This window comes from Mixta intestinalis, from assembly GCF_009914055.1.
GTDB classification, from domain to species: domain Bacteria; phylum Pseudomonadota; class Gammaproteobacteria; order Enterobacterales; family Enterobacteriaceae; genus Mixta; species Mixta intestinalis.
Genome location: NZ_CP028271.1, coordinates 629584 through 685765, shown reverse-complemented (window position 1 = coordinate 685765; position 56182 = coordinate 629584). Strand labels below are relative to the sequence as shown.

General features: G+C 56.4%; 53 protein-coding genes, 5 tRNA genes, 1 other RNA gene and 1 riboswitch (1 of these 60 cut by a window edge). Of the genes, 26 read left to right on the top strand and 33 right to left on the bottom strand.

The window, feature by feature from the left end:
- Nucleotides 1–329, bottom strand: partial view of an iron efflux ABC transporter ATP-binding subunit FetA gene (gene fetA, locus C7M51_RS03215; RefSeq protein ID WP_160620457.1) — the 5' portion only. It extends 325 nt beyond the left edge of the window; 329 of the gene's 654 nt are visible here — the first part of the coding sequence; it begins with the start codon at nt 327–329; the stop codon falls past the left edge of the window.
- Nucleotides 330–454: 125 nt separating this feature from the next.
- Here fetA and C7M51_RS03210 point away from each other — a divergent pair, with 125 nt between their 5' ends.
- From C7M51_RS03210 to C7M51_RS03200, 3 genes are all read left to right on the top strand, one after another.
- Nucleotides 455–2269 (top strand): glycoside hydrolase family 15 protein, encoded by a 1815-nt coding sequence (locus C7M51_RS03210; protein ID WP_160620455.1) that lies wholly within the window; start codon nt 455–457, stop codon nt 2267–2269.
- 191 nt (nt 2270–2460) lie between these two features.
- Complete coding sequence (locus C7M51_RS03205) at nt 2461–3582, top strand: L,D-transpeptidase family protein (RefSeq protein ID WP_160620453.1); 1122 nt, start codon at nt 2461–2463, stop codon at nt 3580–3582.
- A gap of 814 nt (nt 3583–4396) precedes the next feature.
- Nucleotides 4397–5989 carry an inorganic phosphate transporter gene (locus C7M51_RS03200; RefSeq protein ID WP_160620451.1) on the top strand — a complete coding sequence of 531 codons (1593 nt, stop codon included), beginning with the start codon at nt 4397–4399 and terminating at the stop codon, nt 5987–5989.
- On the opposite strand, the gene C7M51_RS03195 is transcribed toward C7M51_RS03200, so the two are convergent.
- The 4 genes from C7M51_RS03195 to C7M51_RS03180 all read right to left on the bottom strand — a co-directional run bounded on the left by C7M51_RS03195 (nt 5965) and on the right by C7M51_RS03180 (nt 10414).
- A complete protein-coding gene (locus C7M51_RS03195) occupies nt 5965–7167 on the bottom strand; it encodes an MFS transporter (protein WP_160620449.1) in 1203 nt (400 codons plus the stop codon). The two genes, C7M51_RS03200 and C7M51_RS03195, sit on opposite strands and share 25 nt — an antisense overlap.
- 88 nt (nt 7168–7255) lie before the next feature.
- Nucleotides 7256–8206, bottom strand: a complete 951-nt coding sequence (gene dusC, locus C7M51_RS03190) for a tRNA dihydrouridine(16) synthase DusC (protein ID WP_160620447.1) — start codon at nt 8204–8206, stop codon at nt 7256–7258.
- 135 nt (nt 8207–8341) lie between these two features.
- Complete coding sequence (rhlE, locus tag C7M51_RS03185; RefSeq protein WP_160620445.1) at nt 8342–9778, bottom strand: ATP-dependent RNA helicase RhlE; 1437 nt, start codon at nt 9776–9778, stop codon at nt 8342–8344.
- A gap of 243 nt (nt 9779–10021) precedes the next feature.
- Nucleotides 10022–10414: a YbhQ family protein gene (locus tag C7M51_RS03180; protein WP_160620443.1), complete on the bottom strand. Its 393-nt coding sequence runs from the start codon at nt 10412–10414 to the stop codon at nt 10022–10024.
- A 178-nt stretch (nt 10415–10592) separates the two neighbouring features.
- Here C7M51_RS03180 and C7M51_RS03175 point away from each other — a divergent pair, with 178 nt between their 5' ends.
- From C7M51_RS03175 to C7M51_RS03165, 3 genes are read left to right on the top strand one after another with little or no spacing between them, the layout of a single operon-like run.
- Nucleotides 10593–11354, top strand: a complete 762-nt coding sequence (locus C7M51_RS03175) for an endonuclease/exonuclease/phosphatase family protein (protein WP_160620441.1) — start codon at nt 10593–10595, stop codon at nt 11352–11354.
- Nucleotides 11351–12595 (top strand): cardiolipin synthase ClsB, encoded by a 1245-nt coding sequence (clsB, locus tag C7M51_RS03170; RefSeq protein ID WP_160620439.1) that lies wholly within the window; start codon nt 11351–11353, stop codon nt 12593–12595. Before C7M51_RS03175 ends, clsB begins: the two co-directional genes overlap by 4 nt.
- A complete protein-coding gene (locus tag C7M51_RS03165; protein ID WP_160620437.1) occupies nt 12595–13650 on the top strand; it encodes a lysylphosphatidylglycerol synthase domain-containing protein in 1056 nt (351 codons plus the stop codon). The genes clsB and C7M51_RS03165 overlap by 1 nt, the downstream gene beginning before the upstream one ends.
- A gap of 406 nt (nt 13651–14056) precedes the next feature.
- On the opposite strand, the gene C7M51_RS03160 is transcribed toward C7M51_RS03165, so the two are convergent.
- Together C7M51_RS03160 and C7M51_RS03155 are read right to left on the bottom strand one after the other, a co-directional pair.
- A complete protein-coding gene (locus C7M51_RS03160; protein ID WP_160620435.1) occupies nt 14057–14767 on the bottom strand; it encodes a Bax inhibitor-1/YccA family protein in 711 nt (236 codons plus the stop codon).
- Nucleotides 14768–14898: 131 nt separating this feature from the next.
- Entirely contained in the window at nt 14899–15987 is a 1089-nt protein-coding gene (locus tag C7M51_RS03155) for a DUF1615 domain-containing protein (protein ID WP_160623546.1), read from the bottom strand.
- Between the two features lie 145 nt (nt 15988–16132).
- Between C7M51_RS03155 and C7M51_RS03150 the strand changes: the two genes are divergently transcribed.
- Complete coding sequence (locus tag C7M51_RS03150) at nt 16133–16924, top strand: OBAP family protein (RefSeq protein ID WP_160620433.1); 792 nt, start codon at nt 16133–16135, stop codon at nt 16922–16924.
- Here the strand turns inward: C7M51_RS03150 and moaE are convergent.
- From moaE to moaA, 5 genes are all read right to left on the bottom strand, one after another.
- The gene (moaE, locus tag C7M51_RS03145; RefSeq protein ID WP_160620430.1) at nt 16921–17373 is read right to left on the bottom strand and encodes a molybdopterin synthase catalytic subunit MoaE; all 453 of its coding nucleotides are present in this window, start codon (nt 17371–17373) and stop codon (nt 16921–16923) included. The genes C7M51_RS03150 and moaE overlap by 4 nt on opposite strands.
- Nucleotide 17374: 1 nt before the next feature.
- Entirely contained in the window at nt 17375–17620 is a 246-nt protein-coding gene (moaD, locus tag C7M51_RS03140) for a molybdopterin synthase sulfur carrier subunit (RefSeq protein WP_160620428.1), read from the bottom strand.
- On the bottom strand, nt 17613–18098 hold the full coding sequence (gene moaC / locus C7M51_RS03135; RefSeq protein WP_141177912.1) for a cyclic pyranopterin monophosphate synthase MoaC: 486 nt from the start codon (nt 18096–18098) through the stop codon (nt 17613–17615). Before moaC ends, moaD begins: the two co-directional genes overlap by 8 nt.
- 2 nt (nt 18099–18100) lie before the next feature.
- Nucleotides 18101–18616: a molybdenum cofactor biosynthesis protein B gene (moaB, locus tag C7M51_RS03130; protein WP_160620426.1), complete on the bottom strand. Its 516-nt coding sequence runs from the start codon at nt 18614–18616 to the stop codon at nt 18101–18103.
- Nucleotides 18617–18630: 14 nt separating this feature from the next.
- Nucleotides 18631–19620, bottom strand: coding sequence for a GTP 3',8-cyclase MoaA (gene moaA, locus C7M51_RS03125; RefSeq protein WP_160623545.1), 990 nt, complete (start codon nt 19618–19620; stop codon nt 18631–18633).
- Nucleotides 19607–19739, bottom strand: a riboswitch (molybdenum cofactor riboswitch). (Overlaps the previous gene by 14 nt.)
- A 303-nt stretch (nt 19740–20042) precedes the next feature.
- Here moaA and C7M51_RS03120 point away from each other — a divergent pair.
- Nucleotides 20043–20951, top strand: coding sequence for a gluconeogenesis factor YvcK family protein (locus C7M51_RS03120; RefSeq protein ID WP_160620424.1), 909 nt, complete (start codon nt 20043–20045; stop codon nt 20949–20951).
- A 77-nt stretch (nt 20952–21028) separates the two neighbouring features.
- Here C7M51_RS03120 and uvrB read toward each other — a convergent pair whose 3' ends face one another.
- The gene (gene uvrB / locus C7M51_RS03115; protein WP_160620421.1) at nt 21029–23050 is read right to left on the bottom strand and encodes an excinuclease ABC subunit UvrB; all 2022 of its coding nucleotides are present in this window, start codon (nt 23048–23050) and stop codon (nt 21029–21031) included.
- A gap of 439 nt (nt 23051–23489) precedes the next feature.
- Between uvrB and C7M51_RS03110 the strand changes: the two genes are divergently transcribed.
- Entirely contained in the window at nt 23490–23843 is a 354-nt protein-coding gene (locus C7M51_RS03110) for a hypothetical protein (RefSeq protein WP_160620419.1), read from the top strand.
- Between the two features lie 26 nt (nt 23844–23869).
- On the top strand, nt 23870–24586 hold the full coding sequence (locus tag C7M51_RS03105; protein ID WP_160620417.1) for an ABC transporter ATP-binding protein: 717 nt from the start codon (nt 23870–23872) through the stop codon (nt 24584–24586).
- A 9-nt stretch (nt 24587–24595) separates the two neighbouring features.
- Here the strand turns inward: C7M51_RS03105 and bioD are convergent, their stop codons facing one another.
- The 4 genes from bioD to bioB are packed head-to-tail and all read right to left on the bottom strand — an operon-like array spanning nt 24596 to nt 28184.
- Nucleotides 24596–25267 (bottom strand): dethiobiotin synthase, encoded by a 672-nt coding sequence (gene bioD / locus C7M51_RS03100; protein ID WP_160620415.1) that lies wholly within the window; start codon nt 25265–25267, stop codon nt 24596–24598.
- On the bottom strand, nt 25260–26018 hold the full coding sequence (bioC, locus tag C7M51_RS03095; protein ID WP_160620413.1) for a malonyl-ACP O-methyltransferase BioC: 759 nt from the start codon (nt 26016–26018) through the stop codon (nt 25260–25262). The genes bioD and bioC overlap by 8 nt, the downstream gene beginning before the upstream one ends.
- Nucleotides 25999–27153 (bottom strand): 8-amino-7-oxononanoate synthase, encoded by a 1155-nt coding sequence (gene bioF, locus C7M51_RS03090; RefSeq protein ID WP_160620410.1) that lies wholly within the window; start codon nt 27151–27153, stop codon nt 25999–26001. The genes bioC and bioF overlap by 20 nt, the downstream gene beginning before the upstream one ends.
- Nucleotides 27153–28184, bottom strand: a complete 1032-nt coding sequence (bioB, locus tag C7M51_RS03085) for a biotin synthase BioB (RefSeq protein WP_160620408.1) — start codon at nt 28182–28184, stop codon at nt 27153–27155. Before bioB ends, bioF begins: the two co-directional genes overlap by 1 nt.
- Nucleotides 28185–28269: 85 nt before the next feature.
- Between bioB and bioA the strand changes: the two genes are divergently transcribed.
- From bioA to C7M51_RS03065, 4 genes are all read left to right on the top strand, one after another.
- Nucleotides 28270–29562: an adenosylmethionine--8-amino-7-oxononanoate transaminase gene (gene bioA, locus C7M51_RS03080; RefSeq protein ID WP_160620406.1), complete on the top strand. Its 1293-nt coding sequence runs from the start codon at nt 28270–28272 to the stop codon at nt 29560–29562.
- 75 nt (nt 29563–29637) lie between these two features.
- Nucleotides 29638–30696 (top strand): NADP-dependent oxidoreductase, encoded by a 1059-nt coding sequence (locus C7M51_RS03075; protein ID WP_160620404.1) that lies wholly within the window; start codon nt 29638–29640, stop codon nt 30694–30696.
- Nucleotides 30693–31373, top strand: a complete 681-nt coding sequence (locus C7M51_RS03070) for a type 1 glutamine amidotransferase domain-containing protein (protein WP_160620402.1) — start codon at nt 30693–30695, stop codon at nt 31371–31373. Before C7M51_RS03075 ends, C7M51_RS03070 begins: the two co-directional genes overlap by 4 nt.
- A gap of 12 nt (nt 31374–31385) precedes the next feature.
- Complete coding sequence (locus C7M51_RS03065; protein WP_160620400.1) at nt 31386–31862, top strand: kinase inhibitor; 477 nt, start codon at nt 31386–31388, stop codon at nt 31860–31862.
- Between the two features lie 14 nt (nt 31863–31876).
- On the opposite strand, the gene C7M51_RS03060 is transcribed toward C7M51_RS03065, so the two are convergent.
- Together C7M51_RS03060 and pgl are read right to left on the bottom strand one after the other, a co-directional pair.
- Complete coding sequence (locus tag C7M51_RS03060) at nt 31877–32617, bottom strand: acid phosphatase (protein WP_160620398.1); 741 nt, start codon at nt 32615–32617, stop codon at nt 31877–31879.
- Between the two features lie 135 nt (nt 32618–32752).
- Complete coding sequence (pgl, locus tag C7M51_RS03055) at nt 32753–33748, bottom strand: 6-phosphogluconolactonase (RefSeq protein ID WP_160620396.1); 996 nt, start codon at nt 33746–33748, stop codon at nt 32753–32755.
- 158 nt (nt 33749–33906) lie between these two features.
- Between pgl and C7M51_RS03050 the strand changes: the two genes are divergently transcribed.
- Nucleotides 33907–34725, top strand: coding sequence for a pyridoxal phosphatase (locus C7M51_RS03050; protein WP_160620394.1), 819 nt, complete (start codon nt 33907–33909; stop codon nt 34723–34725).
- A 265-nt stretch (nt 34726–34990) separates the two neighbouring features.
- Here the strand turns inward: C7M51_RS03050 and modC are convergent, their stop codons facing one another.
- From modC to C7M51_RS03030, 4 genes are all read right to left on the bottom strand, one after another.
- Complete coding sequence (modC, locus tag C7M51_RS03045) at nt 34991–36052, bottom strand: molybdenum ABC transporter ATP-binding protein ModC (RefSeq protein WP_160620392.1); 1062 nt, start codon at nt 36050–36052, stop codon at nt 34991–34993.
- Nucleotides 36052–36741: a molybdate ABC transporter permease subunit gene (gene modB, locus C7M51_RS03040; RefSeq protein WP_160620389.1), complete on the bottom strand. Its 690-nt coding sequence runs from the start codon at nt 36739–36741 to the stop codon at nt 36052–36054. The genes modC and modB overlap by 1 nt, the downstream gene beginning before the upstream one ends.
- Complete coding sequence (modA, locus tag C7M51_RS03035) at nt 36738–37517, bottom strand: molybdate ABC transporter substrate-binding protein (RefSeq protein WP_160620387.1); 780 nt, start codon at nt 37515–37517, stop codon at nt 36738–36740. The genes modB and modA overlap by 4 nt, the downstream gene beginning before the upstream one ends.
- Before the next feature lie 163 nt (nt 37518–37680).
- Nucleotides 37681–37839, bottom strand: coding sequence for an AcrZ family multidrug efflux pump-associated protein (locus C7M51_RS03030; protein WP_160620385.1), 159 nt, complete (start codon nt 37837–37839; stop codon nt 37681–37683).
- A gap of 161 nt (nt 37840–38000) precedes the next feature.
- Here C7M51_RS03030 and modE point away from each other — a divergent pair, with 161 nt between their 5' ends.
- From modE to gpmA, 6 genes are all read left to right on the top strand, one after another.
- Complete coding sequence (gene modE / locus C7M51_RS03025; RefSeq protein ID WP_160620383.1) at nt 38001–38783, top strand: molybdenum-dependent transcriptional regulator; 783 nt, start codon at nt 38001–38003, stop codon at nt 38781–38783.
- A 76-nt stretch (nt 38784–38859) separates the two neighbouring features.
- A complete protein-coding gene (gene modF, locus C7M51_RS03020) occupies nt 38860–40329 on the top strand; it encodes a molybdate ABC transporter ATP-binding protein ModF (protein WP_160620381.1) in 1470 nt (489 codons plus the stop codon).
- Between the two features lie 268 nt (nt 40330–40597).
- Nucleotides 40598–41650, top strand: coding sequence for a galactose-1-phosphate uridylyltransferase (galT, locus tag C7M51_RS03015; protein ID WP_160620379.1), 1053 nt, complete (start codon nt 40598–40600; stop codon nt 41648–41650).
- Nucleotides 41647–42795 carry a galactokinase gene (gene galK / locus C7M51_RS03010; protein WP_160620377.1) on the top strand — a complete coding sequence of 383 codons (1149 nt, stop codon included), beginning with the start codon at nt 41647–41649 and terminating at the stop codon, nt 42793–42795. Before galT ends, galK begins: the two co-directional genes overlap by 4 nt.
- Nucleotides 42789–43820, top strand: coding sequence for a galactose-1-epimerase (gene galM / locus C7M51_RS03005; RefSeq protein WP_160620375.1), 1032 nt, complete (start codon nt 42789–42791; stop codon nt 43818–43820). The genes galK and galM overlap by 7 nt, the downstream gene beginning before the upstream one ends.
- 146 nt (nt 43821–43966) lie before the next feature.
- Nucleotides 43967–44719 carry a 2,3-diphosphoglycerate-dependent phosphoglycerate mutase gene (gene gpmA / locus C7M51_RS03000; protein ID WP_160620373.1) on the top strand — a complete coding sequence of 251 codons (753 nt, stop codon included), beginning with the start codon at nt 43967–43969 and terminating at the stop codon, nt 44717–44719.
- A gap of 83 nt (nt 44720–44802) precedes the next feature.
- On the opposite strand, the gene aroG is transcribed toward gpmA, so the two are convergent.
- Nucleotides 44803–45855: a 3-deoxy-7-phosphoheptulonate synthase AroG gene (gene aroG, locus C7M51_RS02995; RefSeq protein ID WP_160620371.1), complete on the bottom strand. Its 1053-nt coding sequence runs from the start codon at nt 45853–45855 to the stop codon at nt 44803–44805.
- A gap of 288 nt (nt 45856–46143) precedes the next feature.
- On the opposite strand from aroG, the gene C7M51_RS02990 reads away from it, so the two are divergent.
- The 4 genes from C7M51_RS02990 to zitB all read left to right on the top strand — a co-directional run bounded on the left by C7M51_RS02990 (nt 46144) and on the right by zitB (nt 51319).
- On the top strand, nt 46144–46503 hold the full coding sequence (locus C7M51_RS02990; protein WP_160620369.1) for a YbgS-like family protein: 360 nt from the start codon (nt 46144–46146) through the stop codon (nt 46501–46503).
- 187 nt (nt 46504–46690) lie between these two features.
- Entirely contained in the window at nt 46691–47284 is a 594-nt protein-coding gene (locus C7M51_RS02985) for a response regulator transcription factor (protein WP_160620367.1), read from the top strand.
- On the top strand, nt 47266–50409 hold the full coding sequence (locus C7M51_RS02980) for an ATP-binding protein (RefSeq protein WP_160620364.1): 3144 nt from the start codon (nt 47266–47268) through the stop codon (nt 50407–50409). The genes C7M51_RS02985 and C7M51_RS02980 overlap by 19 nt, the downstream gene beginning before the upstream one ends.
- On the top strand, nt 50384–51319 hold the full coding sequence (gene zitB, locus C7M51_RS02975; protein ID WP_160620362.1) for a CDF family zinc transporter ZitB: 936 nt from the start codon (nt 50384–50386) through the stop codon (nt 51317–51319). Before C7M51_RS02980 ends, zitB begins: the two co-directional genes overlap by 26 nt.
- Nucleotides 51320–51323: 4 nt before the next feature.
- Here zitB and pnuC read toward each other — a convergent pair whose 3' ends face one another.
- The 3 genes from pnuC to C7M51_RS02960 all read right to left on the bottom strand — a co-directional run bounded on the left by pnuC (nt 51324) and on the right by C7M51_RS02960 (nt 53771).
- Nucleotides 51324–52034, bottom strand: a complete 711-nt coding sequence (gene pnuC / locus C7M51_RS02970) for a nicotinamide riboside transporter PnuC (protein WP_160620360.1) — start codon at nt 52032–52034, stop codon at nt 51324–51326.
- A gap of 22 nt (nt 52035–52056) precedes the next feature.
- Nucleotides 52057–53115, bottom strand: coding sequence for a quinolinate synthase NadA (gene nadA / locus C7M51_RS02965; RefSeq protein ID WP_160620358.1), 1059 nt, complete (start codon nt 53113–53115; stop codon nt 52057–52059).
- Between the two features lie 164 nt (nt 53116–53279).
- On the bottom strand, nt 53280–53771 hold the full coding sequence (locus C7M51_RS02960) for a methylated-DNA--[protein]-cysteine S-methyltransferase (protein ID WP_160620356.1): 492 nt from the start codon (nt 53769–53771) through the stop codon (nt 53280–53282).
- Between the two features lie 168 nt (nt 53772–53939).
- Between C7M51_RS02960 and C7M51_RS02955 the strand changes: the two genes are divergently transcribed.
- Nucleotides 53940–55397, top strand: a complete 1458-nt coding sequence (locus C7M51_RS02955; protein WP_160620354.1) for an AlkA N-terminal domain-containing protein — start codon at nt 53940–53942, stop codon at nt 55395–55397.
- Between the two features lie 43 nt (nt 55398–55440).
- Here the strand turns inward: C7M51_RS02955 and C7M51_RS02950 are convergent.
- The 6 genes from C7M51_RS02950 to C7M51_RS02925 form a co-directional block, all read right to left on the bottom strand.
- Nucleotides 55441–55516 (bottom strand) — tRNA-Lys (locus C7M51_RS02950).
- 2 nt (nt 55517–55518) lie between these two features.
- Nucleotides 55519–55594 (bottom strand) — tRNA-Val (locus C7M51_RS02945).
- A 44-nt stretch (nt 55595–55638) separates the two neighbouring features.
- Nucleotides 55639–55714: transfer RNA gene (locus tag C7M51_RS02940), tRNA-Lys, on the bottom strand.
- A gap of 47 nt (nt 55715–55761) precedes the next feature.
- Nucleotides 55762–55837: transfer RNA gene (locus C7M51_RS02935), tRNA-Lys, on the bottom strand.
- A gap of 47 nt (nt 55838–55884) precedes the next feature.
- A non-coding RNA gene (locus tag C7M51_RS02930) (RtT sRNA) lies at nt 55885–56011 on the bottom strand.
- An 11-nt stretch (nt 56012–56022) separates the two neighbouring features.
- Nucleotides 56023–56098, bottom strand: a tRNA-Lys gene (locus C7M51_RS02925).
- Nucleotides 56099–56182 lie beyond the last annotated feature (84 nt).

The following is a 56182-nucleotide window of genomic DNA, read 5'->3' as shown; positions in this document are numbered from 1 at the left end:
TGCTGGCGAATTTGCCAGGGAAACGCCAGGTTATCGTAAACGGTTTCGCCAAACAGCTGGGGCGTCTGAAAACAGTAAGAAACCTGGCGGCGATAGCGTTCCGGCGGCAGGCTGGCTATATCGTCGCCGCGAAACCGCACGCTACCCGCACTCGGCGACAGCAGTGACGCGATAATTTTCATCAGGGTAGTTTTACCGCTGCCAGAGGGGCCAGCCAGCCAGGCGAATTCCTGCGCCTGTAGGGTAAAAGAGAGAGGGGCCAGCAGATCTTTTTCCGCCAGCCGATAGCTGACGTCGCGCACTGCCAGCAGTGGAGTCTCCGTGGACATAAACGCTTCCTTTTCAGTTTTGCCGCTGATAATAACGCGGAAGGAAACGGAACGGAAAAGCAAACAGGGGCCAATTGTGTTCGGTTGTCTATAGTAACTGTTCTGACAACGCAACCGGGGGCCGTATGGCACAGGTAAAACGACCTATCGATAATCATGGCGTTATTGGCGATCTGCGCACCTGCGCGCTGGTGGCGGACGATGGTGCCATCGACTATTTCTGCTGGCCCAATCTTGACAGCCCGTCGGTATTCAGCGCCCTGCTCGACAGCGACGAGGCGGGCATTTTCAGCCTGACACCGGAATGGCAGGATTACCGACGCCAGCAGCTTTATCTGCCCGATACCAATATTTTGCAAACGCGCTGGCTCGCCGCCGAAGGCGTGGCGGAAATCACCGATTACATGCCGGTTTGCGAACAGGAAGATACCCGTCCACGCATTATCCGGCGGCTGAAAATGGTGCGCGGCGAGGCGCGTTTTCATCTGCGCTGTGCGCCGGTGCATGACTATGCGCGCGCCGCTACCCAGGTTTGCTTACAGAATGATGCGGCGCTGTTTTGCGCCGAGGGCCAGCCCGATCTACGCCTGACCGCCACCGTTCCCTTGTCGCTCGATCGCCAGGCGGCGGTAGCCAGCTTTTGCCTGCGTGCCGGAGAACATGCGGAATTTATTTTCGGCAGCGCACAGGATGAGCACCTCGACAATTTGCAAACCGATATCTGTTTTCAGGAAACGCTGCACTACTGGCGTAGCTGGTGCCGGAAGAGCAACTGGCGCGGGCGCTGGCAGGAGATGGTAAAGCGATCTTCTCTGACGCTGAAGCTGCTGACGTCGTGGCAGCATGGTTCTATTGCCGCTGCCGCCACGTTCGGTTTGCCCGAAACAGCAGGCGGCGAGCGCAACTGGGACTATCGCGCCTCCTGGATTCGTGACGCTTCATTTAGCGTCTATGCGCTGATGCGCCTCGGCTACGTTGATGAAGCAAAACGCTTTACCCACTGGGTGGGGCGCTGCATGGAGAACAGCCATCAGGATCCGGCGCGGCTTCAGGTCATGTATCGCCTTGATAGCGGCACCGAACTGCATGAAAGCGAACTGCTGCATCTTTCCGGCTACGACGATTCACGCCCGGTACGTATCGGTAACGATGCCTGGCGTCAAACGCAGCTGGATATCTACGGCGAACTGATGGATGCGGTTTACCTTGCCAATAAGTATGGTGAAGCGATCTCCGAACGCGGCTGGCGCAACGTGTGCAGCACCATCAACTACCTGTGCGATCACTGGCAGGAGCCAGACGCCGGGATCTGGGAGATGCGCGGTGAGCCGCAGCATTTTCTTCACTCGCGGCTGATGTGCTGGGTGGCGGTCGATCGCGCGCTGCGCCTCGGCATTAAACGCTCGCTGCCGATGCCTTCTGACCGCTGGGACAAAGCACGTAGCGCCATCCGCGAGGATATCTGGCAAAATTTCTGGAATCCGCAGCTGGGTCATTTTACCGCTACGCGCCACGGCACCTCGCTGGACGCTTCCATGCTGCTGATGCCGCTGGTGCGTTTTGTCGGCGCGACCGATCCTGACTGGCTGGCAACGCTGGACGCCATCAGCGAGAAGCTGGTCCGCGACGGCATGGTATGGCGCTACAATCGTGAAGAGACGCCAGCCGATGCCCTTCAGGGGCGTGAAGGTGCTTTCGTCGCCTGCTCGTTCTGGTACGTAGAATGCCTGGCACGCGCCGGACGGGTGGAAGAAGCGCACTTTGAGTTTGAAAAGCTGCTGAGCTACGCCAACCCACTGGGCCTGTATGCCGAGGAGTTTGATTTTCACGGTTTCGCGCTGGGCAACTTCCCCCAGGCGCTCAGCCATCTGGCGTTAATCAGTGCCGCTTTTTTCCTGAATCGCAAGCTGGACGGTGAAGATCCACAGTGGCAGCCCTGATGGTAAAAAATGCGGTTGTGACAGGCAGGATTGCGTTCGATGACATAGAGTTAAATAAATATGATGCTATAAGGAAAATTCCTGATTCCACAATATGTGGTTATGCACATATAATGTGCAGTCGGTCGCACCGGCCGCACCTGGGTTACTTTTTAACAAGCCATTTATTGGCATTAATCAATTGAAATAAGATGAAAAAAAGCATTCGCGCAATCGCTTCACTTGCAGTGGCACTGGTGGCATTTAGCCAACAGGCGCTGGCCGTGGTCTATCCCCTGCCACCGGCCAACAGCCGCCTCGTAGGTGAAAACATCGAAATTACCATCCCGCAGGACAGCAAACTTCCTCTGGAAGCCTTTGCTGCGCAGTATCAAATGGGCCTGAGCAATATGCTTGAAGCCAACCCTGGCGTGGATGTTTATCTGCCGCAGCCGGGAACAAAACTGATCATTCCTCAGCAGCTGATCCTGCCTGATGCGCCGCGCGAAGGTATCGTGGTCAACAGCGCGGAGATGCGCCTGTATTACTATCCGAAAGGCACTAACACCGTGGTGGTGCTGCCGATCGGTATCGGTGAACTGGGCAAGGATACGCCGGTAAACTGGACAACCACCGTCCAGCGTAAAAAAGCGGGCCCAACCTGGACGCCGACCAAAAAAATGCATGAAGAGTATGCCGCTCGTGGTGAAACGCTGCCGGAAGTGTTCCCGGCGGGTCCGGATAACCCGATGGGGCTGTATGCACTCTATATTGGTCGCCTGTATGCTATTCACGGCACCAACGCTAACTTTGGCGTAGGCCTGCGCGTCAGCCACGGCTGCGTACGCCTGCGCGCCGACGATATCAAATGGCTGTTTGATAACGTGCCGGTTGGTACACGCGTGCAGTTTATCGATCAGCCGGTGAAGGCGACGGTGGAGCCGGACGGCTCGCGTTACGTCGAGATCCATAATCCGCTTTCTACCACCGAGGAGCAGTTTAAATCTCACGCGCCGGTGCCGATTACCCTGACGCCAGCGGTAAGCAAAATCATGTCTGACGCCAGCGTTAACCAGACAGTAATCGACCAGGCGCTGAAGCTGCGCTCCGGTATGCCGGTGAAAATCAACGGCGTTGCCGATGCCGTGCCGCAGCAGCCGGAAGGCGTTCAGCCTCAGCCGGTTATGCCGCAGAGCGCTGAAAGTACCGCGCCAGCACAGGCCCCGATCAGCGTGGCCCAGCCCGCAGCGCCGACTGAGCCAGACGATGCGACGACGCCGGATGTTAACGGTGAAGACGACGAGTCTGAAGTCAGCGACTACAGCGGTTCCTGATCGCTGTTGCGCCATGACAAAGGGTGATGCCTGGCATCACCCTTTTTTATATCCCTCAGCGTCGATGCCATAAGGCTATTTTTTCGCCCCGCTTACTCCTGCCGGGAAAAGTTGATAAAACTAAGATCTTCCCTTCTGCCCTGTTATTTTTCTTCCGGTCCGAAGTAAAACAGCATATTATCACCTGGCTTGCGCTACATTTATTCTCTGGCAGAAAAATAAATAGAAAAAATAGCATTAATGAAAATTAAATTATTAACATGCTATTTATTTAGGGTAGATCAGGTTATCAAAAATGATAATAACTTTAAAATAATAGATTGACGGGCAGCAAACTTTTCATAATAATCTCCTTGTCACCTTAGTTGTAAAATGAATATAGCTTTTCGTCTTTTCCAACACCAGGGAAATTATTTTTATAATAATACTTATTGCTGCTGGTGATTTTTCACCAGCGGCGTCTTTATTTTATTAACTGTATCGATTATTGCCTGAATTAATAAGGTTACGATTAAGCAACTCAAATTAGTTGATTACGTAATTAATAAACCAGACCATGCCAGTGCGCCATACCAGGGACATCACACAGCCCGATCGTTTTCCCGATCGCAGAATGAGGAAATAGTAACAATCATTTATTTTTTATTAGATGCTTTTTTAACGGTACACCGTTATTTTATACTCTAAAAAAATTTAAATTTTTCATGCCCGGTAAAAGTGTCCTTCGGGCTTATTAGTTTATTTTTCATCTTCATTATTTTGTCATATAAAAGGCGTATCACAGCTATCGTCTTCATCACTTTTATGGTGCCTCATGAGTGACCATAGCCTGTTTACCCGTTACGCTACACGCTTTCCTGCGCTTTATACGCCGCAATCGGGCAGGCAACGGCTGGCGCGCATAATGTTAATGCTGTTGCTGATAATCAGCCTTGCCTGGATGATGACGCAGCTCTCCCCGGAAATTCGTTTCGCCACTGGCGACAGCCTGCCCTTTTCTACCGCCCTGTTGCTTTTCGGCTCCTTCCTGCTGGCGTTGGGCTTTATCTTTATTAACGGCATGCACGATACCGCGAATGCGGTAACCACGGTTATCTATACCGGTACGCTCTCGCCAGCGCGTGCGGTACTGATCTCCGCCGTTGCCAATATGCTTGGCGTCCTGCTGGCAAGCGGCGTGGTCGCCTGGAGCGTAATGTCACTGCTGCCGCCTGAAGGGTTGATGACGCTGGATTCGCGTCATGGCTATGCGCTGGCGTATGCACTGCTGCTATCGGCTATTGGCTGGAATTTTGCCAGCTGGTACATGGCGATTCCTTCCTCCTCTTCCCATGCGCTACTGGGTGCCATGCTGGGCGTTGGCTGCGCCAGTAGCCTGCTGAATGAGGGAGAGGTGCTAAGCGGTATCGACTGGCATCAGGCGGCCAGAGCTGGCTGGGCGCTGCTGCTTTCGCCGCTGCTGGGCTTTCTTGCCGCTGGCCTGCTGCTGCGGCTAATGACGGCGCTACTGCCCGCCTCCCGCACGCCTGGAACACGCCCGCCGCGCTGGCTGCGTGGAATGCTGATGCTGACCAGCAGCGGCGTCTCCTTTGCGCACGGCGCTAACGATGGGCAGAAAGGGATGGGCCTGATAATGGTGATCCTGCTGATCGCCCTGCCGGGCGCTTTTGCCCTGAATCGTACGCTGCCGGAAAGCGAGCTTGCCAGCCTGACGCGGCTGACGGCGCAAACGCAGGCGCAGCTGCCGTCGCAGGCTCTTCTTACACCGGCTGAAGCGCAGACAACACTGGAACGCTATCAGCAGCGCCGGGAGAAACATCGCGATGAGACGCTGGCGGCGCTTGGCGTGATGGCGGGCGCACTACACCAGCAGTTAAGTACCCCAACGCAGCTTAACGCGCTGACGCCTGACGAACGCATCGCACTGCGTCTGCGTATGTCGCTTACTGCCAGCACGGTGCGTCAGCTGCTACAGGAAAAGGCATCGCTGCCGCCCGGTCAACGGGCGCTGCTAAGCGAACTGACTACGCAGCTCAATCATGCCGGTAAAATGATTCCCTGGTGGGTAAAAGTCGTCACGGCGCTGACGCTGGCTTTGGGCACGCTAACCGGCTGGCAGCGTATCGCTATTACCATCGGCGAGCGCACCGGAAAAGCGCCGCTCAGCCCAATGCAGGGTGCCAGCAGCGAGCTGGTGACGATGACCACGCTGGGCATCGCGGAGCCGTTTGGCCTGCCGATCTCCACCACTCAGGTACTGACCTGCGGCGTGGCGGGCAGCATGACAGCGAACCGCAGCCCGCTGCACAGCGCAACGCTAAAGCGCATGGGGCTGGTCTGGCTACTGACGTTGCCGGTCTGCGCGCTGCTGTCAGCTCTGCTCTATGCGCTGCTGCTGGCGCTGTAGCGCCGCGTACGCAGCCAGAGATGCAGCGTCAACAGCAGCGCCAGCAACACCATCAACGCAGCGGCGGGCCAGATGGTCTGCATGCCCGCATGATTAATTAGTATCCCGGCCAGCGGGCCGGTTATCCCTAACGCCAGGTCAAGAAAGGCGGAATAGGTGCCGAGCGCGGCCCCCTGATTCTGCACAGCTACCTGTTTTACCGCCTCCACGCCCAGTGCCGGGAAAATCAGCGAAAATCCCGCACCGGTCAGCAACGCACCCATATCCACCAGCCAGGGCGAATTTGCCTGCCAGATCAGCAGCAATCCTGCGCACTCCACGGCGAAAGAGCAGACCGAAACCGGCAGTCCGCCATAGCGCGTAATGGTACGACTGAAGATCAGACGTATCACCACAAAGGCGATGCTGAACAGGCTGAGCGCGTAAGCAGCACCCTGCCACTGGCGGCTGGCAAAGTAGAGCGTGATAAATGTCGCGATCATGCCAAAGCCAATGGTGCCCAACCCCAGACCCAAACCGTAAGTCCAGACTCTGGATGCCACGCGGTGAAACGGAATGCGCACGCCGAGCGCGACGCTAACCGGCGGCTTGCGGCTCGCCAGTATCAGACCGACAAGCCCCATCAGCGTGACCAGAATGGCGAAACCGTGAATGCCCATCAGCGTATTCAGCGCCACGCCAGCGGGCGCGCCCACCGCCATCGCCAGATAGGTAGCAACGCCATTCCAGGAGATCACGCGCGCCGTCTGCGCGCTGCCGACAATATTCATTCCCCACAGCGTGGCTCCGGTGCTGCTGAAACTCTCTCCCACGCCAAGAAACACGCGGCCCACCGCCAGCAGCAGCAGGCTTAGCCAGGGCGTTGCCGCCGCCAGCCCGGCCAGCACCGTCAACAATCCACTCAGGCCACAGCAGCTCATGCCCAGCATTACCACTTTTTTTGGCCCTAACGCATCGGCCAGTCGCCCCGACTGTGGACGGCTCACCAGCGTCGCGAAATATTGCACGCTGATAATCAGGCCCGCCATAAACGAACCGTAGCCCAGCTGGTTATGTACGAACCCGGGCAGCACCGCCAATGGCAAACCAACCGAGAGATAGCAGAAAAAAGTGAAGATAATTACGGAAAGGATGCGCCGGTTCAGCTGCGCATTACTTAAAGCAGATGTCGAATCCATGGGCGATTAAAGAAGCTGAGGGATATACGAACCCATCATACGACAGGCCCGATGGTAACGCGCTCCTTTTAATGCGATACGGATCGCGCTACGCCACCACCTGTTCACAGTGACGATCGATCGCTGCCGCAATATCGGGCGAGGTTTTCAGCGTGCGCACGGTGGTGAAAAGCTTATCCGCCTGCGGATAAGCTTTGCGCAGGTAACCCAGCCACTGCTTGATGCGTGCCACGTGATACATGCCGGTATCACCCTGCTTTTCCAGCCGGGTATAGCGATGCAATAGCGCCATCACCTCCGGCCACGGCATCGGCGGTTCATTGTATTTCACTACCCGGCTGAGGTTGGGTACATTCAGCGCGCCGCGCCCGATCATTACCGCGTCACAGCCGGTTACCGCCATACACTGCTGCGCGCTCTGCCAGTCCCAGATTTCACCGTTAGCGATCACCGGAATCCGCAGACGCTGGCGGATTTCACCAATTGCCTGCCAGTTAATGCACTCGGCGCGGTAGCCTTCCTCTTTAGTACGTCCATGCACCACCAGCTCGCTGGCCCCTGCCCGCTGCACCGCATCGGCGATTTCAAAGCGCCTCTCACCGGAATCCCAGCCGAGACGCACCTTTACCGTGACCGGCAGATGCGACGGTACTGCTTCACGCATCGCTTTTGCCCCCTGATAGATTAACTCCGGATCTTTCAGCAGCGTGGCACCGCCACCGCTACCGTTAACCAGCTTCGAGGGGCAGCCACAGTTGAGATCGACACCCCAGGAGCCGAGTTCAACCGCGCGCGCGGCGTTTTCCGCCAGCCACTGCGGATGCTGGCCCAGCAGCTGCACCCGCACCCGCGTACCGGACGAGGTGCGGCTCTGCTGCTGTAGCTCAGGACAAAGGCGCAGAAACGATTTTACCGGCAGCAGCTGATCCACCACGCGCAGAAACTCGGTGATGCAGAGATCGTAATCATTTACCGACGTCAGTAATTCGCGCACCAGCGAATCGAGCACGCCTTCCATCGGCGCCAGTAACACCCGCATGAGAGATACCTTTGTAAAAATTGACGCGCAAGTTTACGCCTTTTGCCGAAGGGAGAGAATCATCTGTCGGAAGGATTATTGCTTTCACCATAAAAAAACGGCCACCGTTGAGGTGACCGTGAGTCAGCAAGATAATCAGCGATTACCGGCGGGCTTATCGCTGCGCGGACGCGCTGAACGCTGGCCGCTGCGATCGCCGGAAAGGCGACGCGACGGCGCACCTTCGCCGGAGGTGCGACGAGAAGCGCCGTTTTCCCCTGACGAACGGCGCGGTGCATTGCCTTCACCCGCGCTACGACGCGGCTGACGCTCGCCAGAGGCCGAGTGACGTTGGCCTGATGGACGATCGCCACCCTGACCACGCCCGCCCTGGCTGCGCCCGCCGCCACCGCGCTGCTGACGTCCGTTCTGAATCGGCTCCGCTTTGATGCTCGGATCCGGCTCAAAGCCCGGCAACGCCATGCGCGGAATCTCACGCTTCAGCAGGCGTTCAATATCACGCAGCAGTTTATGTTCATCGACGCAGACCAGCGACAGTGCTTCGCCGGTAGCCGCTGCACGTCCGGTACGCCCGATACGGTGCACATAATCTTCCGGCACGTTAGGCAATTCATAGTTCACCACGTGCGGCAGCTCTTCGATATCAAGACCGCGCGCGGCGATATCGGTCGCCACCAGCACACGAATCTGTCCACCTTTAAAATCGCTCAGCGCACGGGTACGCGCGCCCTGGCTTTTGTTGCCATGAATCGCGGCGGCGGTAATGCCATCTTTATTCAACTGTTCAGCCAGATGGTTCGCGCCATGTTTGGTGCGGGTAAATACCAGCACCTGCTGCCAGTTGCCCTGACCGATCATCAGCGACAACAGCTCACGTTTGCGTTTTTTATCAACGAAATGCACATGCTGCGTAACCTGCTCTGACGCAGTGTTGCGACGTGCCACTTCGACCTGGCTGGGGTTATCCAGCAGTTTTTCCGCCAGCGTTTTGATTTCATCGGAGAAGGTTGCCGAGAACAGCAGGTTCTGACGCTTCGCAGGCAGACGCGCCAGCACGCGACGAATATCGTGGATGAAGCCCATATCGAGCATACGATCCGCTTCATCCAGCACCAGCATTTCAACTTTAGAGAGATCGACCGCATTTTGGTGCGCCAGATCGAGCAGGCGTCCCGGCGTTGCCACCAGCAGATCGACACCGCCACGCAGCTTCATCATCTGCGGGTTAATGCTGACGCCGCCGAATACCACCAGCGAGCGCAGGTTAAGGTATTTGCTGTAGTCACGCACGTTTTCGCCAATCTGGGCCGCCAGCTCGCGCGTCGGGGTTAAAATCAGCGCGCGCACCGGACGACGGCCTTTTGTCGGCTGCGGCTGCGCATTCAACAGTTGCAGAATCGGCAGGGTAAAGCCTGCGGTTTTACCGGTGCCGGTCTGGGCGCTGGCCATCAGATCGCGGCCTTCCAGCACCACCGGGATCGCCTGGCGCTGGATGGGAGTAGGCTCACGATAGCCTTGCTCGGCAACCGCACGCAAAATATCGGCGTTCAGGCCGAGAGAATCAAAAGACATAGGGGTTTAACTCCGGTTCCGCCCTGACCGTCGTTAACGGTGCAGTTTCCAGGGGGAAAGCCATGACGCTTGTCAGACAAGCGATTGAAAGAGCACAAACTACGGTGCGTAATGCGATCAGTGTAACAGTTTACACGGCGGCGGGATAGCGGCATGCCTTCAGCGGGCAAAAAAGGGCGCGTTCAGACTAAAAAAACGGGGCCGCAGATGACGGCCCCACAGATTATCTGACAGGTGGCTGACTTAGCCGCGTTTCTTTTCCGGCTGTGGCGCTGGCTCTTTCGCCAGCAGCGATACCAGCGCAGGTCCCACCAGCATGACCATGCCGAGGCAGGCCAGCAGCAGGTTGTTATGTATCACGCGCGAGATGAGAAACAGCACCAGCATCGCCGCACCGAAGTAATAGGTGGTGGTGATCTCTTCTAAAAAATCACCTACCCGGCGCAGCCGCGCGATGCGCTGCGTCAACAGCATGGCAATAAACACGGCGGCATAGGTGGCCACCAGTACGCTGCTTACCTCAACCAACGCCCTTTCCCGCCAGCCCCAAACGAGGGCTACTAGCATCAACAGATGCAAAGAAATGTGCAGGCAGTGTTGGCCGGTAACAATCTGAATACGGTTAAACCATTTCATCCTCTTCTCCTGACAGCGTCTGTACGCCGCCCAAGTGGCCGGGCAAGGCCAGTGACGAATGCCCTCAATGTAACGCAATTTTCAGACAATGCCGCAATTCTCAGCGGAAATCAGCGCTCTTTTGTGACAAAGACTACACTTTATCGGAAATCAAAACAAAAAGGAGAGCGCCCCCAGTATGTCACAAAAAGCGCAAGGATTTTCCTTTAAGGTCCTGACAATTAATACGCATAAGGGTTTTACCAGTTTTAACCGGCGCTTTATTTTGCCTGAACTACGCGAAGCGGTACGCGCAACCTCCGCCGATATCGTTTTTTTACAGGAGGTGATGGGCACCCACGCGATTCATCCGCTTCAGGTGGAGAACTGGCCGGATACGCCTCACTATGAGTTCCTGGCCGATACCATGTGGAACGATTACGCTTATGGACGCAACGCGGTTTATCCCGAAGGCGATCATGGCAATGCGATACTCTCCCGCTTTCCTATTATTGATTATGAGAACCGTGATATTTCGGTTGAGGGCACGGAAAAGCGCGGCGTGCTGCACTGCCGTTTACAGATTCCGCACCGCGAGCAGGAGCTGCATGTGATGTGCGTACATCTGGGCCTGCGTGATGCACACCGTGACGCGCAGATGAATATGATGTGCGAGATGAACGCCGCCCTGCCCGTTGACGCACCGCTGGTGGTAGCGGGCGATTTTAATGACTGGCAGGTACGTGCCAATTCGGTGCTGAAACGCTGCGCTAATCTGGATGAGGTGTTTAGCCGTAAGCATGGTCGTCCGGCGCGTACTTTTCCGGCGCGTTTTCCGCTGCTGCGCCTCGATCGTATCTATGTGCGCAACGCAGGCATTAGCCATCCCTGGGCATTACCGATGCGGCCCTGGTCTCACCTCTCCGATCATGCGCCGCTGGCCGTGGAGATTCATTTATGACAACAAGCTGGCGCGACGGTAACCGCATTAAGCTGCTGGAAAACGGCGAAGAATTTTTCCCGCGCGTATTCGGTGCCATCCAGCGGGCGCAGCATAGCGTGCTGCTGGAAACCTTTATTTTATTTGAAGATGATGTGGGCAATGCCCTGCACCGCGAGCTGCTGGCCGCCGCACAGCGCGGGGTGAAGATTGAAATGATGGTGGATGGCTACGGCTCACCCGATCTTTCCGACGAGTTTGTTTCCAGTCTCACCTCGACGGGCGTGCGTTTTCTTTATTACGATCCGCGCCCGCTGGTGATGGGGATGCGCACCAATGTGTTCCGGCGGCTGCATCGCAAGATTGTGGTAGTTGACGGTACGATCGCCTTTGTCGGCGGCATTAATTTTTCCGCCGAGCACAACAGCGATTATGGCCCGGAGGCGAAGCAGGATTACGCTATCGAGGTAAAAGGGCCGATTGTGGATGATATCGGGCGTTATGTGCAGACCGCCATCGGCAGCGAGGCAAATACCCGCCGCTGGTGGGGGCATCGCTCGCATCGTCCGACAGTGAATCAGCAGCCGGGCGATGCACAGGCGCTGTTTGTCTATCGTGATAATGACGATCACCGCGACGATATTGAGCAGCACTACCTGGAGATGTTAAGCAAGGCGAAGCAGGATGTGATTATCGCCAACGCCTACTTTTTCCCCGGCTATCTTCTGCTGCGCGAGATGAAGAATGCGGCCCAGCGCGGCGTGCGGGTGCGATTGATTGTGCAGGGCGAGCCAGATATGCCGATTGTGAAGGTTGGCGCGGAGCTGCTTTATAACTATCTGGTGGAGGGTGGCGTCGAGGTGTATGAATATATTCGTCGTCCGCTGCACGGTAAGGTGGCGGTGGCCGATCGGCAGTGGGCAACGGTCGGCTCCAGCAATCTCGATCCCTTAAGCCTGTCGCTGAATCTGGAAGCCAATCTGATCATTCACGATCGGCAGTTTAATCAGACGCTGCGCGATAATCTGGAGCGTTTGCTGAGTGAGGATTGCGTACGCGTGCAGGAGGATAAGTTACCGAAGCGTACCTGGCTTCAGTTGGGCAAGAGCGTAATCGTGTTCCATTTCCTGCGTCATTTTCCCGCCATTGCTGGCTGGCTGCCTGCGCATACGCCTAAAGTTAAGCAGGTGCCGCCGCCGGTTCAGCCTGAACTGGAAACCCAGGATCGCGTCGAGTCGGATAATCAGAGGGTGAAATCCTGATGTCAAAAGCTCATCCAAAGTGGAAGCTGGCCAAAAAGATTTTGACCTGGCTGTTTTTTGTCGCCGTTATCGTGCTGTTGGTGGTCTATGCGCGCAAGGTGAACTGGGAGGATGTGTGGAAGGTTATCGTTAACTATAACCATGTCGCCATTCTCAGCGCCGTAGGTCTGGTGATTATCAGTTATCTCGCCTACGGCGGTTATGATTTGATTGGGCGCGCCTACTGCGGGCATAAGCTGGCTAAGCGGCAGGTGATGCTGGTGTCGTTTATCTGTTACGCCTTTAATCTGACGCTGAGTACCTGGGTTGGCGGCGTGGCGATGCGTTATCGGCTTTACTCGCGGCTTGGGTTAAGCGGCAGTACCATTACGCGAATTTTTTCACTGAGTATCGCTACTAACTGGCTGGGTTATATTTTGCTGGCGGGGATTATTTTTAGCGCCGGAATGGTGCCAATTCCGCCGGGCTGGTTTATTGGCGAGGGTACGTTGCGTTTGATTGGCGTGCTGTTGTCGTTGCTGGTGGTGGCGTTTTTAGCCGCCTGCGCTTTTTCTAAGCGGCGGCACTGGAAGGTGCGCGGTCATAAGCTGGCTTTGCCGTCGTTGCGGATGGCGCTGTTTCAGTTTGTGATTTCGAGTGCCAACTGGATGGTGATGGGGATGATTATCTGGCTGCTGTTAGGGCAGGAGGTGGATTATCCGGTGGTGTTGGGCGTGTTGTTGATTAGCAGTATCGCCGGGGTGATTATTCATATCCCCGCCGGGATTGGCGTGCTGGAGGCGGTTTTTCTGGCGCTGCTGCGCGGCGAGCATGCCAGCCACGGGCAGATTATTGCCGCCCTGCTCGCCTATCGCGTGCTCTATTTTATTTTGCCTTTGTTGTTGGCGCTGGTGTTGTATTTGTGGCTGGAGAGCCGTGCTAAGCATTTGCGCCAGCAGAATGAGCGTAAGATGCAGGCGCAGGATGATGCTTTGGGCGCGAAGGAAGGGACTGCGGATGAGGATGCAATGCATGCTGAGCAGCCGGTTGCTGAGGCGCCGGGTAAAGCGGTTTAGCGGAATGGTTTTTGGTTAGGGTATTTTGGGGGATGTGCTGTGAGCGTCTGCCTTGGGTGCCTTGGTGTCTGGGTGACTGCGTTGGATGGCGTCTGCGCAGAGAGTACCGGTCGATCGTAAAGACGCAAAATCTGTCATCCCTGACCGCTCGGCCCGCGCCGTCCATGGCGCGGGACGCTTTACTCTTCGCCCGGTACTCCCCGCGCTTTGAATAAGGTGCACAGCTGGGACAAAACTCAACGAACATATTTAGTCGTTAAGAATTGAATGAAATGCACGGCGGTGACAAAACCCAAAGAATAGATTTAGTCGCTAAGGATTGAACGAAGTGCATCGCTGGGACAAAGCCCACATGGAATAAAGCCACAGCCGTAACGCAATGCACGGCTGTGGCTTTGTTGTTTGATTAGCGGCGGTTGCCGAAGATACGCAGCAGCATCAGGAACAGGTTGATAAAGTCGAGGTAGAGCGTTAGCGCGCCCATAATTGAATAGCGGCGCAGGTTTTCTTTATCGCGCGTATCAATTTGTTCGCCAATCGCCTTCAGTTTTTGCGTGTCGTAAGCGGTCAGGCCGACAAACACTACCACGCCGATATAGGTAATCGCCCACATCAGCGCCGGGCTTTTCAGCCAGAAGTTAACCAGCGAAGCCAGCAGCAGTCCGATCAGCGCCATAAACAGGATGTTACCCATTTTGCTCAGGTCGCTTTTAGTGGTGTAGCCCCAGAAGCTCATGATGCCGAACATGCCGGCAGTAACAAAGAAGGTGCTGGCGATGGAGGAGTAGGTATAAACCAGAAAAATACTCGCCAGCGTCAGGCCGGTCAGCGCCGAGTAGAGCATAAACAGCGCGGTAGCGATGCCGCCGCTTAGCTTATGAACCAGGCCAGAAAGCACAAATACGATTGCCAGCTGAGCAATGATCAGGCCGAAGAAGGTGATACGATTCGCCAACACCATTTCCATCACCGCTGGCGTGTTGGCGGCATACCAGGAGATAAAGGCGGTAAGCAGCAGGCCACAGGTCATCCAGCCATACACCTGCGCCATATAAGTTTGCAGCCCCGTACCGGCACGCTGCACGATTGTATCCTGAGTGCGTGGAAATCGATCCATAGATCCCCCTGAAGGTATAAAAGTTAAGTTATTCAAGTGTGGCATAGATCTGGACGATCGCGCCATTACTCGTTTTTCAAACCTGATGATAACGGCATGAGGCTGTGAGTCATTTTGCGTAACCATCGCGGTTAGCGACGGGCCATGCATTGCTGATAGCGGCTGTTGACGCGCTGGGCGAACCAGGCGGTCGTCAGCTTGCGGGTAATTTTCGGGCTTTCCAGCTGGATGCCGGGCAGCATCTGACGCGGCAGCGTGTGTCCGGCCTGGCTATCCGCTAACGCAAAGACCTTTTTCCACAGTTTGCTTTGCTCAAATTCCGCGCTGTCGCCCTTCTCCAGATCGCGGCGAATGGCGCGATCGCTCATATCCAGCTGTTGACTCAGCGTGCGTACCGCCAGTTCGGTGGCGCCTGCTTTATCGGAACCATAGAGAATCAGATCGCCATCCAGCGCCAGTTTCATACCGGTAGTGCGTGCCACCGCTGCCTGAAACGCCGCATTACGGCTGGCATACCAGCCTGCGTTAAAGTCGGCGAAGCGGTACAACGGCTCGCTGTAGCTGGCCGGATAACCCAACAGGTGCTTCACGCCAAACCAGATGCCGCCGTGGCGCGTAAAGACCTCCTGACGTATGCCTTCTTTCACCGGCCACGGATAGCCTTTCGCGTTCGCTTCGGCAAAGGCGATGCTGACCTGCATCGGCCCGCCGGTGTGGATCGGATTGAGGTTGCCAAACAGCGTCTGTCCCATCGGCACCATGTCGATAAAGTCATCAAAAATCGCACTCAGCTCTTTTTCGCTGCGTACGCTATCCAGCCGATCGGCATAGCTGCGTCCGTTAGAGGATTTGATTAGCAGCGCGGTTCGTACCAGAAACGTCGGAATATGTAGCCGCGCTGCGCGTTTGTTGATTTCGCCCCAGGCGATTTTCGACAGACCGGTAACCGGCGCATCGACATTGAAGTTAGTTTCCTGATCGGTCACCGCAACGATGGCACAGATATGGCTGTCGCTGGCCTCAATCTGCTGGGTACGCAGGGCGGTAGCGATATCGCTGGCCCACTCCGCCTTCTGCTGCACGTGCGCAGGCATCAGCTTCACAATGCGCGCCTGTATCTGCTGCGGCGTTTGCTGCGGTGTCGTTTGCGGTTTGCTGCTACAGCCCGCCAGCGCCAGTAGCCCCAGCAGTGAAAAAATACGGAATCGCGTAAATGACATACCTGTCTCCGTTTGCGGAAGATAACGCACCTTACCACCGTAAGCGGAAATTGCCAGCGCCGCACCGGATGATGGCTTCACCTTTCACTTTCAGTAATTTGGACTAACGTTAACTTTTGTTAATGATTATGACAGGAGTGAAGCAATGAAAACAGCATGGCTGCCGATCGTTACCGCTTTAGCGCTTGCCAGTTGTAGCGGCAATAATACACCGGCGCAGGTACAGACGCCGGGCGCACCAACCTCAACCAAAATGAAGCTGCTGGATAGCGGCGCGGCGGTGTTGCAGTCACGTCCGCCGATCGATGCCATTAACGCCTATCTCGACGGCTTCCACTTTTACAGTGGTGATAAAAACGGTCAGATGGAAGCGCACCATTACGTTACTGTCCTGAACGACGATGTGATGCAGGCGGTGATTTATGATGGCAATACGCGCAACGCCCGGTTGATGGGCGTGGAATACATTATCAGCGAGCGGCTGTATAAAACGCTGCCGCCGGAAGAGAAAAAGCTGTGGCACAGCCATAGCTATGAAGTGAAGTCGGGGACGCTGATCGCGCCCGGCCTGCCGGACGCGGCGGATAAGGCGTTAATGACCAAACTGGTGAATACCTATGGGAAAACCTGGCACACCTGGCATACCGATCGTGACCAGAGCCTGCCAATCGGCATTCCGGCGCTGATGATGGGCTTTACCGCTGACGGTCAGCTCGATCGGCGGCTACTGAAAGATCGCGATGAACGTTTCGATATCGACAGCCGCAAGATGCGCCAGCAGCGCGCCGATATTATCGCCAACCCTGTGGTTAAGGGCGCAAATGCCTGGCAGGATGGCGAAGTCATTCAGCTTCAGCGCGTAGAGGGCGGCGGCGAGCACGCCCACGGCAATACGCAGTTTGGCACTTCAGAACAGACGAAGCGCCAGCAGCATTAATCCCAGCGCTCGGCGGCCTGGCGATCGCTGTCGCGAGCATCGACCCAGCGGTCGCCCTGCGGCGTCGCTTCCCGTTTCCAGAACGGCGCACGGGTTTTCAGGTAGTCCATAATAAACTCGGCGGCCTCGAAAGCGCCGCTGCGGTGTGCGGCGCTGACGCCGACGAAAACGATCTCATCGCCGGGATAGAGCGCGCCAACACGGTGGATAATGCTGATGCGCTGAAGTGCCCAGCGCGTGCGTGCTTCGTCGGCGATCTCGGTCAGCGCTTTTTCCGTCATGCCGGGATAGTGCTCCAGCGTCAGCGCGGAGACATTATCGCCCAGATTGTGATTACGCACCTTACCGGTAAAGGTAACAACTGCGCCATCATCATCACAGGCGGAGAGCCACGCGTATTCGTCAGCCATGCTGAACGACGCCTCACCGACGCGAATTCGGGTCGTCATGTTAGCCTCCGGTGACCGGTGGGAAGAAGGCGACTTCATCACCATCCTGAAGCGGATGCTGAAGCGAAACCAGCGTCTGATTCACCGATGCCAGTAGCTTTCCGGCATTCAGCGCCAGCGCCCAGCGATCGCCACGCGCCGCCAGCGCCACACGCAGATCCTCGACCGTGGCGTACTCGGCGGCCAGCGTCAGCGATGAGGTATCCACCAGCTCGCGCACCTGCGCGAAGAACAGCACGTTAATCATGATCCACCACCTGAAAATCACCCGATTTGCCGCCGCTTTTATGCAGCAGGCGCACCGTTTCAATCACCATATCCTTCTGTACCGCTTTACACATGTCGTAGATGGTCAGTGCGGCTACCGAAGCGGCGGTCAGCGCCTCCATTTCGACGCCGGTTTTACCGGTCAGACGACAAAGCGACGTAATGCGCACCCGGTTTTTTTCCGGCTCGGCAACCAGTTCCACTTCCACTTTGCTTAGCATTAACGGGTGGCAGAGCGGGATCAGTTCCCAGGTGCGTTTCGCCGCCTGGATACCGGCAATGCGTGCGGTGGCGAACACGTCGCCTTTATGATGGCGCCCTTCGATAATCATTTGTAGCGTGGCGGGCGACATTACCACGCAGGCTTCCGCGCGCGCCTCGCGCAGCGTTTCATTTTTGGCCGACACATCGACCATATGCGCTTCACCGGCGGCGTTAATATGGGTTAATTGCGACATAGTTACGCTTTTTTCAGGTGGGAAACAAACTGGCAGGGACGCGTGCGTGCATCAAGCTGCTCGCAGATAATGCGCTCCCATGCGGTACGGCAGGCGGAGGTTGAGCCAGGCACGGCGAAGATTAACGTCTGGTTCGCCATCCCTGCAACGGCGCGGGACTGCAACGCGGCGGAACCAATCTCTTCCCATGAAAGCATGCGAAACACTTCGCCAAAGCCTTCCACTTCGCGGTCAAACAGCGGCAGCAGCGCTTCCGGCGTGCTGTTTTTGCTGTAAAAGCCGGTGCCGCCGTTGATTAAAATCACCTGCACGTCATCACTGGCAATCCAGCTGGAGACCACCGCGCGGATGCGGTAAAGATTATCGGGAACGATAGCGTGATCGATCACCTGATGGCCCGCTTCGGTCACCGCCTCGCGAAAGTAGTCGCCGGAAGTGTCGTCAGAGGCGTCACGACGATCGGATACGGTCAGTACCGCGATGCGTGTCGCCTGAAATTCGAGGTTGGCTTTGCTCATGCTATTCTCCCGTGTTAGCCGCCGATAAATGAAAGATTCTGCGTGATGCCGGTATTGCCCTGATGCAGGAAGTGGGTCTGCTTTTTGCGTCCCAGGCTGGCGGCGATACGCGCCTGTAGCTCATCCTGCTGCTCATCCGACGCCAGCAGATCGCGTAGCGGCACGCCACCGTCACCGAACAGGCAGAGATGAAGGTTACCGATAGCCGAAACGCGCAGGCGGTTGCAGCTGGCGCAAAAATCCTTCTCGTAAGGCATGATCAGGCCGATTTCGCCCTGATAGTCAGGATGGCGGAACACCTGCGCCGGACCGTCACTGCGCTCACGCAGCTGACGCTGCCAGCCCTGCATAATCAGCTGGTCGCGAATCACCTCACCGGAAACATGATGGCGCTGGAAGAGATCGCTGCCCTCGCCGGTTTCCATCAGCTCAATAAAGCGCAGCTGAATCGGACGATGGCGAATCCAGTCGAGAAAGGCTTGCAGGCTGCGATGGTTCACATCGCGCATCAGCACGCTATTGACTTTTATCTTGCTGAACCCCGCCTCGAAAGCGGCATCGATGCCCTGCATCACCTGATGGAATTTATCCTGGCCGGTGATGGCATGGAATTGACGGGCGTCAAGGCTGTCGACACTGACGTTAATCGACGTCAGCCCTGCCTCGCGCCAGCGGGCAACATCGCGCGCCATGCGATAGCCGTTGGTGGTAACCGCCAGCTGCTTAATGCCCGGATTTTCGCGCACCGCCGCGATGATATCGATAAAATCGCGGCGCAGACTCGGCTCGCCGCCGGTGAGACGCACCTTCTCCGTACCGGCGTTAGCGAACGCACGCGTGACGCGCCGGATCTCATCCAGAGAGAGGAAGCTTTTGTTGGTCGTGCCCTGCGGCTTATAGCCATCGGGCAGGCAGTAGGTGCAACGAAAATTGCACACATCTGTGATCGACAGACGCAGGTAATAAAACTTGCGCGCATAAGAATCAGTAAATTGCGTCACCAGAACACCTTTCCAAAATGGGAGATGCAGTCATTTCTTTCTGCACCCTGGCAGCTCGCGGCTGCGGCCAGTTCGCCGTATCTAAGGACGTAGGCGTAAAGGCTTGAGTGTGGTTGTGCCTGCTAAGCAGGAATGACCAAATAGTAACGTTATTTGTCAGGCTATGCCACGTCAAATTTCGTTGTATATACAGTTATATATCGGATTTTCTCTGCATATTGCTGCATAATCGCCCCCTGTTTAACGAACTTGCCCGGTACGACGGGGTTATACGGCGTAAGCAATAACTGCAATTATTCAGAAATGTCAGTTATTCCTCGATTTGCCCGTTTCCAGCGCGAAGCAGTGTGTTAAAGGCGATAAGAAACCATTATCCTGTGCGCTGCTGACGATGGCGGTCAGTATGGTTAACTGTCAGGAGAATTATGCGAAATCGTACCCTTGCGGATCTGGATCGGGTGGTTGCCCTTGGCGGCGGTCATGGCCTGGGCCGCGTGATGTCAGCCCTTGCCCTGCTCGGCTCGCGCCTTACCGGCATTGTCACTACCACCGATAACGGCGGCTCTACGGGACGTATTCGCCGTTCCGAAGGCGGCATCGCCTGGGGCGATATGCGCAACTGCCTTAATCAGCTGATTACCGAACCCGGCGTCGCCTCAGCCATGTTCGAGTACCGCTTTACCGGCAACGGTGAACTGGCCGGACATAACCTCGGCAACCTGATGCTGAAGGCGCTGGATCATCTCAGCGTGCGCCCGCTGGAAGCGATCAACCTGATCCGCAATCTGCTGAAGGTGGATGCCTTTTTAATTCCGATGTCGGAGCAGCCGGTGGATCTGCTCGCCACCGACAGCGAAGGCCATATGGTTTATGGCGAGACGGAGATCGATACGCTGAAGCTGCCGCCGCAGGAGCTGATGCTGCATCCTAACGTTGCGCCCACGCGTGAGGCGATTGAAGCCGTTGCCGATGCCGATCTGCTGCTGATCGGCCCCGGCAGCTTCTTTACCAGCCTGATGCCGCTGCTGCTGATGGAAGAGATGACCCAGGCGCTGCGCCGCTCGCCCGCACCGCTGATTTATATCGGTAACCTGGGGCGGGAGCTGAGTCCGGCAGCCGCCAGTCTGCGTCTGGAAGATAAGCTGGCGCTGCTGGAAAAACGCATTGGTAAAAGAGTTATCGATGCGGTGGTGATAGGCCCTGGCGTGGATACGCAGGGCGTACGCGATCGCCTGATTATCCAGCAACCGCTGGAAGCGGCGGATATTCCCTACCGCCACGATCGTCAGCTATTGCGCCAGGCGCTGGAAAAAGCGGTGCAGTCGCTCGGCTAAAACGTCGCTTTGCTTCTGCCGTTACCTTTATCACTCCGCAAGGCGGGCAATCTGATGCCCGCCCGCTTTCAGCCCGATTATGAAGCGGCAATAAACAATTCGCGCAGCTCATGCAGCCGATCGCGCACTCTGGCCGCCTCTTCAAACTCCAGATTCTGCGCATGCTGCTGCATCTCGTTTTCCAGCTGATGAATTTTTTTCTGCAACGCCTGCGGCGACAGCGCCATATAACTGGCGTCGGTCTCTGCGGCGCTGCGGCTGGTGGTTTTGCCACGCGTTTTGCCTTTGGTCGCGCTCTTGCCCAGCTCCAGAATATCGGTGATTTTCTTGTTCAGGCCCTGCGGCACAATACCGTGCTCGGTGTTGTACTCGGTCTGCTTCTCACGACGGCGCTCGGTTTCGCTAATAGCGCGCGCCATTGACGGCGTGATTTTATCGCCATAGAGAATCGCCTTACCGTTAACGTTACGCGCCGCACGCCCGATGGTCTGGATCAGCGAACGTTCAGAACGCAGGAAGCCCTCTTTATCCGCGTCAAGGATCGCCACCAGCGATACCTCCGGCATATCCAGCCCCTCACGCAGCAGGTTGATGCCTACCAGCACGTCAAACTCGCCGAGGCGCAGGTCGCGGATAATCTCCATACGTTCTACGGTATCGATATCCGAGTGCAGATAGCGCACCTTCTCGCCGTGCTCTTCCAGATATTCCGTTAAATCTTCTGCCATGCGTTTGGTCAGCGTGGTGACCAGCACGCGTTCGTTGATAGTCACGCGCTTGCGGATCTCCGACAGCAGATCGTCCACCTGCGTTGCCACCGGGCGCACCTCAATGACCGGATCGAGCAGGCCGGTAGGACGCACCACCTGATCGATCACCTCGCCGCCCGATTTTTCCAGCTCATAGTTACCCGGCGTGGCGGAAACATAGATAGTCTGCGGCGCGAGCGCCTCAAACTCTTCAAATTTCAGCGGACGGTTATCAAGCGCCGAAGGCAGGCGGAAGCCATACTCCACCAGCGTTTCTTTACGCGCCCGGTCGCCGCGATACATGCCGCCGATCTGTGGGATGGTCACGTGTGATTCATCCACCACCAGCAGGCCATCGGCTGGCAGGTAGTCAAACAGCGTCGGCGGCGGCTGGCCCGGCCCGCGCCCGGAGAGATAGCGCGAATAGTTTTCGATGCCGGAGCAGTAGCCCAGCTCGTTCATCATCTCAAGATCGAACTGGGTGCGCTGCGTAATGCGCTGCTCTTCCAGCAGCTTGTTATTCGCCAGCAGGGTTTTACGCCGATCGGCCAGCTCCACCTTAATTTCTTCCATCGCCTGGACGATGCGCTCACGCGGCGTCACGTAGTGGGTTTTGGGATAGATAGTGAAGCGCGGCACCACAGAATCAACCTGGCCGGTAAGCGGATCGAACAGCGACAGCCGCTCAACTTCTTCATCAAACAGCTCTACGCGCAGCGCAATATCATCCGATTCCGCCGGAAAAATATCGATCACCTCACCGCGCACGCGGAAAGTACCGCGCTGGAACGCCTGATCGTTGCGGCTGTATTGCAGCTCGGCCAGGCGGCGCAGAATGCTGCGCTGATCGATAATCATACCGCGTGACAGATGCAGCATCATTTTCAGATAGAGATCGGGATCGCCGAGGCCGTAAATTGCTGAAACCGAGGCCACCACGATTACATCACGCCGCTCCAGCAACGCTTTGGTGGCGGAGAGACGCATCTGTTCGATATGCTCGTTGACCGAGGCATCCTTCTCGATAAAGGTATCTGAGCTGGGCACGTAGGCTTCCGGCTGATAATAGTCATAATAAGAGACGAAGTACTCCACGGCGTTATCGGGAAAGAACTCCTTCATTTCGCCATAAAGCTGAGCGGCCAGCGTTTTGTTCGGCGCCAGCACCATCGTTGGCCGGTTAAGATCGGCAATCACGTTGGCAACGGTAAACGTTTTTCCGGAGCCGGTTACCCCCAGCAGCGTCTGGTGCGCCAGACCGTCCTCAAGCCCCTCTTTCAGTCGGCGTATCGCCTCAGGCTGGTCGCCAGAGGGCTGAAAGGCGGAGTTAAGTTTAAAAGCTTTACTCATTATGAAGGTCTCTGCTGAAGGATTGCACGGACAGGATGGTAATTTTACTCCGCTTCGATGATTTTTCCAGCGCGGAATACTGGATAAATAATCAGTTATTTTGCACTATCCAATTGGAAAAGGCAAAGAGGAGATTTTAAAGCTTATCGTTACGCAGTGATAATATTAAGGGCCATGAGGTTATCCCCAACTGTGCTCGCCCTTTAACATTTGTCAATAGGCGCAGCGCAAAACACGTATGGTAAAAAAGCTGGCGCTGGAGCAGCCTTGATTTTGTTTAACATGCTGAAAATAAATAGAATATAAATAAAGTCCAGTTTAGCGCCAGTTCAGGAAAAAGCCGCGCCCGCTCTGGTCTGCCAGCTGTTTTCACTCGGTAATGCACATGGTTATCCACAGGAATGGTGGATAACTGTTTACAGGCCCCGCAGCATCGGGGATGGATAAAAAAGATCCCTGGGCCGTCATCAGGCTGAAATATTTTTTTTTCGCGCTTTTGTCATGTCCCTGCCTGCTGTTTTTTGCGCGAAGCGCCTGCGATGCGGCGCTGTGGAAACTTTTCCAGACATCTCTTCAGCCCGCAATTAATAAATTTTACTGCCTTATCGACAGACAGCTGCACCATAAATGCTCTCTGTCCGGCACCATTAAAGGGCAGCCTGACTATTACAGCTTTAAATTATTAAGCTTTACTCAACATTCACTCCACCAGCCAGCCTTGCACCCGTCATTTTTTAAGCAGAATGCATCAGCCTGGCCTGTGGTTTGCAGGTATTACTTGTGCGACAGATAGCGATAAACGCGATGAAGGAGAAGACGATGCTACGTTTACGCTCGGTCAGTCAGTTTTATGGTGACAGGCAAGTGCTCTGGAATGTGGATCTGGATGTGCCGTGTGGCAGCTGTACCGGTATTATCGGTCAGCCCGGTATGGGCAAGACTACGCTGGTAAACTGTATTATGGGCTATCTGCCCATTGGCAGCGGCAGTATGATGTGGCAGCAGCGGGGTTCGCCCGTCGAAGATTTAAACGCACAGCCTGCCGAAGCGCGGGCGCGGCTGGGTATCAGCTATCTGCCGCAGGGCTGCCAGCTATTTTCTCAGCTTAGCGTGGAAGAAAATTTATTGATCGCGCTGCTGGCCGGGCAGCAAGCGGGCCACCCTGTGCTGCCAACGCTGGTTAATCATCTGTTTCCCGCGCTGTGGAAGCGGCGTCATCTGCGCAGCGGCGCGTTGCCGCCTGCGTTACAGCAGCAGCTGATGCTGGCGAGGGCGCTGGTGCCGCAGCCGGATCTGTTGATTGTCGATGAGCCAACGGCGGGAATGTCGTCGGCGCAGGCGGAAGAAACCGGGGAACTGCTGCATCAGCTTAACCACGAATATGGGCTGACAATGCTGTTAATTGCACGGCATACTGCGATGATTCGACAGACGGCGAACGCCTTTTTATTGCTGCATCATGGGCGCAACGTGGCACAGGGCCACGTTGCTGAACTGGACAGCAATGCAATAGATGAGTGGCTGGCACCAGGCTGATGCGCCATATTACTGCGGCAGGCGCAGATACTCACCCAGCGGCGCGTTGTCGATATCCGCCAGCCAGGGAATTTCCCCCAACAGCGGCGCAGGCAGGCGCTGACGCAGGGTCGCCAGATATTCCTGATGTCGTCTGCCGGGCAGCTGGACATCGTTAGCGATCCAGCCCGCCAGCGGCAATCCGGCGCTTCGCACCGCCTCGGCGGTTAGCAGCGCATGGTTGATGCAGCCCAGCTTAATTCCTACCACCAGAATAACCGGCAGCTGCTCCTGCTTTACCCAGTCCGCATAGGTTTGCTGCTCTGACAGCGGCGTGTACCAGCCCCCCGCGCCTTCTACCAGCACCCACTCCGCTTTCGCCCGTAATGCTGTCAGACCGGCGGAGAGCTGCGTAAAAGCGATTGGTTGGCCGGTCTCGGCGCTGACAATATGCGGCGAAGTCGGCTCCAGAAAGGCCAGCGGATTAACCTCCTCATAGCGCAACGTCAGGCTACTGTTACGCTGTAGCGCCAGCGCATCGCCGTTACGAATACCGTCTGGCGTTAGCTCGCTGCCCGACGCCACCGGCTTATAGCCCGCGGTACGCAGGCCGGCGCGGTTTGCCGCCTGTAGCAGCGCGCTGCTGGCGACGGTTTTGCCTACTTCGGTATCGGTTCCGGTCAGGAACCAGCAGTTACTCACAATCAATCACTCCGGTAATCAGTTGCCAGGATAATAAATAGCCGCGCTCGTCGTGCGGCCAGTGGTGCGCCAGCTGTTGCAGACGCTGGCGGGTCAGTAAGCCGCTGGCGCGCCCCTGATGAATATGGGTAGCGCCGATGCCCTTCAGCGACTGTAGAGCGCTCAGCACGTCGGGAAAATATTGCTCCACCCTTGCGCTGTGCAGTCGTCGCGTTCGGCCACCACAGGCCCGATCAACCGCCGCCTCGGATAAGAAGGTGTTTACGTGTTGATGCGCATCCAGCGCTTGCCAGGCGGTTCGCATCTCGGTTAAAGAAGCCTCAGCCAGCGTGGAGAACAGCACCTTGCCGCCGGGACGCGTCACCCGGCACAGCTCGTCAATGCCCTGCTTCAGGCTGCTGCACCACTGCACCGCCAGATTGCTCCAGCTGAGATCCACGCTGTGGCTGCGTAACGGTAACGCTTCGATATCGCCCAGCAGATAGTGATGTGCAGAGCTATCGCGCCGCGCCTGCGCCAGCATACCCGGCGACAGATCGAGCGCGATAACCTGTTGCCCGCGCTGCCGCCAGCGGCGGCTGAACCAGCCGGTGCCACATCCCGCATCCAGCACCATACCGCTCGCCGTTGTCGGCAGCAGCGCCAGTAAACGCTCACCGCTGGTGCGCTGAAAATCAGCGTAACGCTCGTAACCGCCTGCGGCACGACCAAATGCCTGCGCGACCGCCTGTTTATTCACTTTGTGCGTCATGTAGTGCCTCCAGCAGGCTGTCAATATCTTCCGCCCTGTGCCGCGCCGTCAGGGTAATGCGCAGCCTTGCGCCACCAGGCGGCACCGTGGGTGGACGGATCGCCGTCACCCAGCAGCCGCGCTGACGCAGTGCATCAGAGCGCGCCAGTGCCTTTCCCTCATCCCCCACCAGCAGCGGCTGAATCGCAGTGGCGGAAGGAACAAGCGGCAGGCCAAGCTGCCGCGCGCCCTGGCGGAAACGGGCGATATTCGCCGCCAGCTGTTGACGCAGATCGTCGCCCTGCTGCACCGCACGCAGCGCCGCCCGTAACGCCTCCGCCTGCGCGGGAGGCATCGCCGTGCTGTAAATCAGGTGACGGGCAAACTGCACCAGATAGTCGGCGGTCTGCTCATTGCACAACAGTGCCGCGCCGCTGACGCCAAACGCTTTGCCAAAAGTGATCACCAGCAACTCCGGCCTGACATGCTGTTGCCAGCAGCTGCCGCGTCCCTGCTCGCCCTGCACGCCAATGCCGTGCGCATCATCCACCAACAGCCAGCCGCCCGCCTGCTGCGTCAGCGCATGTAGCTCCTCCAGCGGCGCGCTGTCGCCATCCATGCTGAACACGCCTTCGGTGACCACCAGTGTTTCACCGCTACAGGGCGAAGCCAGCAACCGGTGCAGGCTTGCCGCCTGGTTATGAGTGAAGCGGCGCAGTGTCGCCGGGCTGAGGCTGGCGGCTTCCAGCAGCGAGGCATGCGCCAGCTTATCCGCCAGAATGCGATCTCCGGCAGCGGCCAGCGCACCGATCGCCGCCTGGTTAGCGGCGTAGCCAGAATTAAACAGCAGCGCACGTGGATAGCCCAGCCACTGCGCCAGCTCCGCCTCCAGTTCGCCGTGCGGTAACGCATAGCCGGTAACATGACCGGAAGCGCCCGCACCGACGCCGTAACGCGCTGCGCCCTGCTGCCAGGCGGCGATAATGCGCGCGTCGTCGCTCAGACCGAGATAGTCATTGCTGGAAAAGTTGCGATAGCGCCTGCCGTCGTGCTGTAACCAACCGGCGCGGTTTACGGTCAGCAACGTGCGCTGACGCCAGCGTTGCTGTTGACGACGCACATCCAGCGCCGTCTCAATTCGCTGTTGCCAGCCCATTATTGCGCCGCGTTGTAATAGTGCGCGGTGTCGGCGTTGACCAGCTGCTGCGCCAGCGCCTGCTGCTGCGCGTTATCGCCCGCATCGGTATGGGTATGTTCCGGGTTAAGGCCAAGCTTGCGGAACAGCAGCAGATCTTTATCCTCTTCCGGGTTGGGCGTGGTCAGCAGCTTGCAGCCGTAGAAGATGGAGTTGGCACCCGCCATAAAGCACATCGCCTGTGTCTGCTCGCTCATCTGCTCGCGCCCGGCGGAAAGACGCACGTGGGAAGTCGGCATCATGATACGCGCCACCGCAATGGTACGAATAAAATCGAAGGGATCGACATCGTCATTTTCCGCCAGCGGCGTGCCTTTCACCTTCACCAGCATATTGATCGGCACGCTTTCCGGCGCTACCGGCAGGTTTGCCAGCTGTACCAACAGCGCGGCGCGATCCCTGACCTCTTCGCCCAGTCCGACGATGCCGCCGGAGCAGACTTTGATGCCCGCTTCGCGCACTTTTTCCAGCGTATCAAGACGCTCCTGATAAGTGCGGGTCGTAATGATATTGCCGTAGAACTCCGGCGAGGTGTCCAGGTTATGGTTGTAAAAATCAAGCCCTGCCTCTCCCAGCCGCTGCGCCTGCGCATCGCTCAGGGTTCCCAGCGTCATGCAGGTTTCCATCCCCATCGCCTTAACGCCCTGCACCATCTTTTCCAGGTAAGGCATATCGCGATCGTTGGGGTTTTTCCACGCCGCGCCCATGCAAAAGCGTGACGATCCCGCCGCCTTTGCCTTACGCGCTGAGGCGAGCACCTCTTCCACCTCCATCAGCCGCTCCGCCTCAAGGCCGGTTTTATACCGGGCGCTCTGCGGGCAATATTTACAATCTTCCGGGCAGGCACCGGTTTTAATCGACAGTAGCGTACTCACCTGCACCTGACGCGGATCGAAGTGCCGCCGGTGTACCTGCTGCGCTTCAAACATCAGTTCAAGAAAAGGTTTATCAAACAGGGCCTGAGCCTGTGCCAGCGTCCAGCGCATCGCCATTGCTTACTCCAGAAAGTGTCGTTTTTATTGTGGAACCGAATTATACTTGTAAACTAAATCTTTTCTTTTTGGTTTACAAGCGATCATGAATTCAGACGATCTCGCCTTCGACCGCGACCATATCTGGCACCCTTACACCTCCATGAGCGATCCTTTGCCCTGTTATCCGATTGTCGGCGCACAGGGCGTCTATCTGCGGCTGGCCGATGGTCGTCGACTGATCGACGGTATGTCTTCGTGGTGGGCAGCGATTCACGGCTATAACCATCCGCGGCTCAACCAGGCGCTGCAAACGCAGATGGCGCAGATGTCCCATGTGATGTTCGGCGGCATTACTCATCCCTCTGCCGTGGCGCTTTGCCGCCGTCTGGTGGCGATGACACCTGCGCCGCTGGAGTGCGTGTTTCTTGCCGACTCCGGCTCGGTAGCGGTGGAGGTAGCGATGAAAATGGCGCTGCAATACTGGCAGGCGCGTGGGGAACGGCGGCAGCGCTTTTTGACGCTACGCCGCGGCTATCATGGCGATACCTTCTCCGCCATGTCGGTATGCGACCCGGATAACTCAATGCACAGTCTGTGGCAGGGCTATTTGCCGACGCATCTGTTCGCGCCCGCACCGCAGTGCCGTTTTGATGATGAGTGGGATGAAGCGGATATCGCTGAGTTTGCCGCTCTGATAGCGCAGCATGAAGGCACTATCGCCGCCGTGATTCTGGAGCCCATTGTGCAGGGCGCGGGCGGAATGCGCTTTTACCATCCACGCTACCTGCAACGGGTGCGCGAACTGTGCGATCGCCATCGGGTGTTACTGATTGCCGATGAAATCGCTACCGGTTTTGGGCGCACCGGCAAACTGTTTGCCTGCGATCATGCCGGTATCACGCCCGATATTCTCTGCCTGGGCAAGGCGCTGACCGGCGGCACCATGACCCTTTCCGCTACCCTGACCACGCGCGAGGTGGCGACAACCATCAGCAATGGCGCAGCAGGCTGCTTTATGCACGGCCCCACCTTTATGGGCAATCCGCTCGCCTGCGCGGTGGCCGACGCCAGCCTGGCGCTACTACAGGAAGGCCACTGGGCGCAGCAGGTCGTGGCAATAGCGCAGCAGCTACGCGAAACCTTGCTGCCGCTGGCGGCGCATCCACAGGTTAAAGAAGTGCGGGTACTGGGCGCTATCGGCGTAATTGAGAGTCATCAGCCGGTAAATATGGCGGCTATTCAGCGCTTTTTCGTCGATCGCGGCGTCTGGATCCGCCCGTTCGGACGGCTGATCTATCTGATGCCGCCTTATGTGATCGATGCCGCCGGGCTGGCTCAGCTGAGCGAGGCAATCGGCGCGGCGCTGGATCGCACCGAGCTCTTTTTACCTGCCTAAAGGCGAAGCACCTCAAAGCAGGCGGCGGCGTGATGCACTACGCTTTTAGCATCCCCGCTAGCAAAGGAGTGAGTAATGCCACAAGAGAAAGAACATAACCGCCGCGTGATATTAGCCTCGCGCCCCAAAGGTGCGCCGACCAAGGCAAATTTCCGTTTTGAAACGCAGCCGGTTCCGAAACCCGGCGACGGCGAGATTCTGTTGCGAACGGTTTATCTGTCGCTCGATCCTTATATGCGTGGACGCATGAGCGATGCGCCCTCTTACGTTGCCCCTTTTGCCGTTGATGAGGTGCTGGGCGGCGGTACGGTTGCTGTCGTTGAGCATTCTAACCATCCCGACTATCAACAGGGCGACTGGGTGGTGAGTCAGAGCGGCTGGCAGGATTACGCGCTGTCGGACGGACGCTGCCTGTTTAAATTGCAGGGCCCGGTGCTGGCTCATCCCTCCTGGGCGCTGGGCCTGCTGGGTATGACCGGCTTTACCGCCTATATGGGGCTGTTGGACATTGGCGATCCGCAGCCAGGTGAAACCGTTGTGGTGGCTGCCGCTACCGGTGCCGTTGGTTCCGTGGTGGGACAGATTGCCAAACTGAAAGGCTGCCATGTGGTAGGCATCGCCGGCGGCGAAGAGAAGTGTCGCTACGCCGAAGAAAAGCTGGGCTTCGATCGCTGCCTCGATCATCGCCAGGACGATCTGGAAGCACAGCTGAAACAGCACTGCCCTGACGGCATTGATGTCTATTTTGAAAGCGTCGGCGGTAAGGTGTTTAACGCCGTGCTGCCGTTGATGAACACCAAAGGCCGCATTCCGGTCTGCGGCCTGATTGCCGACTATAACAGCAGCGGCGAACTACCGCAGGGCGGCGATCGTTTGCCGCTGTTCCAGAGCGCGATCCTGCGTAAGCGCCTGCGCGTGCAGGGCTTTATTATCAATCAGGACTATGGCGATCGTTTCGAAGAGTTTTTCCGCCAGATGAGTCAATGGGTGGCGGAAGATCGCCTGGTATTCCGTGAACATATTGTCGACGACCTTGAAGAGGCACCGGAGGCCTTTATCGGTATGCTGGAAGGAAAAAACTTCGGCAAGCTGATCGTCCGTGTCGCCTCCGACCGTCCGGGAGAACAGAAATGAAAATTTTGATGGTCCTTACCTCCCACGACAGGCTGGGCGAAACCGGGAAAAAGACCGGCTTCTGGCTGGAAGAGTTTGTCGCGCCTTACTACATCTTTAAAGATGCGGGTATCAGCGTGGTGCTCGCTTCCCCGCAGGGTGGACAGCCGCCGCTCGATCCTAAAAGCGATGCGCCCGATGCACAAACGCATGATACCGAACGTTTTCGTCATGATATTGCGGCGCAGCAGGCGCTGGCGAATACCCAGCGGCTTGATACTATTGATGGCAGCAAGTTTGACGCGGTATTTTATCCCGGTGGACATGGCCCGCTGTGGGACCTGGCAGAAGATAAGCACAGCATTGCGCTGATCGAAAATCTGTTCGCTAACGGCAAACCGGTAGCCGCCGTCTGCCATGCACCGGGCGTGCTGCGTCATGTGAAAAAACCGGACGGTACGCCGCTGGTAGCGGGTAAGCGCGTTACCGGCTTTACCAACAGCGAAGAGCAGGCCGTCGGGCTGACCGATGTGGTACCCTTTCTGGTGGAAGATGAGCTGAAAAAACTGGGCGGAGAGTTTGAGCGCACCGCAGACTGGGGCGCTTTTGCGGTAACAGATGGACATTTGATTACCGGCCAAAATCCCACCTCATCTGCCGTAACCGCTGAAGAGCTGCTGAAATTTTTACATCAATAACAGGGAGATGCGATGAGGATCTACAGTCACAATTTTAACGATGGCGAGAAAATGCCGGAGCGCCATGTGTTCAACGGCATGGGTTATCAGGGCGACAATATTTCACCCCATCTTGCCTGGGATGAGGTGCCGGAAGGCACCAAAAGCTTTGTTGTGACCTGTTATGACCCTGACGCGCCAACCGGCTCCGGCTGGTGGCACTGGGTTGTGGCAAATATTCCCGCCAACGTTACCGTGCTGCCGCAGGGCGCGGGATCGGGCCAGGCTGCGCTGCCGGAAGAGGCGATAGAAACGCGCACCGACTTTGGCAAAGCGGGCTACGGCGGCGCGGCACCGCCGCAGGGTGAAACTCATCGCTATATTTTTACCGTTCACGCGCTGGACGTGGAAAAAATTGAGGTGGATGAGAATGCCAGCGGTGCGATGGTGGGCTTTAACGTCCATTTCCATCGCCTCGCCAGCGCCTCAATTACCGTACTGTACAGCTAAACCGACGCGGGGCGCTACGGCGCTCCGCCTGCCGCCAGACGTGCAAACTCCGCCTTTGCTTTTTCCATTTGCTGATTAAACTCCGCATTGGCATGCAGCCGGGCAACTACCGCCGCAGCCATAGTGCGTGCCGCATCAATATCGCTTTGCCAGTGATAACCGCAAATCACGCGGCTTTCGCCAATTTCCAGTCCTCGTCGCAAAATTTCCTGCTGACGCGTCGGGTTAATTTCTGCCAGCACCAGCGCTAACGCCCAGCCAATAGTGGTATGTCCTGACGGATAGGAGCCTTCCCCCGCCAGCGTCCCCTCTTCTTCCTGACGACAGGTCGGTACGCCATAAAAAGAGAAAGGCCGAATACGCTGATACTGCTTTTTCGCGCTGGCGGTAGCCCAGGTACCCGCATCTTCTTTCATCGTGATCATCAGATGATAGATTTCCGGTGCCTGCTGCTGCGACAGCGAATGGCCAAACGCCTCGCTAAACAGCAGCGGAATATTTTCTGCCTTTACGTCGGCATCCTGCCAGGCCAGCTTGCCGCGTGCCGTTTTACGCTGCGCCACGCCCCAGTCGTAAAAGGCTTTATCACGTAAGAATTCGACGCTGTCAAAGGCCGGCGGGGGCGGAAGGATGGCAAAACTGTCTGGTGCTTCTTCAGCGGTCAGGAAATGCGGAACCGTCTCAGCCTGCACGCCGCCAGAAAACAGCAGGCCAACAGCAAGCAACGGGAAACAGAATTTTTTTAATGACGACATTATCGCCTCCTTGTTGATTTAATCCCGCCGTTAAGACAACGAGGTGACAGGAAAAAAACGCAGAAAGCGTAATAGTTTGATCTGAAGAAGGATAATGCGCCGCTTCGCAGTAAAAATTGCGAAGCGGCTCAATATTTACAGCGCGTGGATGACCACCCACATTGGGCCCTGTCCAACCGCGTAGCGCGCCAGCGGCGTTAACAGACCGCGATCGGCAGCAATGCGATAAACCTCAATATGGTGCGATTTCTGCCCCGCAGCAACCAGATACTCACCGCGGCTGTCAATATTAAAGCCGCGCGGCTGCGTCTCGGTTGGCTGGTGGCCTTCAACGTTCAGCAGACCCCCATCTTCACTGACGCTGAAGATAGTCAGCGTGCTGGAGGTGCGATCGCAGGCGTAAAGATGACGTCCGTCCGGCGTCAGGTGAATATCCGCCGCCCAGCGAGTACCATTAAAATCGGCAGGCTGCATATCCAGACTCTGAACACACTCCACCTGACCGTGGGCATTATTCAGCTGCCAGACATCAACGGTGCTGTTCAGCTCATTAACGCAATAGGCATACTGCCGGTTGGGATGGAAAACCATATGACGCGGACCTGCGCCTTCTACGGTGGTGACCTGCTCCTGCTGGTGCGGCGTCAGCTTGCCGGTAGCATGAACGTCAAACAGACAGATACGATCCTGCTTGAGTGCAGGCACAAACAGCGTTTGGTTATCGCTGCCGATATTTGCCGAGTGGCAACCTTCCAGACCCTTTATCACCTGGCCTGGCTCCAGCGGCACGCCGTCAGCACCGATAGGGCTAATGCTGACGCAGGCGTCGTTATACGATCCGCAAAACAGGAAATTACCGTGCCGATCGGTAGAGATATGGGTTGGGCTGCCCGGTAACGAAGCCTGGCCCGCTTCGCTCAGGGTGCCGTCATCCGCAATGCGATAGGCAATCACGCGAAACTGCGGGCGCACGCCAACGTATAAAAAGGGCTGGGAGGGATTCACCACCATTGGCTGTACCTGTCCGGCCACGTCCACTACCTGTAACAGCGTCAGCGCGCCATCATCACTCATTTGCCAGACGTGAATCTGCTGGCTTTCCGGGCTGGCGGTATAAACAACTTGCTTCATGAATTCTCCTTATCTCATTACCTGTAATCATTAACCTGTGGCAAAGGGTAGCGCGTTTTATCTCTGTTCGTCGGATTGTTTATGCTGTGGCGATTTGGTGACCGGCCCCGCAAGGTGTAACATCGCTGCTTTGCGAATAATGACTGGCGGAACGATTGATGAGCTATCGCGTAATTGCCCTTGACCTTGACGGTACGCTGCTTACGCCGCGTAAAACTATTCTTCCTGAATCCCTTGCCGCACTTGCCGAAGCGCAACGCGCCGGGGTAAAGGTAATTATTGTCACCGGACGTCACCACTGCGCTATCCATCCTTTTTATCAGGCGCTGGCGCTGGATACACCTGCAATCTGCTGTAACGGCACCTATTTGTACGATTATCAGGCGAAAAAAGTGCTCTCTGCCGATCCGCTGGCGCAACCGCAGGCGTTGCAGGTCATTGAAATGCTCGATCGCCAGGCGATCCACGGCCTGCTCTATGTGGATGATGCCATGCTGTACCAAACGCCCACCGGCCACGTGGAACGCACGCAGCTGTGGGCTGAATCACTGCCCGAACATCAGCGCCCGCTGTTTTTACAGGTGCCGGATCTTGCCGCTGCCGCTCGTGAAGCACAGGCTATCTGGAAGTTTGCCCTCTCCCATCCCGATACGCGTGCGCTACAGCAGTTTGCCGAAGAGGTTGAACAGACGCTGGGACTGGCCTGTGAATGGTCATGGCACGATCAGGTGGATATCGCGCAGGCGGGCAACAGCAAAGGCAAACGCCTGGCACAATGGGTTGCATCGCAGGGCCTGGAGATGAAAGATGTGCTGGCGTTTGGCGATAACTATAACGATCTCAGCATGCTGGAAAACGTCGGGCTGGGTGTGGCAATGGGCAATGCCGATGAAGCGATTAAAGCGCGAGCCGCCCGCGTAATCGGCACCAATCTGGAACCGGGCATAGCCGAAACGATTCGCCGTGAGGTGCTGTAATTAACCACCTGAACCGCTATATCTGTCGCCTGTCGCGCCCTGCGTCAGGCGATCGAAAAATGGTCACTGCCATTTTGCTTCTGACTCATGGATGAAAACGGTCAGCCTACCGCACGCGTTGGCGATCGTTTAAGCTGCAGCGCGGCGATTATCTCAGGCGCATCTAATGTACGATGAGTTTAATAGTAATGTATCGTTCTTGCTGCCCGCAAACGTCACTCAATAAAACGGGGCCGGATTATAAATAACCACGGCCCTGGAATTATCAGGCGGTAATAGAGACGCTCTTTATTTGTGCAAACAGCCACATGCCCGGTTTGATTGCCAGTTCATCACGCGCCCAGGGCGTTATACGCGCCCAAAGCTCACTGCTACCGATACGCAATTTAACCTCTACCTGCTGATTATCCACCTCAATCAGCTCACTAACCTGCGCTGGCAGTACATTACGAATAGTGCTGTGCTGCGGCGGCTGTAAAGACAGGGAAACATCAGAAGACCGGATGCGAATACGCAACGGCGACTTTACTGGCGCTTCCACGCGGCTCACCCAAATGTGCTGATCGCCCAATGATAGCGCGGTCATCGCATAATCAGGATGCTGCTCCAGTACCTGTACTCGCAGCACCGTACTCTGCTCGCTGCGCGGCAGCCAGGGGCGTAGCGCACTGCTGCTCCATACCTGTTCAAGCGTACCCGTCGCCTTAACCTGGCCTTTATCCAGCAGCAATACCCGATCGGCCAGCTGCAAAATCTCATCCAGGCTGTGCGATACGTAAAGCACCGGAATATCCACCTGCTTCGCCAGCTTTTGTAGCCAGGGAAGCAGCTCACGCTTGCGCGGGATATCAAGCGAAGCCAGCGGCTCATCCATCAGCAGGATATCTGGTGCCGTCAGCAGCGCGCGCCCAATCGCTACCCGCTGTTTTTCACCGCCGGAGAGCGTCCAGGGAAAACGATCCAGGAGATCGTTCAGCCCCAGTAAATTGACCAGCGTATCAAACTGCGGCTGACGGCTTTTCGCCATGCCGTAACGCAGATTGCCACGTACCCGGTAGTGCGGAAAGAGGCGCGCCTCCTGAAAGACATAGCCAACACCGCGCTTTTCTGGCGGCAGCCAGAGATTTTCTTCCGCATCGCTAAGAGTGCGTCCGTTCAGGCGAATCGATCCCTGCTGCGGCTGCGCCAGCCCGGCGATAGCGTTAATCAATGAGGTTTTCCCGGCACCGGAGACGCCGAAAACGGCGGTAATACCTTTGGTCGGCAGCTCGGCGTTTACCTGAAGCAGGCTATCGCCCTGCTGTAACGTAAAATTAAGTTCCAGCATCAGCCCCCCAGACGCTTACGGCCCCAGCGGGCCAGCCATTCCGACAACAGCAGCGAAATTAACGCCAGCGCAATCGCGATCAGGCAGAGCCTGGCGGCGTTGGTTTCCGCACCGGGCGTTTCCAGTAAGGTGAACATCGCCAGCGGAATGGTACGCGTTTCGCCAGGAATATTGGAAACAAAGGTGATGGTGGCGCCGAACTCACCCAGCGAACGGGCGAATGCCAGCACTGTGCCAGCGATAAGGCCGGGCAGCGTTAACGGCAGCGTAATGGTGAAAAAAACGCGCCAGCGTCCGGCCCCCAGCGTGCGTGCCGCCTGCTCCAGCCTGGGATCGACCGCCTCCAGCGCCAGCCTGATCGCCCGCACCATCAACGGCAATGCCACCACCGCAGCCGCTAAAGCCGCACCTCGCCAGCTAAAGGCGAAGCTGATACCAAACCAGTCATAAAGCCAGGCACCGATCCAGCCGCGCCGCCCTAAAGAGAGCAGCAGCAAATAGCCCACCACCACTGGCGGCAGCACCAGCGGCAGATGAATCAGGCTATCGAGCAGTGCTTTGCCGCGAAACTGGCAGCGGGCCAGCACCCATGCGAGGAAAATACCAAAAGGTAAACTGACCGCTACTGCCACGGCAGAAACTTTCAGGCTGAGTTCAACAGCCTGCCATTCCACTTCACTCAATATCATTCGTTAGGGGTAAATCCATATTTTTTAAATATTGCCGCCGCCTCAGGTCCTTTGAGATAGTCGTAGAACGCACTGACCGCAGGCTGTTGGCGATCCTTAACAATAGCAATCGGGTACTGTACCGGCTTGTGGCTGTTTTCCGGGAAATGCCCGACTACCTGCACGTTATGGCTGGCAACGGCATCGGAACCGTAGACAATGCCGTAAGGCGTTTCATTACGTTCCACCAGCGCCAGCGCCGCACGCACATTATTAGCGCGCGCCATAACCGGCGACAGCGTATCCCAGGCGCCCAGATTTTGTAAGGCCTCTTTCGCATAAATACCGGCAGGAACATGATCGGGATCGCCTGTTGCGATACGTTGTCCCTTTAACAGGCTTTTCCAGTCGGTGTTTTTGTTGATTTGTACCTGCTGGCTGTGCGCATCGGTGGGAGCAATCAGCACCAGATCGTTACCTAACAGCGTATAGCGCGAACGGGTTTCGATGCTTTTTTTATTCGCCGCGTAATCCATCCACTGTTGATCGGCGGAAATAAACAGATCGGCGGGTGCGCCCTGCTCTATCTGACGCGCCAGGGTAGACGAAGAGGCGTAGGAAGTAACGATTTTTATATCTTGTTCATTTTTTTCATATTCGTTGACGATATCCTGCAAAGCGTTCGTCAGCGAAGCAGCTGCAAATACGGTAATTTTTTCAGCGGCGACGGCATGTCCGGAAAGAGACAGCCCCATCACCAATGCCATTATACAATTATTCTTATTAATAGCTGACATACAGTTTCTCCTGGTTACGTTATGTATTGCATAATATAACGAGACGTTGAACCCTGTCATTGGTTTGATCAAATGAAAAAGCGGAAAAAACAATCGGAAACTGAAAAACAACAGGGCCGACATGAAGTCAGCCCTGTTAAAAGGAAGGTCCGGCGCGCTACGCTTAGTGGCGTTGCTTTGCCGCCTGGTCGTTGTTGCGGTGACCAAATTTGGAAATGATGTTGAAAACTTCGCCCATGCCATAAATCAGGCCCAGAATGATCGCCATGACGACAGGCACCATAATGACGGCGACGGCAAGGCTTTTTAACAGTTCCAGCATAGTTGCCTCATTTACTGCGATAAAAAGAATATTGTATCCAGCAGGGTAAAAAAGGCACTGTCCTTTTGTGCGCTTTACCTTTTCTGACGCGTTGACTTAACGCCGTGACACGCTGCGCCGCCTCTTTTACAATCGCTACAAAACATTTTGTGGGGTGTACCATGCAGGCTGATATTTCTCTTATTATTCGACTCCAGCAGAAACTGTTTGCCGATCCACGACGGATTAAACTGCTGCAACAGATTAAAAATACCGGCTCCATCAGCCAGGGCGCAAAGCTGGCTGGCATCAGTTATAAAAGTGCATGGGATGCCATTAATGATATGAACCTGCTGGCGGAGCGCACGCTGGTGGAACGGGCGACAGGCGGCAAAGGCGGCGGCGGCGCGCAGCTGACTCGCTACGGCGAACGGCTGATTGAGCTGTTTCGGTTGCTGGAACAGATTCAACAAAAGGCGTTCGATGTGTTACAGGACGATCGCCTGCCGCTCGACAGTCTGTTGGCAGCAATCGCCCGCTTTTCCCTGCAAACCAGCGCCCGTAATCAGCTGTTTGGCACCTTGATTCATCGCGATGCGGAGCGGGTACAGCAGCATGTTGAGGTCTTGCTGGCCGATGGCGAAACGCGGCTAAAGGTTGCTCTGACCCAACAGAGCGCCGATCGCCTGCAGCTTACCGCGGGTAAAGAGGTGCTGCTGCTGATCAAAGCGCCGTGGATTAACGTCAGCCAGGCCGCTTCCGAGGCCGATAACCAGCTCGCCTGTACCATTAGCGCGATTGAACATGGCGAGCAGCAGAGCGAAGTACTGATGACGTTGGGCAGCGGTGAAACGCTGTGTGCCACGTTGAGCAATCAGCGGGTGGAGCAGCAAAATCTCCAGCCTGGCGCCGCAGTAATAGCACATTTTAACGCCGACAGGGTGATTATCGCGACGCTGCTCTGAATCAGCGTCCGGCATTTGACATCATTGCAACCAGCCATTAAAACCAGTTTTCACGCTGCAAAAAACGGAATAAAAAATGGCTACGTTGCAAATTTCGCAAGGCACGTTTCGTCTTAGCGATACCAAAGTATTAACGCTTAACGATCTTACCCTGCGCAGCGGCGAAAGCTGGGCCTTTGTCGGCGCGAACGGCAGCGGGAAATCTGCGCTGGCGCGGGCGCTGACGGGCGATCTGCCGCCGCTACAGGGCACGATGCACGGTGAATTTACGCGCCCCACCTTGCTCTCGCTGGAGAAACTGCAAAAGCTGGTTGAAGAAGAGTGGCAGCGTAACAATACCGATCTGCTGAGCGAAGGCGAAGAGGATACAGGCCGGACGACAGCGCAAATCATTCAGGATGAGGTAAAAGATGAGGCGCGCTGCCGTCAGCTGGCACAGCAGTTTGGCATTGAAGCGCTGCTGGAGCGCCGCTTCAAATATCTGTCTACTGGCGAAACGCGTAAGACGCTGTTGTGCCGGGCGCTAATGACGCAGCCCGATCTGCTGGTGTTGGACGAACCTTTTGACGGTCTCGACGTTGCCTCGCGCGCCAGCCTTGCCGCGCTGCTGGCTTCACTGCATCAACAGGGCCTTACGCTGGTGCTGGTACTAAACCGCTTTGATGATATTCCCCCTTTTATCGATCGCGTAGGCATTCTGGCTGAGTGTCATCTGACACATGTCGGCACGCGTGATGAGGTGCTGGCGGAGGCGCTGGTTGCGCAGCTGGCTCATAGCGAACAGCTGGCGGGCATGGCGCTGCCGGAGGCGGATAACCCAGGCCAGCAGCCAAAGCTGGCACCTGACGCGCCGCGCATTCAGTTAAAAAACGGCGTGGTCAGCTATAACGACAGGCCGGTACTGCACGGGCTGAGCTGGGAAGTATTGCCCGGCCAGCACTGGCAAATTACCGGGCCCAACGGCGCGGGAAAATCGACTCTGCTTAGCCTGGTCACCGGCGATCATCCTCAGGGCTACAGCAACGATTTAACGCTGTTTGGTCGCCGACGCGGCAGCGGCGAAACCATCTGGGAAATCAAACAGCATATCGGCTACGTCAGCAGCAGTCTGCATCTGGATTATCGCGTGGCAATTAGCGTGCGTAACGTTATTCTTTCCGGCTACTTTGATTCCATCGGGCTTTATCAGGCCGTTTCCGATCGTCAGCGCACGCTGGCAAACGGCTGGCTGGCGCTGCTGGGAATGCAGCAACAGGCTGATGCACCGTTCCACAGCCTTTCCTGGGGCCAGCAGCGACTAGTGCTGATCGCACGTGCGCTGGTAAAACACCCTACCCTGCTGATTCTTGATGAGCCGTTGCAGGGACTCGATCCTATTAACCGTCAGCTGGTGCGTCGTTTTATCGACGTACTGATCGCCGAGGGAGAAACGCAGTTGCTGTTTGTTTCTCATCACGCGGAAGATGCGCCGCAATGTATTACCCACCGCCTGAACTTCATTCCCCAGGGTGAGCGCTACGATTACCTTCTCGAAACGCTGAATTAACTTTTTCGGCCCGGCGTCACCGGGCCTTTCCTCTATTCAGGGCACTCATTCCCCTCTTACCGGCGTGACAACTTTCTATGTAACCGTTACCAAATTATTCAACCTTCTCACCTGCCCTGCGGTAATAAGACGCCATTATTGCTGGCAAATAAGATTTTTCAGCTTGTGTAAACGATTCCATTTATCCAGACTGGATCACGCTTTAGCGTTTTACCCTGTGCTATTTTTATTCTGCGATTACCGCTTTAGTCAGTTATCAGGACACACTATGGAAAAATTCAATCCGGTCGATCATCCGCATCGCCGTTACAATCCGCTGACCGATCAGTGGGTACTGGTTTCTCCGCACCGTGCCAAACGCCCCTGGCAGGGCGCGCAGGAGTCGCCTGCCATACAGCAGCTTCCCAAACACGATCCGGATTGTTTTCTTTGTCCAGGCAATACGCGTGTGACCGGTGACAAAAACCCCGATTACACCGGTACCTACGTATTTACCAATGATTTTGCCGCGTTGATGAGCGATACGCCGGAAGCGCCGCAGAGCGATGATATGTTGATGCGCTGCGAAAGCGCGCGCGGCACCAGCCGGGTGATCTGCTTTTCGCCGGATCACAGCAAAACGCTGCCGGAGCTGAGTCTGGCGGCGCTGGAAGAAGTTGTGCGCACCTGGCAGGAGCAAACTGCCGATCTGGGCCAACACTATCCCTGGGTGCAGGTATTTGAGAACAAGGGTGCCGCGATGGGCTGCTCGAACCCGCATCCGCATGGTCAAATCTGGGCCAACAGCTTTCTGCCGAATGAGGTTCAGCGCGAAGACATCAATCAGCGCGCTTACCATAACCAGCATGGTTCACCGCTGCTGGTCGATTACCTGACGCGCGAGCTGAACGATGGCAGCCGCACGGTAGTGGAAACCGAGCACTGGCTGGCGGTGGTGCCCTGGTGGGCGGTCTGGCCGTTCGAAACGCTGCTGTTACCAAAAACGCATATCAAACGTCTGGTGGATTTAAATGACGCACAGCGCAGCGATCTGGCGCTGGCGTTGAAAAAGCTGACCAGCCGCTACGATAACCTGTTTCAGTGCTCTTTCCCCTATTCGATGGGCTGGCACGGCGCGCCGTTCAACGGCGAAGAAAACAGCCACTGGCAGCTACACGCCCATTTCTATCCGCCGCTGCTGCGTTCAGCAACGGTGCGTAAATTTATGGTGGGCTATGAAATGCTGGCGGAAACCCAGCGTGATTTAACCGCGGAACAGGCGGCAGAGCGTCTGCGTTCTGTCAGCGATATCCATTTCCGCCAGACGGGAGCTTCAGAATGAGTTTAAAAACGACAACCCAACAGATTTTCCAGCAGCAGTTTGGCTACCAGCCGACACATACCGTCCAGGCACCGGGGCGCGTTAATCTGATTGGTGAACATACCGACTATAACGACGGTTTTGTACTGCCGTGCGCCATCGATTATCAAACGGTAATCAGCTGCGCAAAGCGTGACGATCGTCAGGTGCGCGTGATCGCCGTTGACTATGATAACCAGCAGGATATTTTCTCGCTCGATCAGCCGATTATGCGTGTGGAAGAGCCGATGTGGGCCAACTATGTGCGCGGCGTGGTGAAACATCTGCAACAGCGCAGCGGCGATTTCAACGGCGTGGATATGGTGATCGGCGGCAACGTGCCGCAGGGTGCCGGGCTTAGCTCCTCCGCCTCGCTGGAAGTCGCGGTTGGCACCGTGTTTCAACAGCTCTGGCATCTGCCGCTGGATGGTGCCGCCATCGCCGTTAACGGCCAGGAAGCAGAAAACCAGTTTGTCGGCTGCAACTGCGGCATTATGGACCAGCTGATCTCCGCGCTGGGTAAAAAAGATCACGCCATGCTGCTCGACTGCCGCACGCTGGGGACGCGTGCGGTGCCGATGCCAAAAGAGGTGGCGGTGGTGATTATCAACTCTAACTTTCGTCGCAATCTGGTCGGCAGCGAATACAACACCCGCCGCGAACAGTGCGAAACCGGCGCACGTTTCTTCAGCCAGCCCGCGCTGCGCGATGTGGATATCGAACAGTTCCGCGCCGTTGAACATCAGTTGGACCCGCAGGTCGCGAAACGCGTGCGCCATGTGCTGACAGAGAATGCACGCACGCTGGAAGCCGCTGAAGCGCTGAGCAACGGCGATTTAAAACGCATGGGCGAGCTGATGGCTGAATCGCACGCCTCGATGCGCGACGATTTTGAGATCACCGTACCGCCTATCGATCGTCTGGTTGAAATCGTTAAGGCAACCATCGGCGATAAAGGTGGCGTACGGATGACCGGCGGCGGCTTTGGCGGCTGCGTGGTAGCGTTAATGCCGCAGGATCTGGTGGAGCCGGTAAAAGCAGCGGTAGCCAGCCAGTATGAAGCCGCCACCGGCATTAAAGAAACCTTCTACGTCTGTACGGCATCGGAAGGAGCGGGACAATGCTAAACGAAGCAACCTCACTGGCACCGGACGGGCAACCGTGGCGCATTAGTGTACTGCGCAACCGTCACGGGATGGTGGCAACTTTTATGGACTGGGGCGCAACCTGGCTGTCGGCGCGCGTACCGATGAAGGATGGCAGCGTACGTGAAGCGCTGCTGGGCTGCGCCACGCCAGCAGACTATCTGAAACAGACCGCCTATCTGGGTGCCGCCATAGGCCGCTACGCCAACCGCATCACCAACGCGCGGCTGAATGAAGCGGGTATTACGCTGACACCCAATCAGGGCGCGCATCAGCTGCACGGCGGGCCGGAAGGTTTCGACCGCCGCCGCTGGCAGATCGTCAGCCAGAGCGACGAACGCGTTATCTACCGCCTTGATTCTCCCGATGGCGATCAGGGCTATCCCGGCAATCTTATCGCTCAGGTAGAGTACCGCCTGGATGATAATAACTCTCTTTCTGTCAGCTGGGAGGCGCAGGTCGATCGCGCCTGTCCGGTTAACCTGACCAGCCACGCCTATTTCAATCTGGATGCGCATCACGGCGATGCGCGCCAGCATCGCTTACAGCTTAACGCCGATTACTATCTGCCGGTCAACAGTGAAGGGATCCCGCGAGCGCCGCTACAAACGGTGGAAAACAGCGGTTTCGACTTCCGCACGGCGAAAAGTATCAGTCATGACTTTTTGCAGGATGAGGATCAGCGCCTGGTTCAGGGCTACGATCACGCCTTTTTGCTGAATGCGCCCGAGGCAGATCGTCCCGCTGCCCAGCTCTGGTCAGCCGACAGCAAGCTGAAGCTGACGGTCGAAACCTCCGCCCCGGCGCTGCAATTTTACAGCGGAAATTACCTTGACGGCACGCCCGCTCGCGACGGCGGCAGCTATACTGCATTCCAGGGCATCGCGCTGGAAAGTGAGTTTCTGCCCGACTCGCCCAACCACCCTGAGTGGCCACAGCCCAGCTGTTGGTTACAACCCGGCAAAACCTGGCAAAGTGTTACCCGCTATACGTTAACGGCGGAATAACATCAGGTTGAAAAACGCGCACTGCGCAGGCCCGGCACTTACGTCGTGCGCAGAATTCCGCTATGTTAGGGCACTATCGTTTGCCGTACCGTGCGCGGCGGCAATATAATGGTTTCATTATCATACGAGCGTTAAGGAGTTAAGCTATGGCTGTAACTAAGCTGGTTCTGGTGCGCCACGGCGAAAGCCAGTGGAACAACGAAAACCGCTTCACCGGATGGTACGATGTTGACCTGTCCGAAAAAGGTCGCGGAGAAGCGAAAGCAGCAGGTCAGCTGCTGAAAAAAGAAGGTTTCACCTTCGATTTCGCTTACACCTCTGTGCTGAAGCGCGCTATCCACACTCTGTGGAATATTCTCGACGAGCTGGATCAAGCCTGGCTGCCGGTAGAAAAATCCTGGCGTCTGAACGAGCGTCACTACGGTGCGCTGCAGGGCCTGAACAAAGCGGAAACCGCTGAAAAATATGGTGACGATCAGGTAAAACAGTGGCGTCGTGGCTTTGCCGTTACGCCGCCGGAACTGGATCGCAGCGACGAACGCTTCCCTGGTCACGATCCGCGCTATGCGAAACTGACCGCTGAACAGCTGCCGACCACCGAAAGCCTGGCGCTGACTATCGAACGTGTTATCCCTTACTGGAATGAATCTATTCTGCCGCGCCTGAAAAGCGGTGAGAAAGTGATCATCGCCGCACACGGTAACTCCCTGCGCGCGCTGGTGAAATACCTGGATAACATGAGCGAAGAAGAGATCCTTGAACTGAACATCCCAACCGGCGTACCGCTGGTGTATGAGTTCGATGAAAACTTCAAGCCGATCAAACACTACTACCTGGGCGACGCTGACGAAATCGCAGCGAAAGCCGCAGCGGTAGCGAATCAGGGCAAAGCGAAGTAATTCGTGTTGCAGCAAAAACCCGCCAGACGGCGGGTTTTTTTATAGGGCAGCTCAGCATTACGCATTACTGACACGTTTTGCTATCAGCCACGACGCGCTTTTACCGCCGCCGCCAGCTGACGTAGCACGTTTTCCGTATCTTCCCAGCCAATGCAGGCATCGGTAATACTTTTGCCGTACACCAGCGGCGCGCCGCTTTCAAGGCTCTGGTTACCTTCTACCAGATGACTTTCAATCATTACGCCCATAATGGCTTTCTCGCCGCTGCTAATCTGCTGCGCAACATCCTCCGCCACTACCCTCTGACGCTGGAACTGTTTGCTGCTGTTGGCATGGCTGAAATCGATCATCACCTGAGCAGGCAAGCCAGCTTTCTCCAGACCCGTTTTCACTTCGGCAACGTGCTGCGCACTGTAGTTCGGCTCTTTACCGCCGCGCAGGATAATGTGGCAGTCGCCGTTCCCGCTGGTTTCAACAATTGCGGAGTGACCATATTTGGTGACGGAGAGGAAGCAATGCGGCGAACCTGCGGCGTTAATGGCATCGATAGCAACCTTGATGGTGCCGTCAGTGCCATTTTTAAAGCCGACCGGGCAGGAAAGCCCTGAGGCCAGCTCGCGGTGCACCTGAGATTCTGTAGTACGCGCGCCGATAGCACCCCAGCTCATCAGGTCGGCCAGATACTGCGGCGTAATCATATCCAAAAACTCGCCTGCTGTCGGCAGGCCGCTGTCGTTAATTTCCAACAGTAGCTGACGAGCAATGCGCAGACCATCATTAATCTGGAAGCTGCCGTCCATCATCGGATCGTTAATCAGCCCTTTCCAGCCAACGGTAGTGCGTGGCTTTTCAAAATAGACGCGCATGACAATTTCCAGTTCGCCGCTCAGCGCTTCGCGCATTTTCAGCAAACGTGCGGCATACTCTTTCGCCGCCGCCACATCGTGAATCGAGCAGGGCCCGATAATCACCAGCAGCCGATCATCTGCATTTTTCAGAATTTTGTGGATCGCCTGACGCGAAGCAGCAACGGTAGCCGCCGCTTTTTCCGTCGCCGGGAATTTTTCCAGCAGCGCAACCGGGGGCAAAAGTTCTCTTATCTCTTTGATTCTTAAATCATCATTCAGGTAATTCATAAGCTATCCGTTTAATTTTTTTTCGGGCGCAGCGGGCACCACCTGTCCAATTTATCCCTTCACTACCGCGCTGTAAATCGACTTTCCGTCCACGGCCCGCGTCGGTGATTTGCGTTTCTTTGGTTCCTTACTACACTTTTAATCGTTAGTTCTTGAAAATTTATTATTTACACCACAAGTTTTCGCCGGAAGTTGATCTGGCGGGATATTATCTCGCACAAATAAAAGAACAGCTTCTGAAGCCCTGGTGAATATCATCAGCAACTGGCAATAATTAACGGGAGTATCATGATGAATAAGATTGCAATTGCAGTTCTGACAGCAGCAATGACACTCGGCAGCGGCGCGGCAATGGCGGCGCAGGGAAATAACGGCACCGCTAACCAGGCAGCGGATGCAGGCGCGGTAGCGCCGGACGCAAAAGAAAATCTGCCGCCAAATAAAGTTGATAATAATAATATTAATAATGGCTCCAGCAATGTTAGCGGCAGTAGCACACCAACCGCTGGCACTAACGGCATGAGCGCGGATGAAATGGATAAAAACGCGCAGTGCAAGGATGGCAAATGCCCGAACATCAATGAAAAAGTCCAGACTCAGCAGGGCGGCGGCGATGTCGATCGTAAAACTGACGGCACCACGCAATAATTAATAACTGACAAATATTCATCTGTAAAATAAAAGAGGGCCACGGCTCTCTTTTATTTTATCCTCCGTCCTGGCTTTCCTCATTTATATTTAACTTTTTCTAACGTATCTGCGCCCCGTTTGTTCGATGATTACTTCCCCAGACTTTTCCGCTATTCTGAAATCCCTGAAATGATAAAGCAAAGTTATGGCCCATCTGTTATTGATTGACGATCACCCGCTGGTACAGGTTGCGCTGGAAGCCGCGCTGGCGAAAGCGCCGATTCCACTCAGACTGACCGCCGTAGATAACGAACAGGCGGCCTGCCATGCGTTGCAGCAGTACGCCGTGCAGCTGGTTATCCTTGATATCAACCTGCCGGACAGCGACGGGCTGGAACTACTCAAGCTGCTGAAGCGTCACAGGCCAGCCCTGCCCGTCCTGATTTATTCTGCGCAAAGCGAACGCCTCTACATGCAGATGGCGCAGGCCGCAGGCGCGGCGGGCTACGTGATTAAAAGCCAAAGCATGCCGCAGCTGTTAAGCGCCATCCTGGCGGTGCTGGGAGGACAAACGGTATTCCCCTCCGACCTGGGCGCGTCGGCAACCGGTGGCCTGCCGCTGACCAGCAAAGAGCAGCAGGTACTTTCCCTGCTGGCTCGCGGATTTTCCAATCTGCAGATTGCGCAGCAGCTGCATATCAGTAATAAAACCGTTAGTACCCATAAGAAAAATATTCTGGAAAAAACCGGAGCCAGCTCCGTACTGGATCTCGCCGCGCTATGGAAAGCCCAACATTGATGCGCCTGCTGGTACTGCTGCTGACGCTACTGTTCAGCCTTCCCGGACACGCCGACTGGCGTGCGGTCAGCAGTATGCCGCTCCCGCAGGAATTGATGATGCCGGGCGGCGAATCGCTTCCTCTCCAGGGCAAAACGCTACGGGTAGGCGTCCTGCAGGCCAGCAGCGCACCGTGGAATATGTTTGTTGGCAAAGATCTGTATGGTATCAATGCGGATTATCTGGTGGCACTCGGCAATCTTACCGGCGCCCATTTCATTATTTCCAGCTATCCTGACGCCAAAGCGCTGCTGAACGCGCTGCGCCAGGGCAAGGCTGATGTCGCTTTTGGCGTATCACAGCCGCCATCCACCGCCGATCTTTACGCCACCCGCGCCTGGTATACTACACCGCTGCGCATCTACCGCAGCCGTCAAAATCGTCGTCCGGTGATGTTTAACTCGCAGGATGCACGTATCGCCGTCAGCGCAGCCACACTACAGCAGGTCACGCCTGAATTTATGCGCCATCACCGCTGGGAAAGCTACAGCAGCGATCTACAGGCGCTTTATACGCTGCTTAACCAGCAAAACGACTATGTGGTAGCGGATGAAACCAGCGCGGGTTTCCTGCTCAGCCAGCTCCAGCAAGGGCAAATTTATCAAATCGCCTCGCCACTCGATCCCGGTGAGCTGAGCCTGTATGCCGTGACCTCGCAGGCTGCCTTACGCGATGCGCTCAATCTGGCGATTCGTCAGCTTCCGATTGAGGTAGTAAACGGAATTCAGGGACGCTGGAGTTCACAACTGCCGCGTTATCTCGATACCAATACGCTGCATCTGACTGCCATGGAAAAAGCCTGGCTACACCAGCATCCTCAGGTGATTTACAGCGCGCTGGCGGATAACTATCCCTGGAGCTACCGCAGCGCCAGCGGCGAAGCGCGCGGTTACAGCATCGACCTGCTAAACGCTATCGGACAAAGTACCGGGCTGCGCTTTAAACCGCTATGGGTCAACAATCCGCAGCAGGCGCAGCAGCAGGTTGCCGCCGGGCTGGCGCAGATTGAACTGGTGCAGCCGCTTTCCGGTAACGGCGATGCGGAAAACAGTACGCTACCGGTCTGGCGGGCGCTGTGGGGCGTTTATCTGCGCGGGCCCACCTCCGGCATCACGGGCTGGCAGAATTTACAGGGATTGCGCATCGGTATCCGACGCGGGGATCTGGCGCAGCAGCTGGTTCCACCTGAACTGAAAGTACAGCCTTTTAACGACAGCCAGACGCTCTACGCCGCGCTGGCGAACGGGCAGATTGATGCACTGGTAGATAACGTGCTTTCGGCGCGCTGGATGATTCAGAGCCGCTACAGCGAAGCGCTCCATTTCGCTTTCGCCGCCAGCGATACCGCCTGGCCGATCGCCATCGGCGTCAGCGCACAGCAGCCGCTGCTGCGCGCCATTCTCGATAAAGGGCTTCAGCAGATCCCGCCCGATACGCAACAGCGTATGCGCGATGCCTGGAGTAATGAAAATCAGCCGGGCAACGGCGACAGCGGGCCGATAACGCCGCTGCTGTTAACCCTGGCGGCTATTGCGCTGGCGGCGATTGTACTGCTGCTGGCATTGCTAATCCGCCGCTGGCGTCAACAGCGCCAGGAAGCGCGGCAGCGACGGCAGCTTGAGCAGGAACGTGAGGCAGCGCAGCGCGCCAACCGGATGAAAAGCCAGTTTCTTGCCAGCGTCAGTCATGAGCTCAGAACGCCGATGCAGGCGATTCTCGGCCTGCTGGAACTGGAACTGGCGCGCCGTCCACAAATGGAAAGCCTTGCCCTGATCCACAGCAGCGCCACCACGCTGATGACGCTGCTGAACGATTTGCAGGATCACTCGCGCATCGAAAACCAGACGTTTAGCCTGCAACCTGCCCCGCTGGATTTGACGCAGTGGCTGCACGATATTGAACATTTCTGGACACCGCTGATGCGCCCGGACGGGCCTCGCTTTAGCGTGAAGGCGCTGACTCCCCTGCCCGCTGCGGTTCTGCTGGACGGTGGACGTTTACAGCAGATCGCCACTAACCTTATCAGTAACGCGGTAAAATTCACCGCTCAGGGCACGATTACCCTGACGCTGGCCGCCAGCGACGATTGGCTCACGCTGTGCGTTACCGACAGCGGCAGCGGCATTCCGCCTGAGGAGCAGGCGCGGCTGTTTGAACCCTGGTACCAGACGCCATCCGGGCGTGCCCGCTCCGTACAGGGCAGCGGCCTGGGCCTCTCAATCTGTCGCGAGATCGCGCTGCGCATGGGCGGCGATATTCAACTGCGATCGGCTCCGCATAAAGGAACCGAAGTGACCCTGACGCTGCCGCTGCATCTGGCTGAAGCGCTGCCGACCGCCGTTCCGCAAACGGAGACGCACTCGTTACCTTCGCGCCTGCGCGTGGCGGTTGTTGACGATCATCCCACTAACCTGCTGGTGATACAGCAACAGCTAAGCTGGCTTGGGGTAAAAGCGCAGACGTTCGCAGACGGGCGGGCACTGTTACAGGCGGCAGCAACGACGCCTTTCGATATCATTTTCATCGATTACAATATGCCGCATCCCGATGGCCCAACGGTAGCGCGCATAGTGCGCCGCCGTGAACGACACGCCGCCCGGCGTACCCGTCTTATCTATTGCAGCGCCGATGCCCAACTGCCGCAGCAGCCGCAGGCCTGGCGCGATGCGGATGAGGTGATGATTAAACCGGTCGGACTGCATGCCCTGCGCAGCGTGCTGGCGACGTCTGCGCCATCTGATACGCTGGCGGACCTGGATCAGCAGCTATGGCAGCTTGCCAGCCAGGACGCAACATTTTTACCCGCGATTATCGCTACGCTACGCAATACGTTACAGGAAGACAGCCGCGCGCTTCAGCAGGCGCTGACGCAGCAGCAGTGGCAGACGCTGGCAAAACGCGCGCACCGCATGAAGGGCAGCTGGCTGTTATTAGGCATTAATGAAGGCGAGCAGCTTTGCCAACGTCTGGGCGAACAGGCACTGGCACATGATGACTGTAAGGAAACAGTTAATTTACTGTTATTATTAACCGGAAATTTATTAGCCAGACTGGAAGATTATGACGCATCAACATTCGCACACTGAACATGACGGCAACCGTGCCAGACTGCGAGCCGCCTTTATCGTCACCGCCCTGTTTATGCTGGCGGAGGTAGCTGGCGGCCTGCTTTCCGGCTCGCTGGCACTGCTGGCGGACGCGGGACATATGCTGACCGATACGGCAGCGCTGCTGATGGCGCTGTTGGCGGTGCAGTTTGCCCAACGCAAGCCTAACGCCAGTCATACCTTTGGCTGGCTGCGCCTGACCACGCTGGCGGCATTTGTTAACGCCATTGCACTGCTGGTGATTACCGTATTGATTGTCTGGGAGGCGATACGGCGCTTTTACCAGCCGCAGCCGGTAGCAAGCGGTCTGATGCTGATCATCGCCGTCGCCGGGCTGCTGGCGAACCTGCTTTCTTTCTGGTTGCTGCATCGCGGCAGCGGTGAAAGTAACCTTAACGTACGTGCCGCCGCGCTGCATGTGCTGGGCGATCTGCTGGGTTCGGTGGGTGCCATCGCCGCCGCGCTGATTATCATGTTTACCGGCTGGACGCCAATCGATCCGATTCTGTCAATGCTGGTTTCCGCGCTGGTGCTGCGCAGTGCCTGGGCACTGATGAAAGAGAGCCTGCATGAACTACTGGAAGGCGCGCCCGTAGCGATCGATGGTGAAAAGCTGAAGCGCGATCTGACGTTAAATATTCCTGAGGTACGCAACGTGCATCATGTGCATCTGTGGCAGGTTGGCGAAAAACCGATCGTCACCCTGCACGTTCATGTGGTGCCGCCCTACGATCATGATGCGCTGCTACAGCGTATTCATCACTATTTGCACGAGCATTACCAGATCGATCACGCCACGGTACAGATGGAGTACCAGCGCTGCGAAGGAGAAGATTGTGGGCTGACGCTGGGCGCGCCACAGCACGCCCACAATCATCACCATCACTAATCATTCAGGTGCGCGTCTTCTGCTGGCGCGCGCTTTTGATCCATAGCCAGCTGCCGTTTACGGCAATCAGCGTCAGCAGCAGATATTCCAGCGCCATGGCATAGACGCCCTGACGGGCAAAAATCCAGACGCTGATAACATCAATCACCACCCACAGCAGCCAGTTTTCCACATACTTACGCGTCATCAGGATCATCGCCACAATCGACAGTACCATCATTGTCGAATCCCAGAACGGAAAGGCATCGGGCTGTAGCTGCGGCATCGTTACCTGCAGGCCAACCGCCTGCATCAGCACCACAGCCAGCCGGGTCAAAAAAGCAAAAACCGGATCGATCCAGAACGTCATCAGCACAATCGCGAGCAGGCTACCCGCGCCCCAGGCGATCGCCTTACGGCGCGGTAGCCAGCGTATCTGTAACGCCGCCTGGTTATCACCAGCCTGACGACTCCAGGCATACCAGCCGTAAAGATTGGCACCAAAAAAGAACAGCTGCAGCAGCAGGCTGGCATAGAGCTGTATCTGGAAAAAGATCATCGCAAACAGCGTGACGTTAATTAATCCAAACAGATAGTTAATGATTTTTTCTTTACTGGCCAGCCAGATGCAAAGCAGGCCAGCCAGCGTACCTACTGCCTCAATCCATGAGAGATCGTAGCCGCCCGCACCCAGCGGGATATGAACCAGGATATTTTGCGTGCTGAAAAATTCCATATTAGCGCCCTGGAGTATGCCCTCAGGCATTACCCTTTACGTTGAGTTTGAGATCCGCTGCAAAAGATAGCATACGGTTCAGCGGCGTCAGCGCACGCTGGCGCAGTTCAGCATCCACATGAATCTCATGCGCCTCACCTCCCTGCGTCAGGCTTTGTGCAATCGCCTGCAGGCCATTCATCGCCATCCATGGACAGTGCGCACAGCTGCGGCAGGTTGCCCCTTCGCCTGCGGTCGGTGCCTCCAGCAATATTTTTTCCGGCACCGCCTGCTGCATTTTATAAAAGATGCCGCGATCGGTAGCGACAATCATTTGCGGATGCGGCAAAGTTTTCGCCGCCTGGATCAGCTGGCTGGTAGAACCTACGGCATCGGCTAAATCTACCACCGCCTGCGGTGATTCAGGATGTACCAGCACTGCCGCCTGCGGATAGAGTGCTTTCATCTGCCGCAGCGCCTGGGTTTTAAATTCATCGTGAACGATGCAGGCCCCCTGCCAGCAAAGCACATCCGCGCCGGTTTGCTGCTGCACGTAACGTCCCAGGTGGCGATCCGGTGCCCAGAGAATTTTTTCTCCGAGGCTATCAAGATGCTCAATCAGCTCAACGGCAATGCTGGAGGTCACTACCCAGTCGGCACGCGCCTTGACCGCGGCGGACGTGTTAGCATAAACCACGACGGTACGATCGGGATGGCTGGCACAAAAGGCATCAAAGGCCTCGACTGGACAGCCGAGATCGAGCGAACACTCCGCCTGTAGCGTCGGCATCAAAATGGTTTTTTCCGGGCTGAGGATTTTCGCCGTTTCGCCCATAAAGCGCACGCCTGCAACCAGCAGCGTCGAGGCGGGATGGGCGCTACCAAAGCGCGCCATCTCCAGCGAATCGGCGACGCAGCCGCCCGTCTCTTCCGCCAGCGCCTGAATTTCCGGATCGGTGTAATAATGCGCCACCATTACCGCATCACGCTCGCGCAACAGCCGCCGGATATTGTCGCGATAAGCCTGTTTTTCATCTTCCGTCAGGCGGGCAGGCTTCGGTGGAAAAGGATAGAAACTCTCGTTATCGGGCAACAGGCTCATTAAGGGGATCTCGTTTTATTAACTTAACTTATCCAGCTATTTTAGCGCTAATAAGCGGTATAAAAGCAATGTTAGTTTTATATGCTAAACAAGATAATAGAAAACGAGGGCGCTGTCGCTAATTTTACGCGGCGCGTGCGGTATGCTGCCGCACGCTGCGCGGTTTACAGGCTCAGCAGATCGGACTTTTCGATCGCCAGCAGAAAGGCTTTTGCTTCCAGGCCGCCAGCAAAGCCGGTAAGTTTACCGTTGGTGCCGATAACGCGATGGCAGGGAGCAATAATAGAAATCGGGTTGCGCCCGTTAGCTGCACCTACGGCCCTGACTGCGGTGGGATGGCCTATTGCACGCGCAATCTCAGCGTAGCTGCGTGTTTCACCGTAGGGAATCGCCACCAGCGCCTGCCAGACTTTTTTCTGAAACTCGGTGCCAACGAAATCGAGCGGCAGAGTAAATTGCTTCAGATCGCCGGCAAAATAGGCGTTTAGCTGGCGCTCCGTTTCCAGCAGCAAAGGATGCTGTGGATCTTCAGTCACCGGGGCCAGTTTGATGCGCGCCATTTCCCTTTGCCACAACACCGCCGCCAGGCCGCGATCGCTGGCCAACAGCGTGAGCTCGCCTACCGGCGAAGCCATTTTTTTGCTGTAGTAGCTCATTTTCTCCTCCTGATTTGTTCCATCGACTTGCGCATTATCACGCATTTTACGCCGGTTACCGGCTGTTTTCGGTCAGCTGAATAAAAAAACCGCCTGTCCGAAAACGGCGAGTTTTATACTCAAAGCAGGCGTAAAGTGAAACCGAACAGCCGAATGCGGAGCGGAAAAATGATTAACGGTGATATTGCCTGGCAGGCATTAACTTCAAGGGATACGCGTTTTGACGGTGTATTCTATGTCGGCGTGACCTCGACCGGCATTTACTGTCGTCCAGTCTGTCCGGTCAGAGCGCCGCGCCGCGAAAACTGCCTGTTTTTTACCAGTGCGGAAGCGGCAGAGAAAGCGGCTTTTCGCCCCTGCCTGCGCTGCCGCCCGGAACTGGCTCCCGGCAACGCGCCGATGGACAACGCGCATCGTATTACTGATTTGCTATTGCAGCGCATCGATGAAGGCCAGATTGATGCCACCGACAGCCTGGAAGAGGTGGCCGCCTGGTTTCATCTCAGCCTGCGTCAGCTAAGACGTATCGTGCAGCGGGAGCTCGGCGTATCGCCGCTGGAGCTGAAGCAGACGCGACGTCTGCTGCTGGCTAAGCAACTGCTTACCGAAACGCGCCTGCCGATCACCGAAGTCGCCTTTGCCAGCGGCTTCAGCAGCCTGCGGCGCTTTAACGATGTTTTTAGTCAGCGCTATCGGATGCCGCCCAGCCGACTGCGCAAAATGGCGAACGGCGAAACCACGGCGGATCTCAGCGGCTCCTCAACGCTCCTGCTCAGCTATCGTCCACCCTATGACTGGCAGGCCATGCTCGATTTTCTGCGTCTGCGTGCGCTAAAAAATGTGGAATCGGTTGATGAGGAGAGTTACCTGCGCACCGTGCAGCTGGGACGCTATCGTGGCTGGATTCGCGTCACCCACGCCGCAGATAAACCAGCATTGCAGGTGGAGTTTTCTCATTCGCTTAATGGCGCTCTGCCTGCATTACTGCGCCGCTTACGTAACCTGTTCGATCTGGATGCACATCCTCAATGTATTGACGATTGTCTGCGTGAGGACCCATTACTGATGGAGAGTATCAAGCGTAATCCTGGCCTGCGTGTTCCCGGTGCGTTTGATGGTTTTGAAATGACGGTGCGTGCGGTACTTGGTCAGCAGATAACGGTAAAAGCGGCTACTACGCTGGGCGGACGCTTTGCCAGTGCCTTTGGCGAGGAGGCAGAAACGCCCTTTGCTGAACTGACGCGCCTGGCTCCTCAGCCGTCACGCGTAGCCAGCGCGACGGTTGATGAGATCGCCAGCCTGGGGATTGTGAGCGCCCGTGCTCGCTCTATTCTGGCACTGGCTGCCGCCTGCAACGAGGGCGAGCTACAGCTGGAGGCCAATGTGAATCCTGATGAGATAATGCAGCGCCTGCGTCAGCTTCCGGGCATTGGTGAATGGACCGCCTCTTATATTGCCATGCGAGCGCTGCGCTGGCCGGATGCCTTTCCCGCCGGGGATATTGTGATCAGGAATAATCTGGGCGGTATTAGCGCTAAGCAGGCGGAAGCACGCTCTGCGCAGTGGCGCCCCTGGCGCAGCTATGCGGTAATGCATATCTGGAAGAATTTAAGCGCGAAGAAATAAGTTTTGCATAGCAAAAAGGCACCTTTAGGGTGCCTTTCTACATTGGTGGGTCGTGCAGGATTCGAACCTGCGACCAATTGATTAAAAGTCAACTGCTCTACCAACTGAGCTAACGACCCGATGGTGGGTGATGACGGGCTCGAACCGCCGACCCCCTCCTTGTAAGGGAGGTGCTCTACCAACTGAGCTAATCACCCGCAATGCGGTACTGTTCTCGGTCTACACCGGATACTGCTTTAAATGGTGGGTCGTGCAGGATTCGAACCTGCGACCAATTGATTAAAAGTCAACTGCTCTACCAACTGAGCTAACGACCCGCAATGCGGTACTACTGCTTCGGTCTGCACCGGATACTGCTTTAAATTGGTGGGTCGTGCAGGATTCGAACCTGCGACCAATTGATTAAAAGTCAACTGCTCTACCAACTGAGCTAACGACCCGCAACGCGGTACTGCTGCTTCGGTTTACACCGGATACTGCTTTAAATTGGTGGGTCGTGCAGGATAACTCGGCTTGCGCCTCGCCCTTCGGGCCGTTGCCGCTGGCAACGTTGTCTCGCTTTCGCTCGACTCGAACCTGCTACAGGTTCTTATCCTGCCGGTCTGCACCGGATTTTGCTTTAAATTGGTGGGTCGTGCAGGATTCGAACCTGCGACCAATTGATTAAAAGTCAACTGCTCTACCAACTGAGCTAACGACCCACTTTTTGCCTGCCGAAACATAATCGCTTATGCCCCGTCAACGGCGGCATATATTACCGATTTACATTTTCAGCGCAACCACTA

Excerpts from the sequence above, each read along its gene's own strand:
- moaD (WP_160620428.1), bottom strand. The coding sequence starts at position 17,620 with ATGATTAACGTGCTGTTCTTCGCGCAGGTGCGCGAGCTGGTGGATACC.
- nadA (WP_160620358.1), bottom strand. The coding sequence starts at position 53,115 with ATGAGCCTGTTGCCCGATAACGAGAGTTTCTATCCTTTTCCACCGAAG.
- modB (WP_160620389.1), bottom strand. The coding sequence starts at position 36,741 with ATGATATTGAGTGAAGTGGAATGGCAGGCTGTTGAACTCAGCCTGAAA.
- galT (WP_160620379.1), top strand. The coding sequence starts at position 40,598 with ATGGAAAAATTCAATCCGGTCGATCATCCGCATCGCCGTTACAATCCG.
- C7M51_RS03110 (WP_160620419.1), top strand. The coding sequence starts at position 23,490 with ATGGATAAAAAAGATCCCTGGGCCGTCATCAGGCTGAAATATTTTTTT.
- C7M51_RS03075 (WP_160620404.1), top strand. The coding sequence starts at position 29,638 with ATGCCACAAGAGAAAGAACATAACCGCCGCGTGATATTAGCCTCGCGC.
- modE (WP_160620383.1), top strand. The coding sequence starts at position 38,001 with ATGCAGGCTGATATTTCTCTTATTATTCGACTCCAGCAGAAACTGTTT.
- modA (WP_160620387.1), bottom strand. The coding sequence starts at position 37,517 with ATGTCAGCTATTAATAAGAATAATTGTATAATGGCATTGGTGATGGGG.
- moaB (WP_160620426.1), bottom strand. The coding sequence starts at position 18,616 with ATGAGCAAAGCCAACCTCGAATTTCAGGCGACACGCATCGCGGTACTG.
- C7M51_RS03105 (WP_160620417.1), top strand. The coding sequence starts at position 23,870 with ATGCTACGTTTACGCTCGGTCAGTCAGTTTTATGGTGACAGGCAAGTG.
- modC (WP_160620392.1), bottom strand. The coding sequence starts at position 36,052 with ATGCTGGAACTTAATTTTACGTTACAGCAGGGCGATAGCCTGCTTCAG.
- C7M51_RS03195 (WP_160620449.1), bottom strand. The coding sequence starts at position 7,167 with ATGGATTCGACATCTGCTTTAAGTAATGCGCAGCTGAACCGGCGCATC.
- C7M51_RS02960 (WP_160620356.1), bottom strand. The coding sequence starts at position 53,771 with ATGAGCTACTACAGCAAAAAAATGGCTTCGCCGGTAGGCGAGCTCACG.
- pgl (WP_160620396.1), bottom strand. The coding sequence starts at position 33,748 with ATGAAGCAAGTTGTTTATACCGCCAGCCCGGAAAGCCAGCAGATTCAC.
- C7M51_RS03200 (WP_160620451.1), top strand. The coding sequence starts at position 4,397 with ATGAGTGACCATAGCCTGTTTACCCGTTACGCTACACGCTTTCCTGCG.
- galM (WP_160620375.1), top strand. The coding sequence starts at position 42,789 with ATGCTAAACGAAGCAACCTCACTGGCACCGGACGGGCAACCGTGGCGC.
- bioF (WP_160620410.1), bottom strand. The coding sequence starts at position 27,153 with ATGGGCTGGCAACAGCGAATTGAGACGGCGCTGGATGTGCGTCGTCAA.
- C7M51_RS03210 (WP_160620455.1), top strand. The coding sequence starts at position 455 with ATGGCACAGGTAAAACGACCTATCGATAATCATGGCGTTATTGGCGAT.
- C7M51_RS03060 (WP_160620398.1), bottom strand. The coding sequence starts at position 32,617 with ATGTCGTCATTAAAAAAATTCTGTTTCCCGTTGCTTGCTGTTGGCCTG.
- rhlE (WP_160620445.1), bottom strand. The coding sequence starts at position 9,778 with ATGTCTTTTGATTCTCTCGGCCTGAACGCCGATATTTTGCGTGCGGTT.
- pnuC (WP_160620360.1), bottom strand. The coding sequence starts at position 52,034 with ATGGAATTTTTCAGCACGCAAAATATCCTGGTTCATATCCCGCTGGGT.
- C7M51_RS03165 (WP_160620437.1), top strand. The coding sequence starts at position 12,595 with ATGTCAAAAGCTCATCCAAAGTGGAAGCTGGCCAAAAAGATTTTGACC.
- moaC (WP_141177912.1), bottom strand. The coding sequence starts at position 18,098 with ATGTCGCAATTAACCCATATTAACGCCGCCGGTGAAGCGCATATGGTC.
- clsB (WP_160620439.1), top strand. The coding sequence starts at position 11,351 with ATGACAACAAGCTGGCGCGACGGTAACCGCATTAAGCTGCTGGAAAAC.
- C7M51_RS03205 (WP_160620453.1), top strand. The coding sequence starts at position 2,461 with ATGAAAAAAAGCATTCGCGCAATCGCTTCACTTGCAGTGGCACTGGTG.
- gpmA (WP_160620373.1), top strand. The coding sequence starts at position 43,967 with ATGGCTGTAACTAAGCTGGTTCTGGTGCGCCACGGCGAAAGCCAGTGG.
- C7M51_RS02990 (WP_160620369.1), top strand. The coding sequence starts at position 46,144 with ATGATGAATAAGATTGCAATTGCAGTTCTGACAGCAGCAATGACACTC.
- bioA (WP_160620406.1), top strand. The coding sequence starts at position 28,270 with ATGAATTCAGACGATCTCGCCTTCGACCGCGACCATATCTGGCACCCT.
- bioC (WP_160620413.1), bottom strand. The coding sequence starts at position 26,018 with ATGACGCACAAAGTGAATAAACAGGCGGTCGCGCAGGCATTTGGTCGT.
- C7M51_RS02980 (WP_160620364.1), top strand. The coding sequence starts at position 47,266 with ATGGAAAGCCCAACATTGATGCGCCTGCTGGTACTGCTGCTGACGCTA.
- C7M51_RS03155 (WP_160623546.1), bottom strand. The coding sequence starts at position 15,987 with ATGTCATTTACGCGATTCCGTATTTTTTCACTGCTGGGGCTACTGGCG.
- bioB (WP_160620408.1), bottom strand. The coding sequence starts at position 28,184 with ATGGCGATGCGCTGGACGCTGGCACAGGCTCAGGCCCTGTTTGATAAA.
- C7M51_RS03180 (WP_160620443.1), bottom strand. The coding sequence starts at position 10,414 with ATGAAATGGTTTAACCGTATTCAGATTGTTACCGGCCAACACTGCCTG.
- C7M51_RS03175 (WP_160620441.1), top strand. The coding sequence starts at position 10,593 with ATGTCACAAAAAGCGCAAGGATTTTCCTTTAAGGTCCTGACAATTAAT.
- C7M51_RS03120 (WP_160620424.1), top strand. The coding sequence starts at position 20,043 with ATGCGAAATCGTACCCTTGCGGATCTGGATCGGGTGGTTGCCCTTGGC.
- C7M51_RS02985 (WP_160620367.1), top strand. The coding sequence starts at position 46,691 with ATGGCCCATCTGTTATTGATTGACGATCACCCGCTGGTACAGGTTGCG.
- moaE (WP_160620430.1), bottom strand. The coding sequence starts at position 17,373 with ATGACGACCCGAATTCGCGTCGGTGAGGCGTCGTTCAGCATGGCTGAC.
- C7M51_RS03030 (WP_160620385.1), bottom strand. The coding sequence starts at position 37,839 with ATGCTGGAACTGTTAAAAAGCCTTGCCGTCGCCGTCATTATGGTGCCT.
- modF (WP_160620381.1), top strand. The coding sequence starts at position 38,860 with ATGGCTACGTTGCAAATTTCGCAAGGCACGTTTCGTCTTAGCGATACC.
- galK (WP_160620377.1), top strand. The coding sequence starts at position 41,647 with ATGAGTTTAAAAACGACAACCCAACAGATTTTCCAGCAGCAGTTTGGC.
- aroG (WP_160620371.1), bottom strand. The coding sequence starts at position 45,855 with ATGAATTACCTGAATGATGATTTAAGAATCAAAGAGATAAGAGAACTT.
- C7M51_RS03065 (WP_160620400.1), top strand. The coding sequence starts at position 31,386 with ATGAGGATCTACAGTCACAATTTTAACGATGGCGAGAAAATGCCGGAG.
- C7M51_RS03050 (WP_160620394.1), top strand. The coding sequence starts at position 33,907 with ATGAGCTATCGCGTAATTGCCCTTGACCTTGACGGTACGCTGCTTACG.
- uvrB (WP_160620421.1), bottom strand. The coding sequence starts at position 23,050 with ATGAGTAAAGCTTTTAAACTTAACTCCGCCTTTCAGCCCTCTGGCGAC.
- C7M51_RS03160 (WP_160620435.1), bottom strand. The coding sequence starts at position 14,767 with ATGGATCGATTTCCACGCACTCAGGATACAATCGTGCAGCGTGCCGGT.
- C7M51_RS03150 (WP_160620433.1), top strand. The coding sequence starts at position 16,133 with ATGAAAACAGCATGGCTGCCGATCGTTACCGCTTTAGCGCTTGCCAGT.
- C7M51_RS02955 (WP_160620354.1), top strand. The coding sequence starts at position 53,940 with ATGATTAACGGTGATATTGCCTGGCAGGCATTAACTTCAAGGGATACG.
- zitB (WP_160620362.1), top strand. The coding sequence starts at position 50,384 with ATGACGCATCAACATTCGCACACTGAACATGACGGCAACCGTGCCAGA.
- dusC (WP_160620447.1), bottom strand. The coding sequence starts at position 8,206 with ATGCGGGTGTTACTGGCGCCGATGGAAGGCGTGCTCGATTCGCTGGTG.
- C7M51_RS03070 (WP_160620402.1), top strand. The coding sequence starts at position 30,693 with ATGAAAATTTTGATGGTCCTTACCTCCCACGACAGGCTGGGCGAAACC.